At 63.9% G+C, this 45,394-nt stretch carries 33 protein-coding genes (1 of these 33 running past the window's edge); 16 read left to right on the top strand and 17 right to left on the bottom strand.

The window, feature by feature from the left end:
- Positions 1–255: transposase (locus tag P3C29_RS19595; protein WP_275965246.1), on the top strand; the 255-nt coding region annotated here is incomplete at its 5' end.
- A gap of 523 nt (positions 256–778) precedes the next feature.
- Here P3C29_RS19595 and P3C29_RS19590 read toward each other — a convergent pair.
- On the bottom strand, positions 779–2,365 hold the full coding sequence (locus P3C29_RS19590) for an ABC-F family ATPase (RefSeq protein ID WP_010169561.1): 1,587 nt from the start codon (positions 2,363–2,365) through the stop codon (positions 779–781).
- Positions 2,366–2,527: 162 nt separating this feature from the next.
- Complete coding sequence (locus P3C29_RS19585) at positions 2,528–3,766, bottom strand: MFS transporter (protein ID WP_201126168.1); 1,239 nt, start codon at positions 3,764–3,766, stop codon at positions 2,528–2,530.
- Between the two features lie 317 nt (positions 3,767–4,083).
- On the opposite strand from P3C29_RS19585, the gene P3C29_RS19580 reads away from it, so the two are divergent.
- Both P3C29_RS19580 and lpxO read left to right on the top strand, forming a co-directional pair.
- Positions 4,084–4,896 (top strand): class I SAM-dependent methyltransferase, encoded by an 813-nt coding sequence (locus P3C29_RS19580; RefSeq protein WP_201123858.1) that lies wholly within the window; start codon positions 4,084–4,086, stop codon positions 4,894–4,896.
- 390 nt (positions 4,897–5,286) lie between these two features.
- On the top strand, positions 5,287–6,186 hold the full coding sequence (gene lpxO / locus P3C29_RS19575; protein WP_201123867.1) for a lipid A hydroxylase LpxO: 900 nt from the start codon (positions 5,287–5,289) through the stop codon (positions 6,184–6,186).
- 18 nt (positions 6,187–6,204) lie between these two features.
- Here the strand turns inward: lpxO and ligD are convergent, their stop codons facing one another.
- Positions 6,205–8,706, bottom strand: a complete 2,502-nt coding sequence (gene ligD / locus P3C29_RS19570; protein WP_275965245.1) for a DNA ligase D — start codon at positions 8,704–8,706, stop codon at positions 6,205–6,207.
- A gap of 11 nt (positions 8,707–8,717) precedes the next feature.
- A complete protein-coding gene (locus P3C29_RS19565) occupies positions 8,718–9,554 on the bottom strand; it encodes a Ku protein (RefSeq protein ID WP_010169546.1) in 837 nt (278 codons plus the stop codon).
- Between the two features lie 198 nt (positions 9,555–9,752).
- Between P3C29_RS19565 and P3C29_RS19560 the strand changes: the two genes are divergently transcribed.
- The gene (locus tag P3C29_RS19560; protein WP_201123869.1) at positions 9,753–10,073 is read left to right on the top strand and encodes a hypothetical protein; all 321 of its coding nucleotides are present in this window, start codon (positions 9,753–9,755) and stop codon (positions 10,071–10,073) included.
- 30 nt (positions 10,074–10,103) lie between these two features.
- Positions 10,104–11,264: a PQQ-dependent sugar dehydrogenase gene (locus tag P3C29_RS19555; RefSeq protein ID WP_201123871.1), complete on the top strand. Its 1,161-nt coding sequence runs from the start codon at positions 10,104–10,106 to the stop codon at positions 11,262–11,264.
- Positions 11,265–11,315: 51 nt separating this feature from the next.
- Here the strand turns inward: P3C29_RS19555 and P3C29_RS19550 are convergent, their stop codons facing one another.
- Entirely contained in the window at positions 11,316–11,795 is a 480-nt protein-coding gene (locus tag P3C29_RS19550) for a nuclear transport factor 2 family protein (protein WP_010169540.1), read from the bottom strand.
- Positions 11,796–11,831: 36 nt separating this feature from the next.
- On the bottom strand, positions 11,832–12,383 hold the full coding sequence (locus tag P3C29_RS19545) for a TetR/AcrR family transcriptional regulator (RefSeq protein ID WP_201123875.1): 552 nt from the start codon (positions 12,381–12,383) through the stop codon (positions 11,832–11,834).
- 125 nt (positions 12,384–12,508) lie between these two features.
- Between P3C29_RS19545 and pssA the strand changes: the two genes are divergently transcribed.
- Positions 12,509–13,852, top strand: a complete 1,344-nt coding sequence (gene pssA, locus P3C29_RS19540; RefSeq protein ID WP_010169536.1) for a CDP-diacylglycerol--serine O-phosphatidyltransferase — start codon at positions 12,509–12,511, stop codon at positions 13,850–13,852.
- Between the two features lie 3 nt (positions 13,853–13,855).
- Here pssA and P3C29_RS19535 read toward each other — a convergent pair whose 3' ends face one another.
- From P3C29_RS19535 to P3C29_RS19505, 7 genes are all read right to left on the bottom strand, one after another.
- Positions 13,856–15,064, bottom strand: coding sequence for an MFS transporter (locus P3C29_RS19535; protein ID WP_275965244.1), 1,209 nt, complete (start codon positions 15,062–15,064; stop codon positions 13,856–13,858).
- Between the two features lie 3 nt (positions 15,065–15,067).
- A complete protein-coding gene (locus P3C29_RS19530; RefSeq protein WP_169388295.1) occupies positions 15,068–15,847 on the bottom strand; it encodes an ABC transporter ATP-binding protein in 780 nt (259 codons plus the stop codon).
- Positions 15,848–15,873: 26 nt separating this feature from the next.
- Complete coding sequence (locus tag P3C29_RS19525; protein ID WP_275965243.1) at positions 15,874–16,941, bottom strand: iron ABC transporter permease; 1,068 nt, start codon at positions 16,939–16,941, stop codon at positions 15,874–15,876.
- On the bottom strand, positions 16,938–18,053 hold the full coding sequence (locus tag P3C29_RS19520) for an ABC transporter substrate-binding protein (RefSeq protein WP_275965242.1): 1,116 nt from the start codon (positions 18,051–18,053) through the stop codon (positions 16,938–16,940). Before P3C29_RS19520 ends, P3C29_RS19525 begins: the two co-directional genes overlap by 4 nt.
- Positions 18,053–18,880, bottom strand: a complete 828-nt coding sequence (locus P3C29_RS19515) for a PepSY-associated TM helix domain-containing protein (protein WP_275965241.1) — start codon at positions 18,878–18,880, stop codon at positions 18,053–18,055. Before P3C29_RS19515 ends, P3C29_RS19520 begins: the two co-directional genes overlap by 1 nt.
- Before the next feature lie 26 nt (positions 18,881–18,906).
- Entirely contained in the window at positions 18,907–21,135 is a 2,229-nt protein-coding gene (locus P3C29_RS19510) for a TonB-dependent siderophore receptor (protein WP_275965240.1), read from the bottom strand.
- A gap of 135 nt (positions 21,136–21,270) precedes the next feature.
- Positions 21,271–22,173, bottom strand: a complete 903-nt coding sequence (locus P3C29_RS19505; protein ID WP_010169525.1) for an AraC family transcriptional regulator — start codon at positions 22,171–22,173, stop codon at positions 21,271–21,273.
- A 352-nt stretch (positions 22,174–22,525) separates the two neighbouring features.
- Here P3C29_RS19505 and P3C29_RS19500 point away from each other — a divergent pair, with 352 nt between their 5' ends.
- The 9 genes from P3C29_RS19500 to P3C29_RS19460 are packed head-to-tail and all read left to right on the top strand — an operon-like array spanning position 22,526 to position 40,080.
- Positions 22,526–24,178, top strand: a complete 1,653-nt coding sequence (locus tag P3C29_RS19500) for an AMP-binding protein (protein ID WP_275965239.1) — start codon at positions 22,526–22,528, stop codon at positions 24,176–24,178.
- A complete protein-coding gene (locus P3C29_RS19495; RefSeq protein WP_275965238.1) occupies positions 24,171–25,919 on the top strand; it encodes an ABC transporter ATP-binding protein in 1,749 nt (582 codons plus the stop codon). Before P3C29_RS19500 ends, P3C29_RS19495 begins: the two co-directional genes overlap by 8 nt.
- Positions 25,916–27,673 (top strand): ABC transporter ATP-binding protein, encoded by a 1,758-nt coding sequence (locus tag P3C29_RS19490; RefSeq protein WP_275965237.1) that lies wholly within the window; start codon positions 25,916–25,918, stop codon positions 27,671–27,673. The genes P3C29_RS19495 and P3C29_RS19490 overlap by 4 nt, the downstream gene beginning before the upstream one ends.
- Complete coding sequence (locus P3C29_RS19485) at positions 27,663–31,070, top strand: amino acid adenylation domain-containing protein (protein ID WP_275965236.1); 3,408 nt, start codon at positions 27,663–27,665, stop codon at positions 31,068–31,070. The genes P3C29_RS19490 and P3C29_RS19485 overlap by 11 nt, the downstream gene beginning before the upstream one ends.
- Positions 31,067–36,490, top strand: coding sequence for a non-ribosomal peptide synthetase (locus P3C29_RS19480; RefSeq protein ID WP_275965235.1), 5,424 nt, complete (start codon positions 31,067–31,069; stop codon positions 36,488–36,490). Before P3C29_RS19485 ends, P3C29_RS19480 begins: the two co-directional genes overlap by 4 nt.
- The gene (locus P3C29_RS19475; protein WP_275965234.1) at positions 36,487–37,575 is read left to right on the top strand and encodes a saccharopine dehydrogenase NADP-binding domain-containing protein; all 1,089 of its coding nucleotides are present in this window, start codon (positions 36,487–36,489) and stop codon (positions 37,573–37,575) included. Before P3C29_RS19480 ends, P3C29_RS19475 begins: the two co-directional genes overlap by 4 nt.
- Complete coding sequence (locus tag P3C29_RS19470; protein ID WP_275965233.1) at positions 37,572–38,351, top strand: alpha/beta fold hydrolase; 780 nt, start codon at positions 37,572–37,574, stop codon at positions 38,349–38,351. Before P3C29_RS19475 ends, P3C29_RS19470 begins: the two co-directional genes overlap by 4 nt.
- A gap of 12 nt (positions 38,352–38,363) precedes the next feature.
- Entirely contained in the window at positions 38,364–38,678 is a 315-nt protein-coding gene (locus P3C29_RS19465; protein WP_010169498.1) for an isochorismate lyase, read from the top strand.
- Entirely contained in the window at positions 38,671–40,080 is a 1,410-nt protein-coding gene (locus tag P3C29_RS19460) for an isochorismate synthase (RefSeq protein ID WP_201123900.1), read from the top strand. Before P3C29_RS19465 ends, P3C29_RS19460 begins: the two co-directional genes overlap by 8 nt.
- Positions 40,081–40,127: 47 nt before the next feature.
- Here P3C29_RS19460 and efeO (P3C29_RS19455) read toward each other — a convergent pair whose 3' ends face one another.
- From efeO (P3C29_RS19455) to efeU, 4 genes are read right to left on the bottom strand one after another with little or no spacing between them, the layout of a single operon-like run.
- The gene (gene efeO / locus P3C29_RS19455; protein ID WP_029615831.1) at positions 40,128–40,946 is read right to left on the bottom strand and encodes an iron uptake system protein EfeO; all 819 of its coding nucleotides are present in this window, start codon (positions 40,944–40,946) and stop codon (positions 40,128–40,130) included.
- A gap of 27 nt (positions 40,947–40,973) precedes the next feature.
- On the bottom strand, positions 40,974–42,281 hold the full coding sequence (efeB, locus tag P3C29_RS19450; RefSeq protein WP_010169495.1) for an iron uptake transporter deferrochelatase/peroxidase subunit: 1,308 nt from the start codon (positions 42,279–42,281) through the stop codon (positions 40,974–40,976).
- Positions 42,282–42,295: 14 nt separating this feature from the next.
- The gene (gene efeO / locus P3C29_RS19445; RefSeq protein WP_275965232.1) at positions 42,296–43,498 is read right to left on the bottom strand and encodes an iron uptake system protein EfeO; all 1,203 of its coding nucleotides are present in this window, start codon (positions 43,496–43,498) and stop codon (positions 42,296–42,298) included.
- A 10-nt stretch (positions 43,499–43,508) separates the two neighbouring features.
- Positions 43,509–44,357, bottom strand: a complete 849-nt coding sequence (gene efeU / locus P3C29_RS19440) for an iron uptake transporter permease EfeU (RefSeq protein WP_026078249.1) — start codon at positions 44,355–44,357, stop codon at positions 43,509–43,511.
- Positions 44,358–44,525: 168 nt separating this feature from the next.
- Here efeU and P3C29_RS19435 point away from each other — a divergent pair, with 168 nt between their 5' ends.
- A protein-coding gene (locus tag P3C29_RS19435) for an AraC family transcriptional regulator (RefSeq protein ID WP_275965230.1) crosses the window boundary here: on the top strand, positions 44,526–45,394 show its 5' portion. Its footprint extends 154 nt past the window's final position; 869 of the gene's 1,023 nt are visible here — the first part of the coding sequence; its start codon is at positions 44,526–44,528; its stop codon lies off the right edge, out of view.

The raw sequence follows: 45,394 nt of genomic DNA, 5'->3' as shown, positions 1-45,394 counted from the left end.
TTACGCGTTTCTAAGTCAGGACAGAAAGATAATCGTCGCAGCTTGAGCAAGCGTGGCGACTCAGAAGCGCGTCGTCTTTTGCACAACGCAGCAATGGCGGCCAGCCGAACGGCTGCATGGAAGGAGTTTTATCAAGCACAACGGGCGCGGGGTTATAGCACCACTCAGGTACTGGTAATGCTGGCCCGTAAGCTTGCTCGAGTGGTATTTGCATTGCTGAAAGGACAAAGCGAATACCAACCAAAGGTTGGTTGAGGGTTGCCCCTCAACCATAGAATCTCCCACATTTGGACCGTGCCCGCTTCTGATTTTGCTGTTGCTGTTGCTGTTGCTGTTGCCGTTGCCGTTGTCGTTGCACTTGCTGTTGCTTCACCACACTCAAGCCGGCCGGTAGGCCGCTGTGCTATTGCTTTTGATCTGGCTTTTGATCTTAGGCGCCCCGTTAACCACGATGGCCGCAAGCAGGCACGGTGGAGCGGGTAAATCGGCAAGGATGCCGATTTAGCCGCGATGGGCCAGGGATGGCCCATCGCGGCGGCCCGCGGAAGCGTGCCGGAGTGCGGGCATGCCGAGCCTAGGCGAGGCACCGAGTGGTGGGGCAAGAGCCCTTTTGGTTACTTTTGGGGCTCTTTTCCAAAAGTGACCCGCTGTAAGAGCGGAACCCTAAGTCGCCGTTACCTAAATAACGGATATGTACACACCCCAACCCAACCCAACCCCAAAAAAAAAGCCCCATCACACCGGACGGGGCTTTCACATTCCAACTCAATCGCAGTGCTTAGAAAACCACACCCTGACTACGCAGGTAATCGTCATAAGTACCGCTGAAGTCGATCACCCCACTTGGGCTCAGCTCAATAATCCGGGTCGCCAGGGACGATACGAACTCACGGTCATGGCTGACGAAGATCAGCGTGCCCGGGTAGTTCTCCAGCGCCAGGTTCAGCGCCTCGATGGATTCCATGTCCAAGTGGTTGGTCGGTTCGTCCATGATCAGCACGTTCGGCTTTTGCAGGATCAGCTTGCCGAACAACATGCGGCCTTGCTCACCACCGGAAATCACCTTTACGGACTTCAGGATCTCGTCGTTGGAGAACAGCATGCGGCCCAGGGTGCCGCGAATCACTTGTTCGCCTTGAGTCCATTGGCCCATCCAGTCGAACAGGCTCATGTCGTCTTCGAAGTCGTGGGCGTGGTCCTGGGCGTAGTAGCCCAGCTCGGCCGCGTCGGTCCATTTCACCGTACCGGCATCCGGGGTCAGTTCGTTGACCAGGGTGCGCAGCAGAGTGGTCTTGCCGATACCGTTCGGGCCGATGATCGCCACGCGCTCGCCGGCTTCAACCTGGAAGCTGAAGTCTTTGAACAGAGGCTTGCCGTCGAAACCCTTGGCCATTTTTTCGACCATGACCGCCTGACGGTGCAGCTTCTTGGTCTGTTCAAAGCGGATGAACGGGCTGACGCGGCTGGAAGGCTTGACCTCGGCCAACTGGATCTTGTCGATCGCCTTGGCGCGGGAGGTGGCTTGCTTGGCTTTCGAGGCGTTGGCCGAGAAGCGGCTGACGAACGATTGCAGCTCGGAAATCTGGGCTTTCTTCTTGGCGTTGTCCGACAGCAATTGCTCGCGGGACTGGGTCGCCACGGTCATGTATTCGTCGTAGTTGCCCGGGAACAGACGCAGCTCGCCGTAGTCCAGGTCGGCCATGTGGGTGCAGACGCTGTTCAGGAAGTGACGGTCGTGAGAGATGATGATCATCAGGCTGTTACGCTGGGTCAGGATGTTTTCCAGCCAGCGAATGGTGTTGATGTCCAGGTGGTTGGTCGGTTCGTCGAGCAACAGTACTTCCGGATCGGAAAACAGTGCCTGGGCCAGCAACACACGCAGTTTCCAGCCTGGGGAGACTTCGCTCATCGGACCGAAATGCTGTTCCAGGGGGATGCCCAGGCCCAGCAGCAGCTCGCCGGCGCGGGACTCGGCGGTGTAGCCGTCCATTTCGGCGAATTCGGTTTCCAGCTCGGCGACGGCCATGCCGTCTTCTTCGCTCATTTCCGGCAGCGAATAGATGCGGTCGCGCTCGGCCTTGACCTTCCACAGCTCTTCGTGACCCATGATCACGGTGTCGAGTACGGTGAATTCTTCGTAGGCGAACTGGTCCTGGCGCAGTTTACCCAGGCGCACGTTCGGCTCCAGCATGACCTGGCCGCCCGACGGGTCGAGGTCGCCACCGAGGATTTTCATGAAGGTCGACTTGCCGCAACCGTTGGCACCGATCAGGCCATAACGGTTGCCTGCGCCGAACTTGACCGAAACGTTCTCAAATAGCGGCTTGGCGCCGAACTGCATGGTGATGTTAGCTGTGGAGATCAATTACTTTACCTATCAATAGCTTGGAGTGCGCTAATTTGGCCGGGCCCATTTTGTGGCCCAGGCTAACGGGCATACGTCAGCAGCGACATCAAGGCTTGAGGCCCAGTCGCTGAGCAGAAAAATGGGGTGCATGTTGGAATTTGGCGCGCATTGTCGCATATGTCAGGCGGGAGTTGTATGGCGGTTCAAGGATGGATTCACCCGAGTCTCCGGCATCGCCACCCATAACAGCACCAATGCGACGGCGGCCACACCCGCCAGGGTCAGGAAAGCCGCGTTGTATCCGGCCCATTGCACGACAAAACCCGCCAGGCTGCTGCTCAGCGCTGCCCCCAGGCCGAATGCCGTGGACAGCGCGCCCAGGCTCACATTGAAGCGCCCGGTGCCCAGGGTGAGGTCTTTGACGATGACCGGAAACAGCGCGCCAAACACCCCGGCGCCGACGCCGTCGAGCATCTGCACCGCGACCAGCCAGTAGGGATCATTCGACAGCGTATACAGCACGCCCCGCAGCGGCAGGATCATGAAGCCGGCAAGCAACAGCGGCTTGCGTCCCCACACGTCGGCCTTCACGCCCACCAGCCAGGCCACCGGCACCATCACCAACTGAGCCGCGACAATGCAGGCCGAGGTCAGCGGCGTGGCCATTTGCAGGTTGATCTGCGACAGCTTCTGGCTGACCAGCGGCAACATCGCCGCATTGGCCAGGTGAAACAAAGCGCAGCAGATGGCGAACAGCAGTAAAGGTTTGTTCGCCAGAAGCACGGCCATCCCCGACGGCTGTTCGTGTTCCGCGCTGTGTGCAGGGTCGAAGCCCCGCGCGACCTCGTGGTCGATCGCCTCGGCTGACACGCAACTGACGGCGATCACGCTGGCCACCGCCATGACCGCCATCAGATAAAACACGGCCACCGGACCAAACAGGTAGGCGAACCCGCCGGCGAGGAGGGCCGCTACCGCGTTACCGGCGTGGTTAAAGGTTTCATTGCGACCCGTGCGGCAGGTGAAGGCGCGCGGCCCGGTGATGCCCAGGGATATCGCCGAGATGGCCGGTGCGAACACCGAGGCCGCGGCTGCGCTGGCCGCCTGGGTCAGCGCCACCAGGCTGAAGGAACTGACGAAGGGCAGCAGCAGGCAACTGGCAGTCACCAACAGCGCTGCAATGACGATCACCGCCCGTTTGCTGCGGGTTCGGTCAATCAATGCGCCTGCCGGGGTCTGGGTCAGCAGTGCCGCGATGCCGGCGAGGGTCATCACCACGCCGATACTGGCGGGGTCCCAGTGATGCACGGCCAGCAGATAAATCGCCAGGTACGGCCCCAATCCGTCACGGACATCCGCCAGGAAAAAGTTCAGGCTGTCCAGGGACAGGGTGTTGCGCAGGTCGGAGCGAGTGGCCACGGCAGGGTCTTCATGGACGGGGTCGGTAGCGATAGTGACCTCGGGCATGAACGGATAGTTTCCGGCCCCGGCGTCGTGCCTGCGCGGCTGCACAAGCACAAACATTTACAAAGTGGAGCCAATTGCATCGAAAAATAGCGCGGAAAGGCGTTTTTTCAGGGAAATTTATGGTTAACAGTTGAACATCCCATAAGCCTGGCTTATTTTCCGTCCGTTCGCCCTACAGTGAAGGCTCTTTACCGGTTCAGGGATGGCGAGGCTTTTGTTGTAGGGCGAACCTCTTTTTGTCGCAATGACTCGAACGTTTTGGAGACGCAATGGACATGGTGTCGGCCCAAGAGGCCATTTCCAGCAACAAGGACGCCTGGAACGAATCCGCCAGGCTGCATAAAAACACCGCCCACTGGAAAGCCTTGCTAGAGGACGTGGCCAAGCCCAGCTTCTCGCGGCTGGACCCAACCTTGACCGCATTGCTGCTCAAGGTCGGCGTGGAGGGCAAGGACGTGGTGCAACTGGGCTGCAACAACGGGCGGGAAAGCCTGTCGTTGTTCGGGCTGGGTGCACGCACGGTGGTGGGGATCGATCAGTCGGAAGCCTTTCTGCAACAAGCCCGCGAGTTGGCCGAGGCTTCGCCGTACGAGGCTGAATTCATCGAGGCCGACATTCACCATTTGCCCCGTGGCTTGACCGCGCGCTTCGATGTTGCCTTGATCACCATCGGCGTACTGAACTGGATGCCGGACATTACGCTGTTCATGGCCCATGTCGCCAGCATCCTGAAGCCGGGCGGCAGCCTGGTGATTTACGAAACTCACCCGTTCCTGGAAGTGTTCGACCCGACGGCGCCCAACCCGATGCTGCCGGTGAGTTCGTACTTTCAGCGCGAGCCTTTCGTGCAACAGGAGGCCATCGTCTACGAGGGCGATACCGAAGCTGTTGCGGCGGCCTCCTACTGGTTTGTGCACACATTGGGGTCGATCGTCAGCGGCGCCATCGCCGCCGGGTTGCAGATCAGCCATCTGCAAGAGTTCGCGCATTCCAATCGCGAGGAACTCTACGACCAGTATGAACACCAGCCCGCGCAACTGCCGTTGTGCTACACCCTGACCGCCATCAAACGCCCGGCCTGACTGGCTGCCGGGCAGGCAAAAAAAAGCCCGCGAGGAGGGCGGGCCAAGGTGTTCACTGGAGTAGGTAGCCTTCACCCTATAGGTCGATAAGTGAAGGCCATGTGAAAACCATGTCGCAAGAACGGATGGCCGGCGTGGTCGGCCTCTGCGCGCCGCAGCGCCGGGGTAACGCCCCCGCAAGCACACTCAATGGACACCTTTTCACAATTCTTGATTAACCTTTGGTTACAAAGTGTGGCTAAAATAGCTGCCAATGGCCATGACCGGATTGTCACCCAGCCCGTCGTGCCGCCTGTTTGTGAATTGTGATTTCAGGTGCTGCATCTTCAATCCTCGGCCGTCGTGGGCACGCAGGAGCAGCCTGTTCTCTTCTGACTTGTGACGAATACCTTGAAACTCATCATTGTTGCTCTCTACGTTCTCTCCATTGCGTATGTTCACCTGCGTGGCCGGGTGCGACACAAGCTGGGCCGCCAGCTCAGCGATCACTCGACCTTCCTGGCTCCGGTGAACTGCTTTCTCTACCTCTTCTCCAAACTGCCCAGCCGACCGTACCTGTCCCCCAGCGACTTTCCTGACCTGAGCCCGCTCCAGGAGCATTGGGAAGAGATCCGCCAGGAGGGCCAGAACCTGCTGCGCGCAGGCGAGATCAAACGCTCCGAGCAATACAACGACGTGGGTTTCAACTCGTTCTTCAAGTCGGGCTGGAAGCGTTTCTATTTGAAATGGTACGGCGACAGCCATCCTTCGGCGATGAAGCTGTGCCCGCGCACCACGGAGCTGGTGCAAAGCATTGGTTCGATCAAGGCCGCGATGTTTGCCGAGCTGCCACCGGGCTCCAAACTGGTACGCCATCGTGACCCGTACGCCGGTTCCTACCGCTACCACCTGGGCCTCGACACCCCGAACGACCCGGGCTGCTACATCAACGTGGATGGTGAAAACTACTACTGGCGCGATGGTGAGCCGGTGATGTTTGACGAGACGTTTATCCACTACGCCGAAAACACCACGGATCAGAACCGGATCATTCTGTTCTGCGATATCGAGCGCCCGATGAAGTACCGCTGGGCGGCAGCCTTCAACCGCTGGTTCAGCCGTAACGTGATGGCGGCAGCCGGGTCGCCCAACGATGCCGGTGACAAGACCGGTGGCCTGAACCGCGCGTTTACCCGCCTGTACAAGATTCGCCTGCGGGGCAAGGAGCTGAAGAAGCGCAACCGCACCCGTTACTACCTGGAAAAGTGGGCGATCTTCGCCGGTTTGGCGTTGATCTTCATCCTGATCTGAATCGGGCCGCGGAGCGCATCAGCCTGGCGGGTGCGCTCCCAACTTGTCCCACATTTTCTTACTGATCTTCTGCCGGTTGGCATAACCCGCCCACGGGTCCTTCTTCAAACCCTGCAAGCGTTCATGCAGATTCGCCACCGTCCACTGCTGGGCGCCGTGCAACCCCTTCAACTCATCGCGACTCACCGGTACCGACACCGGCAGGCCCGGCCGTGCGCGCACCGAGTAGGCCGCGACCGTGCTGGCGCCCCGGGCGTTGCGCAGGTAGTCGATAAAGATCTTGCCGACGCGGTTTTTCGGGCCTGAGGTGGCGGTGAAACGCTCCGGCAGTTGCTCCGTCATGAACTGGGCGATCGCCTTGGCGAAGGCTTTTACCGTGTCCCAGTCATCCCGGCGTGCCAGCGGCACCACCAGGTGCAGGCCTTTGCCACCACTGGTCTTGACGAACGCCTCCAGCCCCAACTCATCCAGCACCGACAAGGTCAGTTGCGCGGCCTCCACCATGCTTTTCCACGGCAGCGCCGGGTCCGGGTCAAGGTCGAGCACAAACAGGTCGGGGGTTTCGATCTTGTCAGCAGTGGCGCCCCAGGTATGTAACTCCACGGTGCCCATTTGCACCGCACCGACCAGTGCGGCAGGGCTGTCGATTTCCATCAGCCGTGCATGGCCCGGGTCCAGGGCCTGATCCAATTGCTTGATATTCGGGATCGCCAGGCGCTCGGAATGCTTCTGGAAAAACTGCTCGCCCGCGATACCTTCCGGCGCCCTCAGCAAGGACACGGGGCGGTGGCGTAAAAAGGGCAGGATCCACGTTCTGATGCCCTCGTAGAACTGCGCCAACTGAAGTTTTTGGGTGCCGCTTTGAACGTCGATGACCCGGTCGGGATGGGTAACCCTGACGCCCGCCACGGCGCCGGTTTCAGCGGTCTTTTTGCGGGGTTTTTCCTTCAGCGACTTGGCCGCCCGCGGCTGCTCGTGAACGATCTGCTCCGCCGGCTTGTCGCTGCGCAGCCCGACAAATGCTGCCTGGCGCACCACGCCTTCGCGGGTCCATTCGGCAAATTGCACTTCGCCCACCAACTGCGGTTCCACCCAATGCACGCCGCGCGCCTGGGCACTGGTCAGCGGTTTGGCCAGCGGTGAAGCCTCGCGCTCCAGCGCCTTCAGCTGTGCGCTGATCTTTTTCAGCGTGGCTTGATCAAAGCCCGTTCCCACGCGCCCGGCATACACCAGGCCGGTGTCGTCATTGACGGCCAGCAACAGCGCGCCAAACCCGCTGCGTGAGCCCTGCGGGCGAGTGAAGCCGATGATCACGAACTCTTGGCGCAGCCGGCACTTGAGCTTGATCCAGTCCGGGCTGCGCTTGGAGAGGTAAGGGCTGCCGGCCCGTTTTCCGATCACGCCCTCCAGGGCCAGGTCACAGGCGCTTTCGAAGATGTCCCGGTGGTGGGCGGCAAAGGATTCGGAGAAACGCAGCAGCTTGCTTCTGCTGCGGCTCAGCACGTCCTTCAACGCGGCACGCCGGGTTTCAACGCCAGCTTCCCGCTGGTCACGGCCTTCCAGAAACGGCGCATCAAACAGGTAATAGACGATGTCCAGGCTGCGGCCGATATCAAAGGCGTTCTGCAGCGCCTGGAAGTCCGGCAAACCCTCGGCGTTCAGGCTGACGACCTCGCCGTCGAGCCAGCTGTCCTTGAGTTTCAGGGCCTCCAGGGCCTTGGCCTGGCGCGGCAGGCGATCGGTCCAGTTATGGCCATTGCGGGTGAACAGCCGCACCTCCCCCCCTTGAATGCGCGCGAGGATCCGGTAGCCGTCGAACTTGATCTCGTACACCCAGTCGCCGTCCGGCGCACGGTCCACCAGTGTCGCCAACTGTGGCGCGAACTGGTCGGGCAGGGCGGTTGACGTTTTGCGGGTGGTTTTTTTCTTTGGCGCTGCCGGCTTTTTCGCACGCCCCACGGTCGCATCGCTCAGCACGCTTTTCGGTTCGGCCTGGACCACGTCGTAGTCAGCCACCGGGCGCGCCTGCTGGTCGTTTTCCTTGATCAGCAGCCATTGTTCCTTGTCGCCGCTGCCCTTGAGGCGGGTACGCACCAGCGTCCAGTCGCCCGCGAGCTTTTCGCCGATCAGGGTGAATTTAAGCTTGCCTGCCGCGTAGGCTTGGCGCGGATCGTCGTGAGGCTGCCACACGCCGCGATCCCACACGATCACATCGCCGGCACCGTATTGGCCGGCCGGAATGCTGCCCTCGAAACTGCCGTAGCCCAACGGGTGGTCTTCCACGTGCACCGCGAGGCGCTTCTGGCTCGGGTCGAGGCTCGGGCCCTTGGGCACCGCCCAGCTTTTGAGCACGCCATCGAGTTCCAGGCGAAAGTCATAATGCAGGTTGCGCGCGTCGTGCTTCTGAATCACAAACGACAGGGCCTGCGCCCGGTTCCGGCCGCGTGGCGCGCTGCCGGCAGGTTCGGCGGTTACATCAAAGTCGCGCTTGGCGTTGTATTCACTCAGGGGCTTGGCCATGGCGGTCTACCTCATGAAGCCTTGCGGGTTTTTTTCGCGGCCGGTTTCTTCGCCGGGCTCTTGCCGGCCAGGCTGCGTTTGAGCAGTTCCGTCAAATCAATCACGTCGGCAGATTTGCGCTCATCCACGCCCTCGCTGGACTCCACGTCTTCGATCTTGCCGGCCTTGGCCTTCTTCGCCACCAACGCCATGATCTTGTCCTGAAAGCTGTCGCGGTATTCGTCAGGCTGCCAGTCGGCGCTCATGTCTTCCACCAGGCGCTTGGCCATGTCCAGCTCGCCCTTGGCCAGGGTTGGCTTGGTCACATCGCTGCCCAGTTCCAGCTCGTCCAGGCCGCGCACTTCGGCGGGCCAGCGCAGCATCACCAGTACCAGGGCCGACTCCAGTGGCATCAACGCTGCCAGGTGCTGCTTGGTGTGCAGCACCACGTTGGCCAGGGCGACCTTGCGGGTTTTCTTCAGGGTTTCGCGCAACAGCGCGTAGACCTTGCCGCCGCGCTTGTCGGGTGCCAGGAAGTAGGGCGTGTCGATGTTCTGCAGCGGGATTTGATCGCTGGCTACAAACGCGATGATTTCGATGGTCTGGGTGGACTTGGGGTGGGCCGAGCGGATTTCGTCTTCGCTGAGGATCACGTAGCGGCCTTTCTCGTAGGCCACGCCCTTGACGATGTTGTCCTTGGTGACCTCTTTGCCGGTGGCCTTGTTGACGCGCTTGTAACCCACCGGGTCCATGCTGCGCTTGTCCAGCCAGTCGAAGTCGACGCCCTGGGAGGACGTTGCCGAGACCAGCGACACCGGGATGTGCACCAAGCCGAAACTGATTGCGCCTTTCCAGATAGCCCGTGGCATGTCGGTATTCCTGAAAGTGTGGGGGTCTTCAGGTGACACGGTGGATTCGGCAAAAGTTTCCCCGGCCAGCCGGCTGGCAGCGGTGTTTCAGACAGATCGTGTTACACCTGATGAGAAACTATTTAGTTACCAAAGCCGAACCCAAGGCGTAGCGTGTTATCGAAAGCACGTACTCCTCGCGCCCAGAGAGGCTTTGTCATGAACACCCGTTTGTTTAACCTTGCCGTGTTGGCGTTGGGCCTGGCCTTGAGCTCGCTGGCACAGGCGCAAAACCTGCCCGGCAGGAGCAATAACCCCTACAACGGCCCTATCCATCAGGCCAACCCCAACAGCATGCAGGGCACCCAGCCCAACGCGCCGGCTGCGCGGGGCACCTTTATCCCGCCGGCCCAACGGCCGCCCACCCTGCAAAACGGCGGCATCGGCAACAGTGTCCAGCGCCGCGACGGCGCGCAGACCCCACCGGCCATCCAGCCCAAAGCCCCCACGCGCGACGCCAATGGCAATCGCGGCGATTGAGTGTGTAAAGACGACAAGGAAACCCACCGTATGTTTCTACGCAAAACCCTTCTAGCGACCTTCTGCGCCGCTGCCTTGCTGCCCCTGGCGCTGCCCGTTTCGGCGGCCGATACCCAACAGTTCCCCAGCGAGCAGGGGAGTATCACGGTCACCCCGGTTGCCAAGGGCCTGGATCACCCGTGGGCGGTGGCGTTCCTGCCGGACAAACAAGGCTTCCTGGTCACCGAACGCCCCGGCAACCTGCGCTTCGTCAGCCCGGACGGCAAACTGTCCGCGCCGTTGAGTGGCGTGCCGAAGGTGTTTGCCAAGGGGCAGGGCGGCCTGCTCGACGTGGTGCTGTCGCCCGACTTCAAGGAGGACCGCCTGGTCTACCTGTCTTACGCCGAAGGCGGCGGCAAGAACGGCACGGCCGGCACGGCAGTCGGGCGCGGGCGCTTGAGCGACGACCTCACTGGCCTGCAAGACTTCAAGGTAATCCTGCGCCAGGAGCCCAAGCTGTCCACGGGCAATCACTTCGGTTCGCGGCTGGTGTTTGACCGCGACGGCTACCTGTTCGTGACCTTGGGGGAGAACAACGATCGCCCCACCGCCCAGGACCTCGACAAGCTGCAAGGCAAGGTGGTGCGGATCTTCCCTGACGGCCGTGTGCCGGAAGACAACCCCTTTGTGGGTCAGGAAGGCGTGCGACCGGAAATCTGGTCCTATGGCCAGCGCAACCCCCAGGGCGCGGCACTGAACCCGTGGAGCGGCACGCTGTGGGAAAACGAACACGGTCCGCGTGGCGGGGATGAAATCAACATCATCGAGCGCGGGAAAAACTACGGCTGGCCATTGGCAACCCATGGCATCAACTATTCCCTGACACCGATTCCCGAAGCCAAGGGCAAGACGGCCGAAGGCACCGTTCCACCGCACCATGTATGGGAAAAGTCCCCGGGTGTGAGTGGCATGGCGTTCTACGATGCCGACCGGTTCAAGGCCTGGCAGCACAACGTGTTTATTGGCGCACTGGTCAGCCAGGAGCTGATTCGTTTGCAGTTCGACGGTGACAAGGTCATCCACGAAGAGCGCCTGCTGGGCGGCTTGAAAGCGCGCATCCGTGATGTGCGCCAGGGGCCGGACGGCTACCTGTATGTACTGACGGATGAAGACAAGGGTGTGTTGTATCGGGTGGGGTTGAATCAGGATTGAGTCATCAGCCGCAAGCTTGAAGCTTGAAGCTTCAAGCTTGCGGCTTACCGTTTAGAGCCCCAGCTGCGACAACCCCGGGTGCTCATCCGGACGCCGGCCCAGCGGCCAGTGGAACTTGCGCTCGCTTTCCTTGATCGGCAGGTCGTTGATGCAGGCAAACCGGTTCGCCATCAAGCCATTCTCATCAAACTCCCAGTTCTCGTTGCCGTAGGAGCGGAACCAGTTGCCGGAGTCGTCGTGCCATTCATAGGCATAGCGCACCGCAATGCGGTTGCCGGTAAACGCCCACAGTTCCTTGATCAACCGGTAATCCAGTTCCTTGGCCCATTTACGGGTCAGGAAGCCCTTGGCTTCTTCGCGGTTGTGGGCGAACTCGGCACGGTTGCGCCATTGGGTATCCAGGGTATACGCCAGGGACACCCGTTGCGGGTCACGGGAGTTCCAGCCGTCTTCGGCCAGGCGAACCTTTTCAATCGCCGATTCGCGGGTGAACGGCGGCAACGGCGGGCGTATTTCAGGGGTGGAGGACATGGGACGGCTCCTGGGCAGGTTCAAATGAATGTTGGGTCAAAGTGCCAATAAGGTTCGCGCCATGGATTGCGCATTATCGGCAGCGGTTGTGTCGCCCATCACCAGGGCAACGGTAATGGCGCCATCAATCAGGATCAGCAGGTGCGCGGCCTGGCGTTCCGGGTCGGGGGTGCCATGTGCTTGACACAGTTCGAGGGCGTACTCGAACAGTTTCTGTTTGTGGGCCTTGGCCAGCAGGCGCACCGGGTCTTGCGGGTCGCCGGTTTCGCCGCTGGTGTTGATGAAGGCGCAACCGCGAAAGTCGTCGGAACCGAACCAGGTCTTCAGCGCACTGAACACGCCCAGCAGGCGCTCTCCCGTGGTGGCGTGGCGTTCCACTTCGCTGCGCAGCCAGTGCATCCAGCGCTCGTCACGGCGCTGCAAGGCGGCGATCACCAGTTCGTCCTTATTGGCAAAATAGCGGTAGACGCTCTTTCTGGAGACGCCGGCGGTTTTCACCAGAAGATCCATGCCGGTGGCAGCGATGCCGTTTCGGTAGATCAACTTTTCGGTAACGTCGAGAATAATGTCGCGAGTAATATCGTTCATGTGAACTACAGTAGAACGATCGTTCTCCTTGGTCAATTAATTATTTTTAACCCTGGGCGGGAAGACCTGAGCCAGCCCATGGTGTAAGCTCTCGAGTCCTTCGGATTCGACCCATTGCGAGCCCTATGCCGTCGTTATTCAAACGCTCCCTGTTGCCCAAGCTGCGCGGTTTTCCCCTCACACCCGAGGCGATCGACGTGCTGTCCGGCGCGGCCGAATACCGCCGCTGCCTGCTGGAGAAAATTTCCCAGGCCACCCAGCGTATCTACATCGTGGCGCTGTACCTGCAGCAGGATGAAGCCGGGCAAGAGATCTACGACGCATTGCACGCTGCCAAGGCCCGGCGGCCCGGACTGGACATCGTGGTGGTGGTTGACTCGCTGCGTGCCCAGCGCGGCCTGATCGGGGCCGGCAAGCAACCGGGCAACAGTGCCTGGTACCAGGCCATGACCCAGTCCCACAGCACCGAAGTGCCGGTGTACGGCGTGCCGGTGCAAACCCGCGAACTGTTCGGCGTGCTGCACCTCAAGGGCTTTGTGATCGACGACAGCGTGCTGTACAGCGGCGCCAGCCTGAACAACGTGTACCTTCACAAGTTCGACAAATACCGTTATGACCGCTACCACCTGATCCACAACAAGGCCCTGGCCGACTCGATGCAGCACCTGGTGGAACACGGCCTGGTCGCCGCCAAGGCGGTGCATCGCCTGGACCTGCCCAACCCGCCGACCACCCGCAGCCTGCGCAACGACATCGGCGACCTGCGCAGCCGCCTCAAACACGCGGTGTACGACACCACGGCGGGGCAGTTGCCCAACGGCAACCTGTCGGTCAGCCCCTTGCTGGGCGTGTGCAAGAACAACCCCCTGAGCCGGGTGATCTGCGAGCTGATCGCGAGCGCCCAGCACCAGCTGACCATCTGCACGCCGTACTTCAACCTGCCGCTGCCGGTGACGCGGGAAATCAACCGCGCCCTGGCGCGCGGGGTGAAGATCGACATCATTGTCGGCGACAAGACCGCCAACGACTTCTACATCCCGCCGAGCGAGCCGTTCAAGGTTATCGCCGCGTTGCCGTATCTCTATGAAATCAGCCTGCGACGCTTTGCCAAGCGCCACCAGCGCATGATCGACAGCGGCCAGTTGAACCTGCACCTGTGGCGCGACGGCGACAACACCTACCACCTCAAGGGCATGTGGGTCGACCAGCGCTATACGTTGCTGACCGGCAACAACATCAACCCGCGCGCGTTTCGCCTCGACCTGGAAAACGCCTTGCTGATTGACGATCCCAAGGGTGAATGGGTGGTGCCTCGGCGTACTGAACTGGCGCAGATTTTCCAGCACACCTCGCGTATCGAACGCTACCAGCAACTGGAAACCCTGGTGGAGTACCCGGCGGCCGTCGGCAAGTTTCTGCGTCGGGTCAGCCGGGTGCGGATCGAGCGGTTGCTCTACCGCATTCTCTAAGCTTCAGGCCGGTTGCCGTGCAGCCGGCCAGCACGCGATCAACAGCAGCAGCGCGGCCGCCACCAGGTAGGGCAGGCGCGGCTCGATCGCGTAGATCAAGGTCCCGGCCAGCGGCCCGACCACCACGCCCAGGCCTTGGGCTGCACCCACCGAGCCGGCCGTGGCGCCCTGTTCCGAGGCATCCACGGCATTCGCCGCCAATGCCGCAAAGGACGGGAAGATCCAACCCATGCCGGCGGCAGACACAAAGAAGCACAACCACAGGATCCAGGCCGTGTCGGCGAACAGGCTGCCGGCAAAGCCCAGGGCCGACACCACGGCGCCCACGCGAATCATCCGCAGCGGCGGCCACTCCAGTTTGCGCACCAGCAGTTGCGAGCAGATCAGCGCCAGCCCGACCATGGTCAGGGCAATGCCGGCGGTCTGTGCGGCATCGGCCGGGTTCATCTTCAGACGGTCCAGCGCGAAAAAGCCCACGGTTATCTGTGCAATCGACACACACAGCATCGCGACAAACGCCACCACCAGCGGGCGACGCAGCCGTGGGTCCGACAGGTTGACCGGCTTGGGCGGCTGCTTGAGGTGTAACTCCTGGCGTGGCAGTTTGGCCAGCAGCACCAGAAAGCCCAGCATGGGCAGCACCGCCATCACGTAAAACGGCAGGCTCAGGCTGTGACGCGCCAACAGCGCGGCAATCGCCGGGCCGAGCACCAGGCCGCAGGCGTTGGCCGCGCCCAGAGAGGCCATGGCCTTGGCCCGGTGCTCGGGCTCGATGTTGTCGGCCACCAGCGCATACCCGCCCACCGGAATCGCGGCGTAGAACACGCCGATCAGGCCGCGCCCCAGAATCAGCCCGATAAACGCCAACATGGCCGACGGCAGCAGTTGCAGGGACGCATCGATAAATACGCAGAGCGCCCAGTACGCCAGGGTAAAACCGCCGGTGCCGAGCAACAGCACGCGGCGTCGGCCGAGGCGGTCACTGGCCTGGCCCCACGGGCGGGCCAGGAGCATCCAGATCACCCCGGACACGGTGACCGCCGCGCCCGCCTGCCAGGTGGCCAGGCCGAGAATCCGTGCGATCGGGCCAATCAGCGAAACAAACGCCATCATCGCCATGGTGCAGGCCATGTTGGCCAACAGCAGCGGGCGCAGGTTGAACGGGCGGTCAGTGTGCAACGTCGCAAGTGCAGCGTCTTGGGAGCTGTTCATGGGTTATCCAAGGGCAGGGGAAAAGGGCAGTCGTGCGTCGACCATCACCAGCGGGCGGCCATGCACCTGTTCAAGGCGGCCACTCACACCATAGACGTCTTTGAGCAACGCCTGGTTGATCACCGCTTGCGGTGGCCCGGCAGCGGCCAGTTGGCCATTGTGCAACACCACCACCTGGTCACTGAAGCCCAGGGCGAGGTTGATGTCGTGCACCACCACCAGGGTGATCAGGTTGCGTTCGCGCGTCGCCTGGGTGATGGCTTCCACCACCTGGCACTGGTGATACAGGTCGAGAGCGCTGGTGGGTTCGTCCAATAGCAGCACTTTAGGCTGACGCACCAGGGCCTGGGCCAGCCCCACGAGTTGGCGCTGGCCACCGGAAAGCGCATCGATCGGGCGGTCGGCAAGGGCGGTCAGGTCGAGGTCGGCGAGGATTTTTTCGACGCCCTTGAGCACCGCAGGGCTCGGTCGCCCTGGCGCAAAACCGGCGCCACGGTGCCCGGCCATGGCCGCACTCAACACCGCTTCGAAGGCGCACAAGCGCGTGCGTTCCGGCAGGCTCTGGGGCAGGTACACCACCTGTTGCGCGCGCTCGACTTGCGGCAGGCGGTTGAGGTCGGTGCCGTCCAGCCAGATCTGGCCACGGGCCTTGTGCAGCCCGGCGATACCCCGCAACAAGGTCGACTTGCCGGCGGCGTTGGGGCCGATCAGCGCGGTGATGCTGCCAGGCAGCAGGGCCGGCAGGTGGATGTCGTGGAGCACGCTGCGGCTGCCGTAGTGCATGCTCAATTCATGTGTGCTTAGTCCGGTCACAGAACACCTCGGCGGTTACGCATCACAATCGCCATGAAAAACGGAATCCCCACCAGCGCGGTGACAATCCCCACGGGGATCAGCACGCCGGGCATCAGCGCCTTGCTGGCGATCGACGCCATCGACAGGATCAAGCCGCCACTGAGCACGCTCGCAGGCAAAAACAAGCGATGATCTTCCCCCACCAGTAGCCGCGCGATATGCGGGGCAATCAGCCCGATAAAACCGATGGTGCCGACAAACGACACCGCCAGTGCCGACAGCAGGCTGATGCGCAGCAGCGACAGTACCCGCAGGCGACCCACATCAATCCCGAAGCTGCGGGCGCGCTCTTCTCCCAGGGTCAGTGCGGTCAACGCCCAGCTCTGACGCAGGGAAAACGGCAGGCACAGCAGCAACGCGGCGGCGAGAATCCCGAGCTTTTCCCAGGATGCCCGGGCCAGGCTGCCCAGGGTCCAGAACACCAGTTGCTGAAGGCTGTCCTGGCTCGCCACAAACTGCAGCAGCGCCACCAGCGCGTTGAACGCAAACACCAGAGCAATCCCGAACAGCACCAGGCTTTCCACGCCAAACCCACGCCAGCGTGCCAACAGGTACAACAGCGCCACCGAGGCCAGGGCGAACAGAAAAGCGTTGGCCGAAATCAGGTACTGCGCCGGCACGCCAGGAATGCCCAGCCCCAGCACAATGGCCAGAGCGGCCCCAAAGGCTGCCGCCGCCGAAACACCGAGGGTGAACGGGCTGGCCAGTGGGTTATCCAGCACCGTCTGCATTTCCGCCCCCGCCAGGGCCAGGGCCGCGCCCACCAGCACCGCCATCAGCGCGTAGGGCAGGCGTACGTTCCATACGATCACCGCTTCCACCCGAGGCATGGAGGCCGGGTCCCACAGCACGTGCAGCAGACGCGTCAGGCTCATGCCGGAAGGGCCGGTGGTGATGTCCACCGCCAGGGAAACCACCAGCGCCAACGCCAGTACCGACAGCAGCAACACCCGCCGTCCATGGCGATGGCGATAGCGCTCACCTGCGTTATTGGCACTATCACAGGCCTGCACCTGCGTCACGGCACGAGGCTCGTGGTGAACACGCCGCTGGCCGGGATCGGCATAAAGCGCCGGTACAGTTCGGTGCGGGTCTGTTCCGGATCCAGGTCTGTGAACAGGTCCGGGTGCAGCCACTTGGCCAGGGCCTGCACCGCGATCAAGTGTTCCGGCGAGTCGTAGAAGATATGCCACAGGCCATGCACATTTCCTTCGCGCACCGCCCGCAGTTCATTCAGCGGCGCGCGATGGGCCACTTGCCTGAGGCTGTCGTTGGCCTGCTGCGGCGTGGCCGAATAACCGAGGGTCACGCCGCCCTGGCCGTGGCCGAACACGCCGGTGGCGACGTACACATCGGGGTCACTGGACAGGATGTACTCGACGTTCAGCGTGCCGATCGGGCCGGGAATGCGCCCGTTGGCAATGTTCTGGCCGCCAGCGAGCTTGATCATTTCCCCGAAGTTGCCGGTGCCCGGTGAGCCGCAGCAATCCTGCAGGCCGGCCAGCATGTCGATAAAGATCTTCGGCCGTTTTACCGTCCCGGCCTTGTCCAGGGTGTCGGTGACCTTCGCCAGCGCGGCCTGGTAAAACGCGATGTAGTCCTCGGCCTGCTGATTACGGTCCAGGGCCTGGCCCAGCAGGCGCATGCTCGGCACGGTGTTGCTCAACGGATGGTCGCTGAAGTCGACGAAGATCACCGCCACGCCGGCCGCTTCCAACTGCTTGACCGCTTCACTGTCGGGGCTCGGGCCATGGCCGCCGCTCAAGGCCATGATCGCCAGGTCCGGGTGCACCGCCAGGGCTTTTTCCACGCTGAAGGTCTCGGCGGAAGTGCCGCCTACCAGGGGTACCTTGTCGGCTTCGGGAAAGTGCTTCTGGAAGGCGGCGTAACCCTGCACATCCAGCCCGCGAAAATCCCCTTGCCAGCCGGCGATGCGGGTAAACGGGTTCTTGCCTTCCAGCAATGACAACGAGTAGATCATCCGGCCTTCACCCAGCAGGATATGCGAGACCTTTTCCGGCACGTCGACCTTGCGACCTGCCAGGTCTGTGACGGTGTGGGCGCAGGCCAGGCCGCTCATCAACAGGCCGAGGCCCAGCAGCAGGCTGCGTTGCAACAACGGGAGGTGTTTCATCAACGGTTTCCTTGAACGGTGGGGTGCAGGCGGCGGACGCGTTTGCGCCACCACAACAACAGCCCGGTGAGATAGAGCAGCGGCAATGCCAGGCCGCAGAGAAACGCCAGGGCCGCACCGGGCAACCCCAGCAGCAGGTGCCCGTGGGCCGCGGAGAACAACGGCTTGAGCGCGACGGGGTTGGCGACAAACCAGTCGGGCCGGGCCAGCCAGGCGCCGCTGCCGGCAATCACCGCCAATGGCAGGCACAGCCAGGCTGCCGCGACGTTGTGCCATTCGCGCAGCCGGCGTTGGCCCTGGCTGCCGGGGCGCAGGCTGGCGGCTTTCCACCAACTGCGCCGCCCCGGCCACCACAAGTACAGGCCGCTGCCCACCGAACCCAGCAGCACCAGGCCACAGGCAAACAGGGCGATGGCGCCAAGCGGCGGCGGCAACAGGAGTGCCCGGTGCAACGCCACCAGTTTTGCCAGCCACAGGTCATCGAAGATAAAGAACGCGCGAGGCTCGGCGCTGTAGGGATCGATCATGGCGATGCCGATGCCGGGCCGATCCTTGAGCGCACCGAACACAATCGCGTTGTCCGATTCGAGAAAGCCCTGGCGCGGCTTTGCGGCGCCAAAGACTTTCTGGAACTGCGGGTACGCGCTCATCGCCGCGCTGATCCACTGCCCGTCGTCCAGCACCGGGCCGTGCTCACCCGGGGGCAGGTCCAGGGCCTGGCTGCCGACTTCCCAGCGCAGGATCGGCCCCTTGAGTTCCAGCAGCGCGCCACTCAAGCCGATCAGCGCCAGCAACAGGCCGACGCTCAGCGCCAGCCAGCGATGCACACGAAGCCACCACCCACGCATAGCGGTTACCAGCGATAACGCAGGCTGGCGATGACACTGCGGTCATACCCGGCACTGCAACTGGAGAGGGAGCAGCCTTCGTAATAGTGCTTGTCGGTCAGGTTGGTGGCGTTCACTGCCAGGCGCAGGCCCTTGGCCGCCGGGATCAACGTGTCGAAATCGTAGTGCACTGCCGCGTCGAGCAAGGTGTAGGAGGGCACGCTCAAGGTGTTGGCGGCGTCGGCTTCGGTGGAGCCGATATAGCGCACGCCGACGCCAAATCCGAGCCCCGTCAGCGGGCCGAACGGCAGCGTGTAGTCGGCCCAAAGCGACGCCATTTTTTCCGGGGTGTCGGTGGGGCGGTTGCCTTTTTCCAGCGGGTTGTTGCTCTTGCTGACTTCGGCGTCGTTGTAGGTCAGGGTCGCCAGCAGGTCGAGGCCCTTGGCGAGGCTGGCCTTGCCCTCCAGTTCCACCCCGCGCACGTTGACTTCACCGGTCTGCACGCTATTGAGCGGGTTGGTGGGGTCGGTGGTCTTGACGTTCTGCTGGGTCAGGTCGAACAGCGACAGGGTGATGTAGCTGTCGATACCGGGCGGCTGGTACTTGATGCCGACTTCCGACTGTTTGGCGGTGCTCGGTTTGAACGTGGTGCCGTAGAAGTCGGTGCCCAGCACGGGGTCGAACGAGGTGGCGTAGCTGATGTACGGCGACAGGCCGTTATCGGCCAGGTAAACCAGGCCCGCACGGTAGGTGAACTTGTTGTCGTCCTGCTTCTGCCCGGCGTCGGTCAGGCGGTTGTCGGTGCGTGCGCTGGAGTGATCCTGGCGACCGCCGACGGTCAGTACCCAGCGGTCGTTGAACGTCATCTGTTGCTGGGCGTAGAGCCCGGTCTGGTCGGCGCGCTGCAAGGTGCTGGCGAATGGCGTGTTCGGTGCGAACACGCCGCCGTGCACCGGGTTGTAGACGTCGATCGACGATGCGCGGCCGGCGTTGAGGTAATAGTCCTCACGGGTACGCCGGTAATCGACCCCCAGCAGCGACAGCATCTGCACCTCGCCGAGGTTCCAGCGGGCCTGGGTATTGTTGTCCAGGGAGTACACGTCGCCGACGATGCGGAAACGGTAGGCGGCGCGGTTCAAGGTGCGCAGGTCCGGTGCCAGGGACATGCCGCTGGCGGTATTGGTCAGCAGGTTGACGTGGCCATAACGTGCGCTGGAGTTCAGGCTCCACACATCGTTGATGCGATGTTCCAGCAAATAACCCAGGGAGTATTGGGTGCGGCCATTGTCCAGGCCCGGCTCGTCGAGGAAGACGTTGTGTTTGACCTTGCCGTTCGGGTTGGGCTTGAGGGTGCCCACAGTGGGTAAAAACACCCGTGGCGCGCCGAATTCATCCTCGGTGTAGTCGGCCAGCACGGTCAGGCTGGTGTCGTCATTCGGTCGCCAGGTGAAGGACGGTGCGATGAAGGTCTTGTCGTCCTTGATGTGATCGAACTGGGTGCCGCTGCTGCGTTCCAGGCCCACCAGGCGATAGAGGAACTGGCCCTGGTCATCCAGCGGCCCGCTGAAATCGAACTGGCCCTGGGCACGGTCGAAGCTGCCGCCCTGGATCTGCACTTCATGGAACGGCTGGTCCAGGGGCCGCTTGCTGATCTGGTTGACCACGCCGCCCGGCGCGTTCTGGCCGAACAACACCGAGGCCGGGCCCTTGAGCACGTCGATGCGTTCCAGGCCATACGCTTCGGCTTTTGGCCACGCCTGGGTGGTGGTGCCGCGCAAACCGTCACGCAACATGCCGGTGCTGGTCACGTCAAAGCCGCGAATCGAGAGGTTGTCGAAGCGCTGGCTGGCGGCGGTTGTGTTGGCTTGCACGCCGGCGGTGTAGCGCAACGCTTCGCTGACCGATTGCACCTGCTGCGCGTCCATCTGGTCACGGGTGACCACTGAAATCGACTGAGGGATTTCATTCAGGGCCGTGTCGGTCTTGGTCCCGCTGAGGCTGCGCTTGGCCACGTAACCGGTCTGTTGCCCGGTAGGGCTGTCGGCCTGGGTGCCGGTGACCACGCTGCTGTCGAGCATCACGGCGTGATCGGTGTCGGCCTCGGCGGCCAGCACGTGGCTCATCTGGCTCAGCGACAGGCCCAGGGCCACGCCATGGATCAGGGTTGCCAAGGGCTTGCGTTTGGACTTCAAGAGCGGGACTGCGATATCGACTGGCAAACCTGGGGTGTCTCGGTACAGAACGCGGGTGCCCATGCTTCACTCCATGATGAGGTGTTTAATGCGAATGCAAACGTATCTCATCTAGGTGGTATGACGCAGGGCTATTGCTTTGGGTCGAGCGACCATTTCTTTCGTTTGCGAGGCGGGACAGGAACTTTTACAAAGTCCTCAGCGCAACGCCTTGGGCGAAACCCCGAAGCGCTTGCGAAACGCCGTGGAGAAATGCGCCGGGCTGTAACCTACGCGGTAGGCTGCGCTGGAGACATTGGTCTCGCCACTGGCCAGCAGCCGATAGGCTTCGGCCAGGCGCTGTTCCTGCAAGTACACGTAGACACTGGTGCCGAATACCTGACGAAAGCCCGCAGTCAATTTGCGCGGGTTCAGGCCGACTGCGCGAGACAACTCGGCCAGTGAGGGCGAAGCCTGCAGCGAACCGAGCAACAGGTCGCGCGCCGCATGAATGCGTTCGATATCGGCCGAATTGCAATGGGATTCCTGCACCGGGCGCGACTCGGTTTGCGCGAGGATACCTTCCACCCCGAGTGCCGTCAGTTCCAGCGCCTTGCCACCCAGATAGAAGGAGCGGGCAGGGCCCTGCAACGGGCAGGTGAAAATCTGTTGGGCGAGGGCCAGCAATGGTTTGCTGGCGGGCTGGCAGAACATCATCGGCCCACCGCCACGTTTATCCAGCAGGCGTTCCGGCTCGAGGCCGACGCTGCGAATCGACGGGAAATCCAGCTGCACGGTGGTGTAGCGCACCGGCACGCCACTGGCGAACAGGTGGTCGCCACAATGTTCACCCTGGTTGGCCACGGCGCACAGGGTGGGCCCGCGAATCTCGACTTCCTGCTGGCCTTCGACCCGGCAATTGAGCTGGCCGCTGAGCACCAGGATGATCTTCAAACCCTGCCACAGGGGTTCCTGCATCCACATCTGGCTGTCCATCAACACCGTCCCGGCGGACAGAGTGATTTCCGGCACGACGGTAGCGGCACCGGTGTTCAAGGTGTTGGGAAAATTGAGGGTGAAATCCCTTTGGGTCGGTAGCGGCGCAGCGTGAGGGCTGAGCATGGCGGACTCCCTGTGAACCGGAAAAGAGGGCCATACGCTAGCAGGAAATTTCTTACCTGTAATTAAGAATGATTATCCTTTAGCGAAAAGCACCGATCCCGTCTCATCGCTGCAAGCCGCTGAAAACGGCGCTGTTGCGCAATCAAAAGAAAAAGCCGCGCAAACGAATGTCCTGCCGGTTGCCGTGCTGCGGCTTTTGCCTATTAATAATCACTCTCATTTCCGCAGCCCTTGGCGACTCATGGATGAACCGCTCAATGCCCCATTCTCCCTAGCCTTTTTCACCCTTGCCCCGCAGGCCTTTTGTTCACGGCAACGGCCCCTTATTGCCGAAAAAAACTCTGGAGACCCCATGACTTTCAACGATGACTGCCCCGATTGGCCCCAGGTATTTACGAAGCGTTACCGCGACGCCGGCTACTGGCGCGACGAGACCTTTGGCGATCTGCTGCGCAACGCTGCCCAGGCCTTTGGCGACCGTGAAGCGATCACCGAAGGAGCGCTGCGGGTGAGCTATCGCCAACTCGATCAACGCGTCGATCAACTGGCCAACGGGTTGTCCCGGCTGGGGTTGGTGGCGGGGGACAACGTGGTGGTGCAACTGCCGAACTGCGTGGGATTTGTCGAAGTGTGCTTCGCCCTGTATCGCCTTGGCGTACGGCCAATCTTTGCCTTGCCGGCCCACCGTCATCTGGAAATCGGCCGCTTCTGCGAGTTTGCCCAGGCCAGGGCGTATCTGTGCGCCGACGTCACGGCGGGCTTTGATTATCGCGGCATGGCGCGGGGTTTGAAGGCTGCCCATGCGGATCTTGCGTGGGTGATTGTGGCGGGCGAGGCCGAAGAGTTCACCGCACTCGAAGACCTCTATCTGGACACCCCACACCTATCCTTTTGCGCACCGGCGGCCGACGCAGTGGCCTGTTTCCAATTGTCCGGCGGCTCTACGGGCGTGCCGAAACTGATCCCTCGGCGCCACCACGAATACGTCTACAACGTACGGGCCAGCGCCGAGCGTTGCGGCCTGACCGAGGCCACGGTGTACCTCGCCGCGTTGCCCATGGCCCACAACTTTCCCATGTGCTGCCCGGGGTTTATGGGCACCTTGCTGATGGGCGGCCGCGTGGTCTTGAGCCCCTCACCCAGCGCCGAAACCTGCTTTGCGCTGATCGAACAGGAACGCGTGACCCACACCGCATTGGTGCCGCCACTGGTGCTGGTCTGGCTGGACGCTGCCCAGGCGCGGGGGCAGGGCTTGCCGGGCCTGCAACTGTTGCAGGTGGGCGGTGCCAAGCTGAGCTTCGAGGCAGCCCGGCGTGTGGAGCCCACTCTCGGCTGCCGCCTGCAGCAAGTGTTCGGCATGGCCGAAGGGCTGATTTGCTACACCGACCCCAACGACCCGCCGCAACGGGTCTTGCACACCCAGGGCAAACCGCTGTCCCCGGCCGATGAAATCCGGGTGGTGGACGACAACGAACAGGACGTGCCCCAGGGCCAGGTTGGCCAGTTGCTCACCCGTGGCCCGTACACGATTCGCGGTTACTACCGCCACCCGACGCACAACGCCCAGGCTTTCACCACCGACGGTTTCTACCGCACCGGTGACCGGGTGATGCTCACCGCCGACGGCTACCTGATGGTCGAAGGTCGTGACAAGGACGTGATCAACCGGGGCGGCGAAAAGATTGCCGCCGAAGAGGTGGAAAACCTCCTGCTCAGCCATCCCGCCGTGGCCGATGTGGCATTGGTGGCGATGCCCGACGCCTACCTCGGCGAGCGCACCTGCGCCTTCGTGATTCCCCGTGGCACCGCACCGCGCCCGCCGGAGCTGCTGCGCCATTTGCGTGAGCAAGGGCTTGCCGCCTTCAAGCTGCCGGACCGCTTCGAGTTTATCCCGGGGTTCCCGCAGACCGGCGTGGGCAAGGTCAGTCGCAAGCACCTGCGGGAGGCCATCCAACAGCTGTATTTCGGGGCGAAAACCCCTGAGGGAAGTGCCGCCCGTGGCTGATAACAATCCGCTGCACACGCTGCTTGCCCCCGTACGTGGCCGGCTGATCGGCGCCATGCTGCTGCAGGCCCTGGCGAGCTTGATCGGCTTGCTGCCGTTGATCGCGGTGGCGGAGCTGGCGCCGTCGTTGCTGGAGGGCAAGCTCGACCTGCAGGACGGGTTCTGGTGGTTGCTGGCCGGCGCGGGCGCCTTGCTGTTGCGCATGCTCGGGCTGGCGGCGGCCTTGCAGATGACCCACTTGGCCGACAGCGACCTGCAATGCCAGATTCGCCAGCGCCTGGCGGCACATTTGTCGCGGGTGCCACTGGCCTGGTTCAGTGCCCGTGGCGGGCAAAAAGTCGACCGTGTATTGCTCGATGATGTAGGCGCTCTGCATCAACTGGTGGCGCACCTGCCGAACAACCTCGCCGCCGCACTGGTGGCGCCACTGGCCTGCCTGCTGTACCTGCTGACGGTGAGTGTGCCGATGACCGTTGTGGTGCTGCTGCCACCGGTGGTTGCGCTATGGCGCCTGCGGGCGTTGCGCTCCCGGGCTTATCGGGATGACCAGAAAGCACTGGGCGCGGCGCTGGGCAACCTGTCCCAGGCCACCCAGCAGTTTGTGCAGAGCATCGCCATGGTCAAGTCGTTCGGCCGGGCTGATCGGGTGCAGTCGAAGTTTTTCGCGGCGGTCGAACGTTTTGCCGGTTTCTTTTCCTGCTGGGCCCAGCGCTGGGCCGGGCTTGGGGCGAGTGTCGAGGTGCTGCTTTCGCCGTTGCTGGTGTTGGCCCTGGTGCTGCTGGGCGGTGCGCTGTTGGTAGGGAGCGGCTGGCTGATGTCGGTGCAATTGCTGCCATTCCTGTTGCTGGGGCCGGCGCTGGCCGCGCCGGTCGCGGCCCTCGGGCATGGTGCGGATGCGCTGGTGCAAGGCCGCATGGCCGCCAGCCGGATTGCTGCGGTGCTGAGCAGCACCACGTTGCCGCAACCCCGCGTGTCTCGCGAACCTCAAGGCCGGCAGGTCAGCTTTGAGCGGGTGGACTTTGGTTATCCCGATGGCACCCAGGTGCTGCAGGGCATTGACCTGGATTTGCCACCCGGCACGCTGACCGCCCTGGTGGGTGATTCGGGTGCCGGCAAATCCACCCTTGCCACCTTGCTGGCACGCTTTGCCGACGTGAGCGCCGGGTCGATTCGCATCGGCGGCGTCGACCTGCGGGACATGCACAGTGCGGCGCTGTACCGCCAGGTCGCCTTTGTGTTCCAGGACGTGCGCCTGCTGCGCACCAGCGTCCTCGACAACCTGCGCCTGGCACGCCCCGAAGCCACGCTGCCCGAGGTGGAAACCGCCGCCCGGGCCGCGCAGATTCACCAGCGCATCCTCGCGTTGCCCCAGGGGTATCACACGTTGCTCGGTTCCGGCGTGCAACTGTCCGGCGGGGAAGTGCAGCGCCTGGGCATTGCCCGGGCCATGCTCAGTGAAGCGCCGATCCTGATCCTCGATGAAGCCACCGCCGCCAGTGACCCGGAATCCGAAGCCGCGATCCAGCAGGCCCTGTCACGCCTCGCCCGTGGGCGCACGGTGCTGGTGATCGCCCACCGCTTGAGCAGCATCCAGGACGCCGACCAGATCGTGGTGCTGCAAGGCGGGCGGATTGTCGAGCGCGGCACCCATCATGGCTTGCTGGACCAGCAGGGCGCCTACGCCGGGCTATGGGCGGCCGAACAGTTCTCGGCGACAGCGCTGAAGAGGGCACGGGCATGATTCGCGCCCTGTTACGCAGCCTGCAACCCCGTGAAGCCGGCCTGGTGCAGCGCGCGCTGATGGCAATGGCGTTGAGTGCGCTGGCCCAGGGCGCGGCACTGGCCCTGTTGCCGATGGCCTTTGCCCAATGGCTCGGCACCGCCACGCCCTGGGCCTGGGCCCTTGGCTTCACCGGCATGGCAGTGCTGTGCCTGTGGTTGCGCCGGTATGCCCAACTGGCGGGCTATCGCGCCGGTGCCGAGGCGGCCCAGGCGTTGAACCGGCGTATCGGTGAAAAGCTGGTGCAACTGCCGCTGGAATGGTTTGTGGAACGGCGTAGCGCGGAGCTGAATCGGCTGGTGACCCACACCGTGCTGCAAATCATGAGCACCCCGGCACACCTGCTGCAACCCATGGCCAACGCGCTGTTAACGCCCCTGGCGCTGCTGCTGGCGCTGTTTTTCTACGACCGCTCCATGGCGCTGGCCGCACTGGCTGCGTTGCCCTTGTTGGTGCTGGTGTACCACTGGGGCGTGCGGTGGGGCGGGCAGGCCGAAGCGCTGAGCGAAGCCGCAGCCAATGAAGCGGCAGCGCGGGTGATGGAGTTTCTGCGCCAGCAACCGTTGCTGCGTTCCAGCGGGCGCACCGGGCAAGGGTTCGACTTGCTCACCGAGGCCCTGGCCCAGCAGCAACAGGCCCAGCGTCACGCCCACTGGCGAACCTTTCCTGCTGCGTTGGGCCTGGCCGTGGTGTTGCAGGCCGGCTATAGCGCCATTCTGTTAGGCGGCCTGTATGCCGTGTTGGGTGGCACCCTCGACCCGGCGAAGTTCCTCGCGCTGGCGATTCTCGCCACCTGCCTGGTGGAGCCGATGGGCGCGCTGGTCAATCTCGGTACCACCTTGCGCCAGACCCGCCACGCGTTGAATCGCCTGCGCCATCTGCTGCAAATGCCGGGTTTGCCTGAGCCGCTTGAGCCTCAATCTGCCAAAGGTTTCGACGTGCAGGTGCAAGACGTCGGCCTGGTACGCCACGGGCAGCCGGTGTTGCAGGGCATCACGTTCACGCTGCAAGAGCGTTCGCTGAACCTGGTGGTGGGCGCGTCCGGCTCCGGCAAGTCCAGCCTGTTGCGCGTGTTGGCGCGCTTCAGCGATGTCAGCAGCGGGGCGATCTGCCTGGGCGGTGTCGACCTGCGGCAACAGTCGGCACTGGCCCGGGATACCCAGGTCGCCCTGATGTTCCAGGACAGCCCGCCATTGCCGGCCAGCCTGCTGGACAACCTGCTGCTGGGGCGCCCCGATGCCAGCGAAGAGCAATGGCAGCACGCCGCCCGCGCCACGGGCCTGGACCGCCTCGCCGAACGCCTGCCCCAAGGCTGGCAGACCCTGCTGGGAGAGCAGGGCGTGAGCCTGTCCGGGGGCGAACGCCAATGCCTGGCGTTGTCGCGGGTGCTGCTCAAGGACGCGTCGCTGATCCTGCTGGATGAGCCGACGGCGGCCCTCGACGCCATCAGCGAGGCCCGGGTCAATCGCACCCTGTTGCAACTGGCCCGCCAGCACACCGTGGTGCTGGTCACCCACAAGCCGACGCTGGCGCCCCACGCCGACCAGATTCTGCTGCTCGACCACGGCCAATTGGCCCAGGTCGGCCGCCATGACGCGTTGATGGCCGTGCCCGACCGTTACCGCGAGTTGTTCCACGAGCGCGAAGCGATCAATCGCTGGCGCTTGCGTCCAGACCCTACCGTTCCCCAAAGGACCGTCCCCCATGACCGATAACCCAGCACTGGCATGCGTTCATCCTTCACCCGGCGGCCTCGCACACAGCCCCGAGGCGCTGTGCGCCGGTGTCGCGCAGTTGCTCAACTATGCCCCCCAGGACCTGGAGCCCGACGCCTCGCTGATCGAGCAAGGCCTGGATTCGGTGAGCATGATGCGCCTGCCGGCGTTGCTCGCCCGCGAAGGTGTGCAGGTGAGCTTTGCCGAACTGATTGAGCAGCCGACCCTTGAGGCCTGGTGGGCCCTGATCGATGGCCGTCGCGGCCCGCCGGCCCACCTCAAGCCCGTTGCCACTGACAGCGATTTCCCGCTCACGCCCTTGCAGCAGGCCTACTGGTTTGGCCGCGACCCGGCCATGCCGTTGGGCGGGGTCGGCTGCCACCTGTATCAGGAGCTGGACGGGCCTCAGGTTGATGCGCAACGCCTTGAGCACGCGGTGGTGCGCCTGACCCAGCGCCATCCGATGCTGCGCGCCTGTTTCCCCACGGCCACCTGCCAGCGCATCCTGCCGGTGAGCCCCTGGCCCGGGTTGACCGTGCATGAATTGCCGGATGCGCTGGCCCTGCGCGAGCGCCTGGCCCACCGTTGCCTGGAGGTGCGGCGGGGCGAAGTGTTCGATGTGCAACTGAGCCACTTGCCCAACGGCCGCAGCCGGGTGCACTTGAACATCGATTTGCTGGTGGCGGACGTGTTGAGTATCAGCGTGCTGCTGCGGGATCTCGCGCTGATCTACAGCGGGCAGGAAGCGCAACTGCCACGCCTCGAATGGGATTTTGCGCACTACCTGAGTGCCACCCGAACCACCGATGCGGGCGCACGTGACTACTGGTTGCAGCGCCTCGATGATTTGCCCGACGGCCCGCAACTGCCCCTGGCGCAGGAGCCGCAGTCACTCGGCGCGCCGCGCTTTCGTCGCCTGGCGATGCGCCTCGGCCGTGCCCAGTTGCACGCCCTCGAAGACCAGGCGCGGCAACACGGTCTGACCCTGGCCAGCGTATTGTGCTGCGCCTATGCCCAAGTGCTGGCCCGTTGGAGCGCCAGCCAGCATTTCCTGTTGAACGTGCCGCTGTTCAATCGCCAGGAACTGCACCCCTGCGTGCCGCACCTGCTGGCCGACTTTTCCAACCTGGTGCTGCTGGAGGTCGACCAGCGCCAGGCAGGTTCTTTCGCGCAACAGGCGCAAACCCTGCAACGCCAGTTGCACCGCGATATTGCCCACAGTGCCTGGCCCGGTGTGGAGGTGCTGCGTGAGTTGTCCCGCACCCGGCAAGGCGGCGCACCGGTGGTGTTTGCCTGCAACCTCGGCGAAGCATTTGTCGACGCCACCTGCCGAGAACACCTGGGGGAACCGGGTTGGGCGTTGTCGCAAACACCCCAGGTGTGGCTCGATCACCAGAGCTACCCGCTGCCCGACGGCCTGCTGCTGAACTGGGACGCGGTGGACGCGCTGTTCCCCGAAGGCCTGCTGGATGAAATGTTCGCTGCCTATGGCGACCTGCTGGCGTGGTTGTGCACCGGTGACTGGCGCCAACCCGCGCCGCTGCCGTTGCCGCACGCCCAGCAACAGGTGCGCACCGCGGTCAATCACACGCCCTGGGCCTATGACGAAGGGCTGCTGCACGCAGGCTTTTTCCAGCAGGCGCGCCTGCACCCGCAACGGGTAGCGCTGATCACCGAGGAAGGTGAACTGAGCTACGCCGAGCTGGCAACCGAGGCCTTGCACGTGGCGGGAGCCCTCGGCCAGTGGGGGATCGAAACAGGCGATGCGGTGGCGATTACCTTGCCCAAGGGCCAGGCGCAAATCATCGCGGTGCTCGGCGTATTGGCAGCGGGCGCGGTGTATGTGCCGGTGGGTATCGAACAGCCCGCAGCCCGTCGCGACATGATTTATCAGCGAGCCGGGGCCAAGGTGGTGATCACCGATGCGGCCCACCGCGATCGCGGTGTTTGGCTGGCAGACCTGCAAGTGGTGGACCTGGCCCAGGCCCGCTCGGCCACGGCCCTGAAGCAGCCGGGCGAGGTCTCACCGGAGGCGCTGGCCTATGTGATTTTCACCTCCGGCACCACCGGCGAACCCAAGGGCGTGGAGGTGTCCCATCAAGCGGCGCTGAACACCGTCGAGACGATCAACCGGCGTTATCAGGTGTGCGCGCAGGACCGCGTGCTCGGCGTGTCCGCCCTCGATTTCGACCTGTCGGTGTACGACCTGTTCGGCCTGTTGAGCGTCGGTGGCGCGGTGGTGCTGCCGGCGGATGCCTGCCGCAAGGAACCGTCTGAATGGCTGCGCCTGGTGCGCCAGCAACGGGTAACCCTGTGGAACTCGGTGCCGGCCCTGCTCGACATGCTGACCCTAAAGGCCCGCGAGCCGAATGCCCTGGCCGGACTGCGGCTGGCGATGGTCTCGGGCGATTGGGTCGGGCTGGACCTGCCGCGCCGCTTGCGCGTGGCTGCCGGCGAAAGCACCCGGTTTGCCGCCCTCGGAGGCGCCACCGAAGCGGCAATCTGGTCCAACGTCCAGGACGTCGACGACGTGCCCGCGCACTGGCGCTCGATTCCCTACGGCAAGCCCCTGGATAACCAGTGCTTCCGGGTGGTCGACAGCCAGGGCCGCGATTGCCCGGATTGGGTGGCGGGGGAATTGTGGATCGGCGGGGCCGGGGTTGCCCAAGGCTACCGCGGCCTGGCGCACCTCAGCGCCCAGCGGTTCGTCGAGCAGGCCGGGCAGCGCTGGTACCGCACCGGTGATCAGGGCCGCTACTGGCCCGACGGCACCCTCGAATTTCTCGGGCGCATGGACCACCAGGTGAAGGTCCGGGGTTTCCGCATCGAACTCAGTGAAATCGACATAGCCCTGGAGCGCCATCCGGCCGTCAGTCGCGCGGTCACCCTGGTACTGCCGGGTGCCAACCCACAACTGGCAGCGGCCCTGACGGGCGACGCGGTGCCGGATGCCGACGCCATGCACCAGTGGCTGTGCCAATGGCTGCCGGAACACATGCTGCCGGACCACTGGCTGAACCTCAGCGAACTGCCCCTGAGCGCCAACGGCAAGGTCGACCGCGCCGCCCTGTTGTGGCTGGTGCAGGAGCAACGCCAGGGCGCCAAACCCGAGAGTGAAGACGCGCCTCAAGGCGAAGCCGAGCAACTGCTGGCCGGGCTTTGGCGCGAGCTGCTCGACATTCCGCTGGTGGGGCGCCATCAGGGCTTCTTCGCCCTCGGCGGCAACAGCTTGTTGGCGGCGCGCCTGATCGAACGTATTGCCCGGCAGTTCGACGTCGAACTATCGCTGAAAGACTTTTTCAACGCGGCCACCGTCGCCCGCCAGGCCCAATGGCTGGCCGCCCGACGGGAACAGGACCACGTCAACCGGAACGCAATGGTGGAGGGTGCGCTATGACACTGCAGCAACTGCAACAGGAACTCGAGTCACTGGGTGTGGAACTCTGGGAAGAGCAGGGCCGCCTCCGCTATCGGGCGCCGGCCGGGGTGATGGACGAAGACCGCTTGCAACAACTGCGCGAGCACAAGGACGCGCTGTTGCAACAGCTAATGGAACCGGCGATGCCCACCGTCTCGGCGGACCTGGCCGCCCGCAGCGAACCGTTTCCGCTGACCGACGTGCAGGCTGCCTACCTGATGGGCCGCACCCAGGCGTTCAGCTATGGCGGGGTGGCCTGTCATGGCTACCTGGAATTTGAACTGCAGGAACTCGACCCGGCGCGCCTGGAGCAGGCGTGGAACCATCTGGTGGCCCGTCACGACATGCTGCGGGCGGTGGTGCTGGAAGACGGCTACCAACAAATCCTGCCCCAGGTGCCGCATTACCTGATCGCCCGGCACGACCTGCGCGACGACGACGGCCAGGGGTTGGCGGCGTTGCGCGAGCGCATGGAAATCCGCCAGGCCTCGCCCCGGCAGTGGCCGCTGATCGAGTTGTGCGTGAGCCAGGGCCGTGAGCATGCGCGTCTGCACCTGTCAGTGGACTTGCTGGTATGCGACTACCAGAGCGTGCGCATGCTGCTGGCCGAGTTGCAGCAGGTTTACCGGGGCGAAGCCTTGCCGTCGGCAGCCCCCATCAGTTTTCGCGACTACGTGTTGGGTGAACGCCGCCTGCGGGAACAGCCGCGCTACCAGCGTGACCGCCAGTATTGGTGGGCGCGGGTCGACAGCCTGCCCGGCGCCCCGGAATTGCCGATGATGGGCGCACCCAGCGGCCCGCGTTTCGAGCGTCGCGCCCTGAGCCTGGAGGCCCGGGATTTCAACGCCCTGCGCCTGAATGCGGCGGCCGCCGGTGTGGGGGTGTCCGCCGCGATTCTCGCCTGCTATGCCGAAACCCTTGGGCGCTGGAGCCGCAAGGGGCATTTCTGCCTGAGCCTGACCTTGCTCAATCGCCTGTCGCTGCACCCGCAGGTCGACCGGCTGGTGGGGGATTTCAGCTCTGTGGAACTGCTGGAAGTCCAGACCTTGCAAGGCGGCAGTTTCGGCGAACGCAGCCAGCAGTTGCAGGAGCGCCTGTGGCAGGACATGGACCACCGCCTGTGTTCCGGCATCGAAGTACTGCGCGAACTGGCGCGGCGCAAAGGCCGTGAGGCGGCCTTGATGCCCTATGCCTTCACCAGCACCCTCGGCGCCGGCGGTGAAAGTGGCGGCGGGGCGTTCATGCCCGGCTCACGCCTGGTGCATGGCATCAGCCAGACCCCGCAGGTGCTGATCGACTGCCAGGTCAGCGAGCGCGACAGTGGCCTGTACATCAATTGGGACATTCGCCAGGGCGTGTTCAATGACGAGATGCTGGAGGCGATGTTCGACACCTTCGAACGCCTGCTCAAGCGCCTGGCCCGTGAACCCTCGGCCTGGACCCTGGATGACTGCCTGGAACTGCCGGCGCCCCAACGGCTGGTGCGGGAGCTGATCAACCAGACCGCGCAGCCGATTCCGCCGGGTTTGCTGCATGAACCGTTCTTTCGCCAGGCCCGCGCAGCACCACAGCGCATCGCCCTGATCCAGGGTTCACGACAACTCACCTACGCGCAACTGGCAGGCCGCGCCGAGGCGATTGCCGAGCAGTTGCTGGACGCCGGCTGCCAGCCCGGTGAGCGGGTTGCGGTGTGCATGGACAAGGGCATGGAGCAGGTGGTGGCCGTGCTCGGAATTTTGCGCGCCGGCGCGGCCTACCTGCCGCTGGACACCAACCAGCCAGCGGCACGCCGCGCGCTGATTATTGAAAATGCCGACGTCAGCCGGGTGCTCAGCCAGTCGTGGTTGAGCGCGGACCTGATGTGGCCTGCCCAGGTGACTCAGTGCCTGTATGTCGACCAGGCGGGCACTGCCGCCACCCGTGAGCTGCCCACGCCAACCGTGACACCGCAACAGCTGGCCTACGTGATCTACACCTCAGGCTCCACCGGCATTCCCAAAGGCGTGATGATCAACCACCAGGCGGCCCTCAACACCGTGGTCGATATCAACCACCGCTTCGCGATCGGCGCCGAAGACCGGGTGCTCGCCCTGGCCAGCCTGGGGTTCGATCTGTCGGTGTACGACATCTTCGGCCTGCTGGCGGTGGGGGGCGCGCTGGTGCTGCCCGACGCCGGCCGCCGGGCTGATCCGTCTCGCTGGGCGGCGTGCGCCCGCGAGCATGGCGTGACCCTGTGGAACTCGGTGCCCGCGCAGTTGCAGATGCTGACCCATTACCTGCAAGCGGTCCCCGCAGCGGCACCGCACAGCCTGCGCCTGGCGCTGTTGTCCGGCGACTGGATTCCGCTGAATCTGCCCGCCGAGATCGGTGCGTTGCTGCCCACGCTGCAACTGATCAGCCTGGGCGGCGCGACGGAGGCGGCGATCTGGTCGATTGCCTATCCGATCACCGAGGTGGACGCGCAATGGCGCAGCATTCCCTACGGCGCGCCGCTGGCCAACCAACGTTTCATGGTGCTCGACGAGCAGGGACGTGACCGTCCGCAGGGCGTTGCGGGTGAGCTGTTTATCGCCGGCAGCGGCCTGGCCATGGGGTACCTGGGGGACGCCGAGAAAACCGCCGAGCGCTTTATCGAGCACGCCCACAGTGGCGAGCGTCTGTACCGCACCGGCGATCTGGGTCGGTACCTGGAAAACGGGCTGATCGAGTTCCTTGGCCGTGAGGATTTCCAGGTCAAGGTGCGCGGCCATCGCATCGAGTTGGCGGAAGTCGAGAGTGCGTTGCTCAGCCATCCCAATGTGGAGTCGGCCGTGGTAGTCGCCGCGGGCGAAGGTGCGTTCGAGCGGCGTTTGCAGGCCTGTGTGCGCGGCACGCTGCGCGATACGCCATTGCCTTGGCCTGCCCGGTTGGCACCCAACGCCCTGGCGGCGGCCAACGGGGTGAAAGGCCATTTGACCGAGGTGCTGATCACGCAAATGTCCGATTGCGTCGAGCGTGCCGCGCTGCTGTCCATGGGCCTGGCCCTGCAACGTCCGGGGCTGTTTGATCAACCGGGCGTCGAGCATGACCTGGCGCAGGTCATGACGGCATGCGAGGTCGCGCCCCGCAATGAACGGCTGATCCGCCGCTGGCTGCAAGCCCTGCACCGCGAGCAACTGGTGGACCAGAATCCACACACCGGCGCCTATTCGTCACTGCGGGTCTCGGGCGCCGAGTACCGTCAACTGTGGCAACGCATCGAGGCCCTTGAACCCAGTGTGGGCTGGGGCGCTGAAGTGCTGCGTTACCTGCGCGAGAGCCAGGAGCAACTGCCGGCACTGATGAGCGACCGGCTCGACCCGTTGCACCTGCTGTTCCCCGAAGGCCGCACCGACACCGCCGAAGGTGCCTACCGCAAGAACCTGATCAGCCAGTACCTGAACCAGGCGGTGTGCGCAGCCGTGCAGGAAATCGCCGCGCTGCAACCGGCGGGCCAGCGCCTGCGCTTGTTGGAAATCGGCGCGGGCGTGGGGGGCACCAGCGCCGACCTGATTCCGGCCCTGGACGGCTTGGCGGTGGACTACCAGTTCACCGACCTGTCGCAGTTCTTCCTCAACGAAGCGCGGGAGCATTTTGTCGAGTTTCCGTGGGTCAGCTACGGGCTGTTTGACCTGAACCTCGATCATTGGGGCCAAGGCATCGCCGCCAACTCCCTGGATGTGATCCTGTGTGCCAACGTGCTGCACAACTCGCGGCACGCCAGCCGGGTCCTGGCCCGGTTGCGGGAAATGCTTGCACCCGGCGGCTGGCTGATCTTTATCGAGGCCACGCGCGACACCTACCAGATCATGGCGTCCATGGAGTTCAAGGAGGGCCTGACCGCGTTCGAGGATTTCCGTGCCGCACAGGACACCACGTTTATCCGCCGCGAGCAGTGGCACCAGTTGTTGCAGGAGGCCGGCGCGCAGACGCCGCTGTGCCTGCCTGCGGCAGACGATGCCATGTCGCAGATCGGCCAGCACTTGTTTATCACGCGCTTCAAGACCGACCGCCACACCCTCGAACCCGAGGCGTTGCGCGCGCATCTGGGCCAGCGTTTGCCGGACTACATGGTGCCCACCGAGTGGCGGGTGCTGGATGAAATGCCGCTGACGGCCAACGGCAAGGTCGACCGCCAGGCCCTCGCCAACCTGGGCATTGCCCAGGCCACGCAACAGGCCAACAGCGGCGCCGCGCCGCTGGATGCGCTGGAACGCAGCATCGCCGAGGTCTGGCAAACCCTGCTGCGGGTGCCGAGCGTGGGCCGTGAGCAGGGCTTCTTTGAACTGGGTGGCGATTCATTGCTGGTGGCCCAGGTGGTTGGCCGCCTGCGGGAAAGCCTGCCCCAGGCCCGAAACGTGCCGTGGGGGGATTTACTGCGGCAGTTGATCAATCAGCCGACGGTGGCCGCCCTGGCGGATTACCTGCGGGGGCAGGGCAGCGAGAGTCTTTCGCCGCTGGTGCGTATTCGTGATGAGGTGCAAGGCCCGGCGCGAATCTTTGTCCATGACGGCAGCGGCACCCTGGCACCGTATCGCGCGCTGTTTGCCGCGCTGGGGGAAGAAGCGCCACTGGAAGGGCTGGTGCTCAACGACGTCCGGGGTTACCTGGCCCTGGCGCCGGCCACGGCGATTCGTGAACTGGCCGAACGTTATGCCGACACCTTGCACGCCGAAGGCCGGCGCCAGGTGAGCATCGTCGGCTATTGCCTCGGCGGATTGCTGGCGACGGAACTCGCCTCGTGCCTGGTGGCCAGGGGCATCGAGGTGCTGCAACTGACGGTGATCAGCAGCTACCGCGTGCCGTTCATGATCGAGGATGACCTGCTGGCCGAGTACGTGTTCGCCCGTGTCATGCAGGCCGACCCGCACACACTGGGTTACCCGCTGGATGAACAGGCCATGGAACGGGCGATTGCCAAGGTGCTGCGCCAGACACCCGGCCGCGTGCCCCAGGGTGCATTGCTGGCGCTGGAGGACGAGCCTGATTGCGCCACGGCCCTGGCTTGCCTGCGGGCCCTGGGACGCAAGTCGGCTGACCAGCGTTTGCAGGCGATTGCCGACGCGATGCGCCATGCGGGCTCGCAACTGAGCGACCTGGACTGGCTGCGGGAGCAATTGCAGGTGTTGCGCCACAGCCTCGCCGCCGTCGCGTTGCACCAGGCCACGCCTTACGACGGCGACATGGTGTTTATCCGCCAGTGCGGCGAGGTTCAGGTACTGCCGGGCATGCACCGGGACATGAGCCAATACTGGCAAGCCCTGTGCCTCGGGGAGTTGCAGGTTGTCGACGTGCCGGGCGACCACTTCAGCTGCATGCAGAGCCCGCAGGTCGAAGCCGTGGCCCGGGCGTTCGAGCGGCTGGCGCAGGTGGCGGCATGAACGTCGGGATTGTAGGCGGGTATGGGCATGTCGGTCGGCAGGTCGCCCGGGTGCTGGTGGGTCACTACCGCCTGCGCCTGGGCGGTCGTGACCCCGGGCAAGGCCAGCGTTTTAACCACCGGGAGTTGAACGGGCGGGCCGAGGTCCGTGAACTGGACCTGTGGGACGCCCGCAGCCTGGCAGCGTTTTGCAGCGGCTGCGAGTTGGTGATCAATTGCGCAGGGCCCAGCTACAAGGTGCTCGACCGGGTGGCACTGGCGGCCTTGGCCAGCGGCGCCGATTACCTCGATGTGGGCGGCGATGACCCGCTGCACCATGTGTTGCCCGCGCAGTTGCCACCCGGTCGTCGCGTGGTGTTGTCGGCCGGCATGTTGCCGGGGTTGTCCGGTCTGTTTCCCAAGGTGTTGGCGGCGTCCTTTGAACGTGTCGACACCGTGCGTTGCTATGCCGTCGGGCTGGGGCGGCTGTCGACAACGGCCGCCGAGGATTTTCTGTTGAGCCTGGGCAACGGCTACGGCCAGGCCTCGATGGGTTGGGCCGAGGGCCGTGCAGTCAAGTCCGCCGTGCCCGCCGATGAACACTTCGAGCGGCCCTGGCTGGTGGGCGGTGCGGTGACGGCCTATCCCTACCTCACCACCGAACAGCAGCGCCTGTTTACGGCGTTGCGGGTGCCGCAAGCGGAGGGCTACAACCTGTTCGACGGCGGGCACCTGCGAGCGGCACTGGGGCGTATCCAGGGTTCGCCGCCGGCACTCAGGCACTCGGCAGAAAACGTCGCCAGCCTGGTGCAGGCCAGTGCCCTCGACCTGGCAGGGCGCACGCCCTACCAGTTGCTCGCGGTGGAAATGGAAGGCCTGCAACACGGCGAACCTCAGCAGGCCAGCGCCTGGCTGCGTGCCGGTGATGGTTCGGCGTTGACCGGCACGGTGGCGGCCATCTGCGCGCTGCAATGGGCCCGGTTGCCCGAAGGCACGCACTACGCCGCTCAGGTGATGGACGCCGACGACTGCCTGCGCCAGGTGCTGCGCTGGTTGCCGCACACCCGGATCCACGTCACCACTGAGCTGGAGGAGGGCGTGCTATGAAAAAAGTCGCCAGCCCGTGGCTGCGGCGTTACCCGCAGCCTCACACCCCGCGTTGCCGATTGGTCTGTCTGCCCCACGCGGGCGGCAGCGCCGGATTTTTCAGTGGTTGGCAGGCGCTGTTGCCGGTCGACATTGAAGTGGTCAGCGTGCAATACCCCGGCCGCGAAGAGCGTCTGGCCGAGACCTGGCCCGGCAGCCTGGAATGGATGGCAGGCACCATTACCCGGGCGCTCTGGGACCTGTCCGACCGGCCGTTGGTGCTGTTCGGCCACAGCATGGGCGCTGCCTTGGCCTATGAGGTGACGCGGCGCCTGCACCGTCAGGGCAAGGCCCTGCAACGGCTGATTGTTTCCGCCCATCCGGCGCCTCACCGACAACGCCACAGCCAATTGCACCAGGGGCCGGATGCCGGGTTGCTGGCGGATGTGCGACGCCTGTCGGGGGGGGCGCCTTCGCCATTGGATGACCCCGAGATGCAGGCACTTTATCTGCCCGCGCTGCGCAATGATTACCGCCTGATCGAAACCTATCGCGGCGATATCGGCGAGCTGCTGGACGTGCCTGTGAGCGTGTGCCTGGGCACCACCGACCGCGAAGTGGATCAGGAAGAAGCCCACGCCTGGTCGGAGGTCACGCGCCAGGTCACCGACTTTCGAACCTTCGACGGCGGGCATTTTTACCTGCGCGACAGCCAGGTCGACCTGATCGAGCACCTGGAGTTGTTGCTGGGCAATCCCGCCGAACCGGCCTGGCAGTGCTGGCCGTCGACCCCATGAGCAGAGAATCCTATGAAAACACCTGAGCAGTGCACCGGACTGGAAGACGTCCGCCTGGGTATCGACACCCTGGACGAGCACATCATCCGCGCCCTCGGTCAGCGATTGGCCTATGTGAAGGCCGCGGCGCAATTCAAACCGACCGAAGCCAGCATCGCCGCCCCCGAACGGGTCGCCGCCATGCTGCCCCATCGCCGTCGCTGGGCGGAGCGCGAAGGGCTGGACCCGATGTTTGTGGTGCCGCTGTTCGCGCAGATCATCCAGTGGAATATCGACCAGCAAGTGCGCCATTGGCGCCAGCAGCATCAAGGAGCCGAGCATGAGTGAGCGTCTGCCGGGATTGCTTCAGGCGCTGACCCAGGGCGAAACCCTGGCGCGCGATAAGGGCGCCGCGGTGCTGGTGGTCTTCAGCCTGGCCTGGGAGCGCCTGGACCCGCTGCGGCTGTTCGCCGCCAACCGCCAGGTGCTCGGGCAGAGCCTGTTCTGGTCCAGCGACCGGGGCGCCATGGGCGTGGCCGGGTTTGGCTGCACCGAAGAAATCAGCCCCGGGGTGGATGATCGATTCAACGCGAGCGCCCTGGCGTGGCAAGCGCTGCTGAGCCAGGCCCACCGGGTGGGGCCGCGCCAACCGTTGCTGTGCGGCGGTTTTGCCTTCGACCCGCAGGGGCCGCGTTCGCTCAAATGGCAGTCGTTTGCCGCAACGTCCCTGGTGCTGCCACGCATCCTGCTGCTGCGCGAGGCCGAGCAACACCATGTGATCTTCAGTCAATGGCTGGAGCCGGGGGCCGACGCCGAGCGTTGCGCCCGGAGCCTGGAAGCCCAGTGGGCCCTGCTGTTGTCGCGCTACGCCAGTGCACCCCGCCAGGAGATTCCCCTCGGCATCCCCAATGACGAAAACGTCATCAGTGCCCGGCAGTGGCAGGACAGCGTGGCGATGGCCGTGCAGCGCATCAACGCCGGTGACCTGCGCAAGGTGGTGCTGGCCCGCGAAGTACGGCTGTGTACCGAGCGCACCATTCCCTGCGGCCCGCTGCTGGAAAACCTCAAGGCGGCCTATCCCCAGGCCTACCTCTTTGCGTTCAGCCGGGGTGACAGCTGCTTTCTGGGCGCCACCCCCGAGCGGCTGGTGCGCGTGGCCCGTGGCACACTGAACACGGTGGCCCTGGCGGGCACCTGTCCCCGTGGTCGCCATGAGCAACAGGACGCCGAGCTGGGCCAGGTCCTGATGGACAGCCCCAAGGACCGCCACGAACACGCCCTGGTGGTGCAAACCCTGCGCGACGCCTTGCAGCCGTATTGCGCGATGCTCGACATTGCCAGCCAACCGCAGTTGCACCGGCTGGCTAACGTGCAGCACTTGTTGACGCCGGTGATGGGCCGCTTGCATCCCCACGTGCAACTGCTGCAACTGGTTCAGGCGCTGCATCCGACGCCGGCGGTGGGCGGCCTGCCACGCCGTGAGGCAATGGCGTATATCCGCGAACACGAGCAACTCGATCGGGGCTGGTACGCCGCGCCGGTGGGCTGGATGAATGCGGAGGGGGACGGTGAATTCGCCGTGGCATTGCGTTCGGCGCTGATCCGTGGCTGTGAGGCGCACTTGTTCGCCGGCTGCGGCATTGTCGCCGAGTCGGACCCGCAGAGTGAGTACGAGGAAACCTGCCTGAAACTGCGGACCATCCGCGATGCCTTGCGGCCCTCGGGAGTGGCACAGGTGGCATCAGCCTGAAGAAGCTTCTCGCCCGGCAGGCCGGGCGAGAGTATGACGGGTGTTGATCAGTTCAGGCCAAGCTTGCCACGCAGCGTGGACAGGTCTTCTGCCAGGGTGTTAACCGGGCCAACCAGGGCTTTACGGTCGGCTTCCTTGACCTTGTCGTAGGTCTCAAAACCGCCATCCTTGGTTTTGTACTTGGCCAGGATCTTGTCCACGGTGGCGAAGTTTTTGTCGACTTTGGCAACGAACGCCTTGTCTTGCTTCTCGATCTGCGGACGGAACAGGTCGACGATTTTCTTCGCGCCGTCGATGTTGCCCTGGAAGTCATACAGGTCGGTGTGGCTGTAACGGTCTTCCTCACCGGAGATTTTGGTCGCGGCGACTTCTTCAAGCAGGGCAGCAGCACCGCCTACGACTTTTTCCGGCGGGAAGGTCAGGCCGTCCACGCGGGTTTTCAGGTCTTGTACGTCGCTGTTGAGCTTGTCAGCCAGGGCGTCCAGGCCTTTGGTGGTGTTCTCGGAGAACAGGGTGTACTCGATGCGGTGGAAGCCGGTGAAGTCTTCGGCTTTCACGCCTTTTTCGTGGTCGTCTACGCGTGAGTCGATGGAGGCGTCGAGGTCGCTGAACAGCTCGGCGATCGGCTCGATGGACTCATAGTGAACGCGGGTTGGCGCGTACAGCTTCTTGGCCGTCGCCAGGTCGCCTTTTTTCACCGCATCGGTGAACGCCTGGGTCTGGGTGACCAGCTCACCGATTTCTTCGGTGACGTAGATTTTGTAGTCCGACACCGGCCCTACCAGATCCAGTGGCGCGGTGGCGGCAAAGGCGGCCAGCGGCGAAAGGCTCATTAACAACGACAATGCGAGAGACGACTTCTTCATGGGACGATTTCCGCTCTGGGGTTTGTTTTAGGTATTGGCAGTGGTTTGTGGATGTGTCGCATCAAGCAGCGTGCGCCCGATGAAATCCTGGGGCCCGGTGACGCCTGGCAAGGTGAAGAAATAACCGCCGCCGACCGGCTTCAGGTATTCCTCCAGGGGCTCGCCGTTGAGCCGGGTTTGTACGCTGATAAAGCCTTTCTCCAGGTCAGCCTGGTAGCAGATGAACAGCAGCCCCATGTCCAGCTGACCGTTTTTATTGACGCCGTTGGAGTAGTTGAACGGCCGGCGCAGGATCAGGTTGGCCTGGGTCTGCGGGGTACGCGGGTTGGCCAGGCGGATGTGCGCATCGAGCTTGGTCAACTTGCCTTCCGGGTCCTTGCTGTAGTCCGGGACCTGGGTTTCTTTCTGGCCGTCCATGGGCGCGCCACTGGTCTTGATCCGGCCAATGATGCTTTCTTGCTCTTGCAGGGGCGTGCGGTCCCAGCGTTCGACGAAGTTGCGGATGATCCGCACCGCCTGGTAGCTGCCATTGGCGGCCCAGGCCGGTTCGTCACTGCCGGGTTGAACCCACACAATCTGGTCCATTGCCTTGTTGTCGTTGGAGTTCGGGTTGGCCGAACCGTCGCGAAAACCGAGGAAGTTGCGCGCACTTTGTGCCGGCTCACCCGGGCGGGCAGGGGCCTGGGGCGGCACGCTGCCTTCCTGTTTCCAGCGCACCAGCAACAGGTCCGGCATGTTCTTCACGATGTCGCGCAGGGCGTGGATGTTGGTGTCCGGGGTGTTGGAGCTGAACTGCAGGCTCAGGTCGCCGTGGCACTGCGCCGGTTCCAGCGCATCGTTGGGGAAACCGACCATGCGGATCAGGCGCTTGGGCTTGACGGCGGCCAGGCCGAAACGCTCGTCGAACAGCGACTCGCCGACCGAGACGGTGATGGTCAGGTTATCCGGCGTCACCACCGGGCCGAGGATGCCGGAATCGGTAGGCGGCAGTTTCGGGTCGACTTGCACCACGGTGCCGCCGGTCATCAGGAACGCGATGCGCTCGTTGAGGGTGCGGAACAGCCGCTCCAGGTCTTCGCGGTCGCTGGCCAGTACGTCAAACGACACCAGCATGCCGCAGGCCGGGCGCGGGGTGACGATGCCGGTCTGGTGCTTGCCATGGAAATCGTGGTGGTCCTGGGTCTTTTCACTGCTTGGCGCGGTGGTCACTTGCGCAGCCGCGTTGGCGGCCATCGCCGGGCAGCTCAGGCTGCTGCCGGCAATGGCGGCGCCGGTGGCAGCCATGCCCAGCAATACACGACGACGCTGGGCGGAAAATTGTTCTGAATCACTCATGTCTACGGTCGTCTTCACTTCAGGCCGGAAAGGCCAAGGGCGGGGTCGATTCCATCGAGTGCAACGGCCAGAGCCTTGGCCTTGTCGGCGATCTGCTTGCGCTGATCGGCGGTAACGCTGTCATACGTGGCGTAGCGGCCATCGACTTTCAAGCCGTTGAGCTGGGCGTCGAGGGCGGTGATCGCACTGTCGATGCCTGGCAGCAATGGCTCGGCCGATTTGGTCAACAGTGGGCGCATCAGGTCGACCACCTTGCGGGCGGCGTCCAGGTTGGCGGCGAACCCGTTCAGGTCGATATGGCTGTAGCGTTCTTCCTCGCCACTGGCGGCGCGGACGTCAGCCAGGCTGTTGAGGTTGCGCACCACAATGCTCACCAGTTGTTCCGGCGGCAGCGACTGGGCCAGCAATTGTTGCTTGAGGCTGGTGACGTCGGTGACCAGGCGCTGGGCGACCGGGGTCAGGCCGTCGAGGTTGCGCTGCTGGAACAGGCCGTATTCAAGGCGGTGGAAGCCGCTGAAGGCCGGGTCCTGCTCGCGTTTTTCAAAGTAGTCGGCGCGGGCGTTGATCGCGTTGTCCAGTTCCGCCAGGCGTTGCGAGGCCGGGGCCAGGCGCTGGTAAGCCTCGCGGGCCGGCACGTAGAGTGCCTGGGCCTGGGTAAGGTCGCCGGCTTCGATGGCTTGTTCAAGCGCGGTAACGGCCTTGACCAGGGCGCTGCCCTGGCTGCTCAGGTACACGCGGAATTCCGACAGCGGGCCGATAAACGCCACCATCGACGGTTTGGCCTTGGCTTGGGCATCGGACTCGGCTGTTGGCGTGACCTTCAAGGTGCCGCGCGGGTTGCTCAACAGGCCGCAGGTGATCTGGTAGTCACCGGGCAGCAGGTTGGCGTTGATCACCTGGCTCAGGCCCGGGGCAATGTTTTCGCGTTCTTCGACCACCAGCACGCCGTCAAGGATTTCCCACTCCACGGCACGGTCCGAGCGGTTGATGATGCGGAAACTGGCGTGGCCGGCCGGCACCGTCAGCGCGTTCGGCTCGCAGCTGTGGGCGTGGATGGTCACGGCAATTTCATTGTGGTTGGCCTGGTGCTTGGAGGCTGCCAGTTGCGAGGCGTAGTAGAACAGGCCACCGGCGGCGATCATCACGACCACCGAGCCGCCCACCGCCCAGCGCAAGGCGCGGGAGGGCGGAGCCGGTTGAGGGGTTTGGTTGGACAAGAGGCGGTCCTTACTGGCTGGAAACGGAAGAGGTTGTACGGGTGGCCGGCTTGCTCGGCGGCGCCGGCAAGAAGAACATCACCAGGGCCACCACCAGGTAAATCAGGTAGGCCCCGAGGGTGCTGACGGTCGGGGCGTCCTGGTAACCGAACATGCCGGCCAGCACCGAGCCCAGCGGGCCATCCATCGGCAGCGTCGCGCTGAAATCGAACAGGACGGTTTGCAGGTGGTTCCACACCCCGGCTTCGTGCAGGGCTTGTACCGAGTTGGCCAGGATGCCGGCGGCCACCACCAGGATGAACAGGCCGGTCCAGCGGAAGAACGCACCGAGGTTCAGGCGCATGCTGCCGGTGTAGATCAGGAAGCCGACGATGATCGCCAGGATCAGGCCGAGCAGGGCGCCAATCGGCGCGCCCGGGCCTTCGCTCTGCTGGAACACGGCCAGCAGGAAGAACACGGTTTCCAGGCCTTCGCGGGCCACGGCAAAAAACACCATGGCGATCAGCGCGGTAACCTGGTGTTTGGACCCGGCCAGGGCGTGATCGAGGGATTCATGCAGGGAATGCTTGATGGAGCGCGCCACCTTGCGCATCCAGAACACCATGGAACTGAGAATGCCCACGGCCACCAGGCCGACGATGCCTTCAAACAGTTCCTGTTGTTTTTGCGGGAATTCGGCACTGACCAGCTCCAGGCCACCGCCCACCAGCAGCGCCAGCGCGGCTGCCAGAAAAACGCCGATCCACACTGCTGGCATGTACTGGCCACGGCCGGTCTGCTTGAGATAACTGGCAATAATGCCAACGATCAAGGCCGCTTCTATGCCTTCACGCAGCATGATTAAAAATGGAACAAGCATTCGGCACCGAATCATCATTAGATAGGATGCTAAGTTGTAACATAATGATACTCATTACTAAACAGTAAATATTGACCTTTACTGAACCTTGACTGAACGGTGGTGGCAAACCGCAACCGCCACTAGAATGCGCGGCATCGTTCCAGCCACCGGATTGCGCCTTACCCCATGTCGGAAAAAGACACGATCTCCATCCATCTGGTGCGCGAAGCCCTGTTGCAGAGCTGCGCGCCGGGTGCGGCGACCCACGAAGTGCTGACCAAGGTCGGGATTGATCCGGCGCTGCTGGAACAGCCAGCCGCACGCGTCCCGGCGACGGCTTACGCGCGTCTGTGGCGCCTGCTGGCACGGCGCATGGACGATGAATTTTTCGGCATGGACCCGCGCAAGCTCAAATCCGGCAGCCTGGAATTCCTTTGTCGCGCCTCGATGGCGCAACCGACCCTGGCCGCAGCGCTGGAAACCGGCCTGGGCTTTCTGTCGCTTATGTTCGAGCGCATGCCTGCACAACTGGTACACCAGCAGAGCCTGGCAGAAATCGTATTGTGGGAGCCGGAGCCGGAACCCAAGCGGGCCTTCACCTATTTCGCCTACTGGATGATCGTCCATGGCGTTGCCTGCTGGCTGGCGGGGCGGCGCATCCCGATCCTGGCGATTGAATTGCGCTGCCCGCAACCGGACTTTTGCGACGACTACCAGGTGATGTTCTCCGACAACCTGCGTTTCGACCGGCCCCGCACCCGGATGATTTTCTCCGCCGACTGCCTCGACCTGCCGATCAAGCGCAGCCCGGAAGAGCTCAAGCGCTTCCTGGCCCATGCCCCGGCCAATATCCTGGTCAAATACCGCGACCCCGACAGCCTCGCCACCCGCATCAAGACCGACCTGCGGCAAATGCCCGCTGACACCTGGCCGGAAACCGAAGGGCTGGCGGCGTCCCTGTGCATCTCGGCGTCGACCCTGCGCCGGCGCCTGGCGGAAGAAGGGCAGACCTACCAGGGCCTCAAGGACAGCGTGCGCAAGGAACTGGCGATTGT

This window comes from Pseudomonas sp. 1912-s (assembly GCF_029269205.1).
In the GTDB taxonomy this organism is placed as follows: Bacteria; Pseudomonadota; Gammaproteobacteria; order Pseudomonadales; family Pseudomonadaceae; genus Aquipseudomonas.
The sequence above is the reverse complement of the archived record's forward strand: the minus strand, read 5'-3'. Positions and strand labels throughout refer to the sequence as shown.

Bases quoted from the DNA above. Each gene is read 5' to 3' on its own strand.
- P3C29_RS19475 (WP_275965234.1), top strand. From the start codon at position 36,487: ATGAACGTCGGGATTGTAGGCGGGTATGGGCATGTCGGTCGGCAGGTC.
- P3C29_RS19465 (WP_010169498.1), top strand. From the start codon at position 38,364: ATGAAAACACCTGAGCAGTGCACCGGACTGGAAGACGTCCGCCTGGGT.
- P3C29_RS19470 (WP_275965233.1), top strand. From the start codon at position 37,572: ATGAAAAAAGTCGCCAGCCCGTGGCTGCGGCGTTACCCGCAGCCTCAC.
- P3C29_RS19485 (WP_275965236.1), top strand. From the start codon at position 27,663: ATGACCGATAACCCAGCACTGGCATGCGTTCATCCTTCACCCGGCGGC.
- efeU (WP_026078249.1), bottom strand. From the start codon at position 44,357: ATGCTTGTTCCATTTTTAATCATGCTGCGTGAAGGCATAGAAGCGGCC.
- P3C29_RS19530 (WP_169388295.1), bottom strand. From the start codon at position 15,847: ATGCACTACGGCAGCCGCAGCGTGCTCCACGACATCCACCTGCCGGCC.
- P3C29_RS19490 (WP_275965237.1), top strand. From the start codon at position 25,916: ATGATTCGCGCCCTGTTACGCAGCCTGCAACCCCGTGAAGCCGGCCTG.
- P3C29_RS19545 (WP_201123875.1), bottom strand. From the start codon at position 12,383: ATGAACGATATTACTCGCGACATTATTCTCGACGTTACCGAAAAGTTG.
- P3C29_RS19510 (WP_275965240.1), bottom strand. From the start codon at position 21,135: ATGGGCACCCGCGTTCTGTACCGAGACACCCCAGGTTTGCCAGTCGAT.
- P3C29_RS19480 (WP_275965235.1), top strand. From the start codon at position 31,067: ATGACACTGCAGCAACTGCAACAGGAACTCGAGTCACTGGGTGTGGAA.
- P3C29_RS19505 (WP_010169525.1), bottom strand. From the start codon at position 22,173: ATGCTCAGCCCTCACGCTGCGCCGCTACCGACCCAAAGGGATTTCACC.
- P3C29_RS19550 (WP_010169540.1), bottom strand. From the start codon at position 11,795: ATGTCCTCCACCCCTGAAATACGCCCGCCGTTGCCGCCGTTCACCCGC.
- P3C29_RS19460 (WP_201123900.1), top strand. From the start codon at position 38,671: ATGAGTGAGCGTCTGCCGGGATTGCTTCAGGCGCTGACCCAGGGCGAA.
- P3C29_RS19500 (WP_275965239.1), top strand. From the start codon at position 22,526: ATGACTTTCAACGATGACTGCCCCGATTGGCCCCAGGTATTTACGAAG.
- efeO (WP_029615831.1), bottom strand. From the start codon at position 40,946: ATGAAGAAGTCGTCTCTCGCATTGTCGTTGTTAATGAGCCTTTCGCCG.
- P3C29_RS19555 (WP_201123871.1), top strand. From the start codon at position 10,104: ATGTTTCTACGCAAAACCCTTCTAGCGACCTTCTGCGCCGCTGCCTTG.
- pssA (WP_010169536.1), top strand. From the start codon at position 12,509: ATGCCGTCGTTATTCAAACGCTCCCTGTTGCCCAAGCTGCGCGGTTTT.
- efeB (WP_010169495.1), bottom strand. From the start codon at position 42,281: ATGAGTGATTCAGAACAATTTTCCGCCCAGCGTCGTCGTGTATTGCTG.
- ligD (WP_275965245.1), bottom strand. From the start codon at position 8,706: ATGGCCAAGCCCCTGAGTGAATACAACGCCAAGCGCGACTTTGATGTA.
- P3C29_RS19535 (WP_275965244.1), bottom strand. From the start codon at position 15,064: ATGAACAGCTCCCAAGACGCTGCACTTGCGACGTTGCACACTGACCGC.
- P3C29_RS19580 (WP_201123858.1), top strand. From the start codon at position 4,084: ATGGACATGGTGTCGGCCCAAGAGGCCATTTCCAGCAACAAGGACGCC.
- P3C29_RS19565 (WP_010169546.1), bottom strand. From the start codon at position 9,554: ATGCCACGGGCTATCTGGAAAGGCGCAATCAGTTTCGGCTTGGTGCAC.
- P3C29_RS19520 (WP_275965242.1), bottom strand. From the start codon at position 18,053: ATGAAACACCTCCCGTTGTTGCAACGCAGCCTGCTGCTGGGCCTCGGC.
- P3C29_RS19560 (WP_201123869.1), top strand. From the start codon at position 9,753: ATGAACACCCGTTTGTTTAACCTTGCCGTGTTGGCGTTGGGCCTGGCC.